Source organism: Sphingobacterium thalpophilum, assembly GCF_901482695.1.
Lineage (GTDB): Bacteria > Bacteroidota > Bacteroidia > Sphingobacteriales > Sphingobacteriaceae > Sphingobacterium > Sphingobacterium thalpophilum.
The window spans coordinates 922,744-980,414 of the sequence record NZ_LR590484.1 but is presented as its reverse complement, the minus strand read 5'-3'; the positions used below and the strand labels follow the sequence as shown (position 1 = coordinate 980,414).

At 44.6% G+C, this 57,671-nt stretch carries 39 protein-coding genes (2 of these 39 only partly in view); 19 read left to right on the top strand and 20 right to left on the bottom strand.

All coding sequences use genetic code 11. From position 1 onward, the window contains the following. From FGL37_RS04205 to FGL37_RS04170, 8 genes are all read left to right on the top strand, one after another. Positions 1-292, top strand: the end of a protein-coding gene (locus tag FGL37_RS04205; RefSeq protein WP_028072461.1) for a ribonuclease Z. The gene continues 620 nt to the left of window position 1, outside the view; the window shows 292 of its 912 coding nt (coding positions 621-912); its start codon lies beyond the left edge, outside the window; its stop codon occupies positions 290-292. 150 nt (positions 293-442) lie between these two features. Further along, a complete protein-coding gene (hisC, locus tag FGL37_RS04200) occupies positions 443-1,501 on the top strand; it encodes a histidinol-phosphate transaminase (RefSeq protein ID WP_028072462.1) in 1,059 nt (352 codons plus the stop codon). A 4-nt stretch (positions 1,502-1,505) separates the two neighbouring features. Then, complete coding sequence (gene hisB / locus FGL37_RS04195) at positions 1,506-2,645, top strand: bifunctional histidinol-phosphatase/imidazoleglycerol-phosphate dehydratase HisB (protein ID WP_028072463.1); 1,140 nt, start codon at positions 1,506-1,508, stop codon at positions 2,643-2,645. 182 nt (positions 2,646-2,827) lie between these two features. Then, a complete protein-coding gene (gene hisH / locus FGL37_RS04190) occupies positions 2,828-3,427 on the top strand; it encodes an imidazole glycerol phosphate synthase subunit HisH (RefSeq protein WP_028072464.1) in 600 nt (199 codons plus the stop codon). Positions 3,428-3,439: 12 nt separating this feature from the next. After that, the gene (locus tag FGL37_RS04185; protein WP_028072465.1) at positions 3,440-4,192 is read left to right on the top strand and encodes a 1-(5-phosphoribosyl)-5-[(5-phosphoribosylamino)methylideneamino]imidazole-4-carboxamide isomerase; all 753 of its coding nucleotides are present in this window, start codon (positions 3,440-3,442) and stop codon (positions 4,190-4,192) included. Between the two features lies 1 nt (position 4,193). Continuing rightward, positions 4,194-4,946 carry an imidazole glycerol phosphate synthase subunit HisF gene (hisF, locus tag FGL37_RS04180; RefSeq protein ID WP_028072466.1) on the top strand — a complete coding sequence of 251 codons (753 nt, stop codon included), beginning with the start codon at positions 4,194-4,196 and terminating at the stop codon, positions 4,944-4,946. Positions 4,947-4,982: 36 nt separating this feature from the next. After that, a complete protein-coding gene (hisIE, locus tag FGL37_RS04175; protein ID WP_028072467.1) occupies positions 4,983-5,567 on the top strand; it encodes a bifunctional phosphoribosyl-AMP cyclohydrolase/phosphoribosyl-ATP diphosphatase HisIE in 585 nt (194 codons plus the stop codon). 258 nt (positions 5,568-5,825) lie between these two features. Then, entirely contained in the window at positions 5,826-6,731 is a 906-nt protein-coding gene (locus FGL37_RS04170; RefSeq protein WP_037534730.1) for a WD40 repeat domain-containing protein, read from the top strand. Here the strand turns inward: FGL37_RS04170 and msrC are convergent. The 5 genes from msrC to dacB form a co-directional block, all read right to left on the bottom strand. Continuing rightward, entirely contained in the window at positions 6,728-7,201 is a 474-nt protein-coding gene (gene msrC, locus FGL37_RS04165; RefSeq protein ID WP_028072469.1) for a free L-methionine (R)-S-oxide reductase MsrC, read from the bottom strand. The two genes, FGL37_RS04170 and msrC, sit on opposite strands and share 4 nt — an antisense overlap. A gap of 94 nt (positions 7,202-7,295) precedes the next feature. Then, entirely contained in the window at positions 7,296-9,152 is a 1,857-nt protein-coding gene (locus FGL37_RS04160) for a beta-N-acetylhexosaminidase (protein WP_028072470.1), read from the bottom strand. Between the two features lie 192 nt (positions 9,153-9,344). Continuing rightward, the gene (gene ruvA, locus FGL37_RS04155) at positions 9,345-9,926 is read right to left on the bottom strand and encodes a Holliday junction branch migration protein RuvA (protein WP_028072471.1); all 582 of its coding nucleotides are present in this window, start codon (positions 9,924-9,926) and stop codon (positions 9,345-9,347) included. A gap of 30 nt (positions 9,927-9,956) precedes the next feature. Then, the gene (locus FGL37_RS04150) at positions 9,957-12,239 is read right to left on the bottom strand and encodes an NADP-dependent malic enzyme (protein ID WP_028072472.1); all 2,283 of its coding nucleotides are present in this window, start codon (positions 12,237-12,239) and stop codon (positions 9,957-9,959) included. Positions 12,240-12,332: 93 nt separating this feature from the next. After that, a complete protein-coding gene (gene dacB, locus FGL37_RS04145) occupies positions 12,333-13,757 on the bottom strand; it encodes a D-alanyl-D-alanine carboxypeptidase/D-alanyl-D-alanine endopeptidase (protein ID WP_028072473.1) in 1,425 nt (474 codons plus the stop codon). Positions 13,758-13,932: 175 nt separating this feature from the next. Here dacB and FGL37_RS04140 point away from each other — a divergent pair, with 175 nt between their 5' ends. After that, positions 13,933-15,708 (top strand): aminopeptidase P family protein, encoded by a 1,776-nt coding sequence (locus FGL37_RS04140; RefSeq protein WP_028072474.1) that lies wholly within the window; start codon positions 13,933-13,935, stop codon positions 15,706-15,708. A gap of 173 nt (positions 15,709-15,881) precedes the next feature. On the opposite strand, the gene FGL37_RS04135 is transcribed toward FGL37_RS04140, so the two are convergent. The 8 genes from FGL37_RS04135 to FGL37_RS04100 form a co-directional block, all read right to left on the bottom strand. Continuing rightward, on the bottom strand, positions 15,882-16,277 hold the full coding sequence (locus FGL37_RS04135) for a response regulator (RefSeq protein ID WP_051607380.1): 396 nt from the start codon (positions 16,275-16,277) through the stop codon (positions 15,882-15,884). Positions 16,278-16,287: 10 nt separating this feature from the next. Beyond that, on the bottom strand, positions 16,288-18,102 hold the full coding sequence (locus FGL37_RS04130) for a sensor histidine kinase (protein ID WP_028072475.1): 1,815 nt from the start codon (positions 18,100-18,102) through the stop codon (positions 16,288-16,290). A 293-nt stretch (positions 18,103-18,395) separates the two neighbouring features. After that, positions 18,396-20,189 (bottom strand): alpha-L-fucosidase, encoded by a 1,794-nt coding sequence (locus FGL37_RS04125; protein ID WP_037534738.1) that lies wholly within the window; start codon positions 20,187-20,189, stop codon positions 18,396-18,398. 228 nt (positions 20,190-20,417) lie between these two features. Continuing rightward, entirely contained in the window at positions 20,418-22,271 is a 1,854-nt protein-coding gene (locus FGL37_RS04120) for an alkaline phosphatase (RefSeq protein WP_037534685.1), read from the bottom strand. Further along, positions 22,265-23,785, bottom strand: coding sequence for a RagB/SusD family nutrient uptake outer membrane protein (locus FGL37_RS04115; protein WP_037534686.1), 1,521 nt, complete (start codon positions 23,783-23,785; stop codon positions 22,265-22,267). The genes FGL37_RS04120 and FGL37_RS04115 overlap by 7 nt, the downstream gene beginning before the upstream one ends. An 88-nt stretch (positions 23,786-23,873) precedes the next feature. After that, a complete protein-coding gene (locus FGL37_RS04110) occupies positions 23,874-27,248 on the bottom strand; it encodes a SusC/RagA family TonB-linked outer membrane protein (protein WP_232048630.1) in 3,375 nt (1,124 codons plus the stop codon). Positions 27,249-27,283: 35 nt separating this feature from the next. Continuing rightward, positions 27,284-28,231, bottom strand: coding sequence for a FecR family protein (locus FGL37_RS04105; RefSeq protein ID WP_028072480.1), 948 nt, complete (start codon positions 28,229-28,231; stop codon positions 27,284-27,286). A 97-nt stretch (positions 28,232-28,328) separates the two neighbouring features. Next, the gene (locus FGL37_RS04100; protein ID WP_028072481.1) at positions 28,329-28,856 is read right to left on the bottom strand and encodes an RNA polymerase sigma factor; all 528 of its coding nucleotides are present in this window, start codon (positions 28,854-28,856) and stop codon (positions 28,329-28,331) included. Between the two features lie 623 nt (positions 28,857-29,479). Here FGL37_RS04100 and FGL37_RS04095 point away from each other — a divergent pair. The 3 genes from FGL37_RS04095 to FGL37_RS04085 all read left to right on the top strand — a co-directional run bounded on the left by FGL37_RS04095 (position 29,480) and on the right by FGL37_RS04085 (position 34,958). Then, a complete protein-coding gene (locus tag FGL37_RS04095; RefSeq protein WP_028072482.1) occupies positions 29,480-31,204 on the top strand; it encodes a hypothetical protein in 1,725 nt (574 codons plus the stop codon). 79 nt (positions 31,205-31,283) lie between these two features. Further along, complete coding sequence (locus FGL37_RS04090) at positions 31,284-34,709, top strand: DEAD/DEAH box helicase (protein WP_160169560.1); 3,426 nt, start codon at positions 31,284-31,286, stop codon at positions 34,707-34,709. Positions 34,710-34,727: 18 nt separating this feature from the next. After that, a complete protein-coding gene (locus tag FGL37_RS04085) occupies positions 34,728-34,958 on the top strand; it encodes a hypothetical protein (RefSeq protein ID WP_028072484.1) in 231 nt (76 codons plus the stop codon). Between the two features lie 197 nt (positions 34,959-35,155). On the opposite strand, the gene FGL37_RS04080 is transcribed toward FGL37_RS04085, so the two are convergent. From FGL37_RS04080 to FGL37_RS04065, 4 genes are all read right to left on the bottom strand, one after another. Continuing rightward, entirely contained in the window at positions 35,156-36,241 is a 1,086-nt protein-coding gene (locus tag FGL37_RS04080) for a Gfo/Idh/MocA family protein (RefSeq protein WP_028072485.1), read from the bottom strand. A 48-nt stretch (positions 36,242-36,289) separates the two neighbouring features. Continuing rightward, positions 36,290-36,898 (bottom strand): barstar family protein, encoded by a 609-nt coding sequence (locus FGL37_RS25680; protein WP_232048629.1) that lies wholly within the window; start codon positions 36,896-36,898, stop codon positions 36,290-36,292. 44 nt (positions 36,899-36,942) lie between these two features. Continuing rightward, positions 36,943-38,868 (bottom strand): heparinase II/III domain-containing protein, encoded by a 1,926-nt coding sequence (locus FGL37_RS04070; protein WP_138096668.1) that lies wholly within the window; start codon positions 38,866-38,868, stop codon positions 36,943-36,945. Between the two features lie 146 nt (positions 38,869-39,014). Then, entirely contained in the window at positions 39,015-41,405 is a 2,391-nt protein-coding gene (locus FGL37_RS04065; protein WP_037534688.1) for a TonB-dependent receptor, read from the bottom strand. Positions 41,406-41,706: 301 nt separating this feature from the next. Here FGL37_RS04065 and FGL37_RS04060 point away from each other — a divergent pair, with 301 nt between their 5' ends. The 7 genes from FGL37_RS04060 to FGL37_RS04030 all read left to right on the top strand — a co-directional run bounded on the left by FGL37_RS04060 (position 41,707) and on the right by FGL37_RS04030 (position 53,453). Then, positions 41,707-42,327: an RNA polymerase sigma factor gene (locus FGL37_RS04060; RefSeq protein ID WP_028072489.1), complete on the top strand. Its 621-nt coding sequence runs from the start codon at positions 41,707-41,709 to the stop codon at positions 42,325-42,327. 62 nt (positions 42,328-42,389) lie between these two features. Continuing rightward, positions 42,390-43,364, top strand: coding sequence for a FecR family protein (locus FGL37_RS04055; protein ID WP_028072490.1), 975 nt, complete (start codon positions 42,390-42,392; stop codon positions 43,362-43,364). 115 nt (positions 43,365-43,479) lie between these two features. Beyond that, positions 43,480-47,133, top strand: coding sequence for a SusC/RagA family TonB-linked outer membrane protein (locus FGL37_RS04050; RefSeq protein ID WP_028072491.1), 3,654 nt, complete (start codon positions 43,480-43,482; stop codon positions 47,131-47,133). A 13-nt stretch (positions 47,134-47,146) separates the two neighbouring features. After that, positions 47,147-48,799 carry a SusD/RagB family nutrient-binding outer membrane lipoprotein gene (locus FGL37_RS04045; RefSeq protein ID WP_051607381.1) on the top strand — a complete coding sequence of 551 codons (1,653 nt, stop codon included), beginning with the start codon at positions 47,147-47,149 and terminating at the stop codon, positions 48,797-48,799. 40 nt (positions 48,800-48,839) lie between these two features. Continuing rightward, on the top strand, positions 48,840-50,033 hold the full coding sequence (locus tag FGL37_RS04040) for a purple acid phosphatase family protein (RefSeq protein WP_051607382.1): 1,194 nt from the start codon (positions 48,840-48,842) through the stop codon (positions 50,031-50,033). Positions 50,034-50,141: 108 nt separating this feature from the next. Beyond that, the gene (locus FGL37_RS04035) at positions 50,142-50,978 is read left to right on the top strand and encodes a glycerophosphodiester phosphodiesterase family protein (protein ID WP_051607383.1); all 837 of its coding nucleotides are present in this window, start codon (positions 50,142-50,144) and stop codon (positions 50,976-50,978) included. A gap of 105 nt (positions 50,979-51,083) precedes the next feature. Beyond that, on the top strand, positions 51,084-53,453 hold the full coding sequence (locus FGL37_RS04030) for a glycoside hydrolase family 3 N-terminal domain-containing protein (protein ID WP_037534690.1): 2,370 nt from the start codon (positions 51,084-51,086) through the stop codon (positions 53,451-53,453). Positions 53,454-53,500: 47 nt separating this feature from the next. Here FGL37_RS04030 and FGL37_RS04025 read toward each other — a convergent pair whose 3' ends face one another. The 3 genes from FGL37_RS04025 to FGL37_RS04015 form a co-directional block, all read right to left on the bottom strand. Continuing rightward, complete coding sequence (locus FGL37_RS04025; RefSeq protein WP_028072494.1) at positions 53,501-54,535, bottom strand: sialidase family protein; 1,035 nt, start codon at positions 54,533-54,535, stop codon at positions 53,501-53,503. A 165-nt stretch (positions 54,536-54,700) separates the two neighbouring features. Next, complete coding sequence (locus FGL37_RS04020) at positions 54,701-56,137, bottom strand: alpha-L-fucosidase (protein WP_028072495.1); 1,437 nt, start codon at positions 56,135-56,137, stop codon at positions 54,701-54,703. A 73-nt stretch (positions 56,138-56,210) separates the two neighbouring features. Further along, on the bottom strand, positions 56,211-57,671 hold the 3' portion of the coding sequence (locus tag FGL37_RS04015) for a SusD/RagB family nutrient-binding outer membrane lipoprotein (protein ID WP_028072496.1). The gene runs 120 nt beyond the window's last position; the window shows 1,461 of its 1,581 coding nt (coding positions 121-1,581); the start codon falls outside the window, past its right edge; it ends in the stop codon at positions 56,211-56,213.

Genomic DNA, 57,671 nt, shown 5'->3' with positions numbered 1-57,671 from the left:
TGTTTATTGTTCGGATACTGTACGTACACCGGAGTATCTTCCTTATATCCAAGGAGCTGATTTAATCTACCATGAGTCAACATTTTTGCATGATATGGCGGACCGGGCGAAGGAGACGTTCCACACCACAGCGCTTGAGGCCGGAGAGATTGCGCTAGAAACACAGGCAAAAAAACTACTACTGGGCCATTATTCTGCCCGCTATCGCGATTTAAATCCACTATTGGAAGAAGCGCGTTCGGTATTTCCGCGTGCCGAACTGTCGGTCGAAGGTAGGTGGTTTACTGTCTAGCTTCTGCCTCATGTACTCTGCTAACGCTGGCGTGCTCTCCTGGCGAACATTACAGCGATCCAGCCGGAAATAAGCCACTACGAATAAAATGTTTATTGTATTGGATTTAATAAACAATTTATCTAAGTTTACGGCTCTAATTTTTTTATAATGGATAATCCATTCAACTTAAACAACCTATTACGGGAAAACATTAAGAAGCTCGTACCTTATTCGTCCGCGAGAGATGAATTTAAAGGAGAAGCGTCCATATTGATCGACGCCAATGAAAACCCTTTTGGATCCCCGCTAAACCATGATTACAACCGCTATCCCGACCCCCTCCAGCATCAAGTTAAAGCCAAACTCTCCAAAATAAAGGGTGTTCCGGCCGAAAATATTTTCCTGGGCAACGGTAGTGATGAGGCAATAGATATTTTATACCGTGCATTTTGTACACCGGGGTTGGACAATGTGATCTTAGTGCCACCGACCTATGGAATGTATGAAGTGTCCGCGAATATCAATGATGTAGCCTTCAAGAAAGTAAATTTAACAGCAGATTATCAACTGGATCTTGATGGTATCGCTGCCGCAATCGATGCACATACCAAACTGATCTTTCTCTGTTCGCCAAATAATCCTACTGGGAATTCCATTCGCCGTCAGGATATTGAAACGCTTTTGAATAATTTTCACGGAATTGTGGTCGTCGATGAAGCTTATATAAATTTTTCGGCGGTGCGATCGTTCACCCAAGAGCTAGCCGAATATCCCAATCTGGTGGTATTACAGACCTTATCCAAAGCATGGGGGCTGGCGGCATTGCGCCTAGGGATGGCGTTTGCCAGTAAAGAGATTATCGCTGTTTACAATAAAATTAAACCGCCATATAATATCAATCAGGCGACACAGGATATTGTACTGGAAGCCTTGGATAACGTAGAGCAGGTCAACGACTGGATTAAAGAGACTGTCGCTGAGCGCGAAAAATTGGTGCGCGAATTGCTTGAACTGGACTATGTACATCATATCACCCCATCAGATGCCAATTTTATTCTCGTCAAAATGAGTGAACCGCGGGCAGTCTACGACTACCTGGTTCAGCACGGTATCATTGTGCGGGACCGTTCCAAAGTCGAACTCTGTGAAGGTTGTTTGCGGATTACCGTGGGCACGCCCACCGAAAATCAAATATTGTTGGAAAAACTTAATCAAATCAATAAATAATACTATGCCTGATAACTTAAAACGTGTACTGTTTATCGACCGTGACGGGACATTAATTCTGGAGCCAGAGGATGAGCAGATCGACTCCTTTTCCAAATTGAAGTTTTATCCGGGTGCTTTACAGTATCTGCCACGCATTGCAAAGGAACTAGATTTTGAATTGATCTTGGTGTCCAACCAAGATGGTTTAGGTACTCCTTCCCATCCGGAGGAAAACTTCTGGCCTGTGCATCGTTTTGTGATTGATACGTTTGCGGGAGAAGGTGTAGTATTTGCGAAGGAACATATAGACAAGACTTTTCCGCATGAGAATGCGGAGACGCGTAAGCCGGGGATTGGCATGCTTGGTGAGTATTTTGACCGTTCAGCATATGATTTAAGCCAGTCATTTGTCATTGGAGACCGGGTAAATGATGTGAAGTTAGCGCAGAATCTTGGTGCTAAAGCCATCTGGTTACGTGCCAACGATCAGTTGGGGGCGTTGGAGAACGTAGCTATTGATCCTGCTGTGGTCGCCTTGGAGACGACTGACTGGAAGGCTGTTTACGAATTCCTCAAACTCGGTACACGCACAGGAGAGCATCATCGGAAGACAAATGAGACGGATATTTTTATTCAGTTAAATTTGGATGGCTCGGGCAAATCGGATATCGATACTGGCCTGCCTTTTTTTGACCATATGCTGGACCAGCTGGCGAGACATGGCGCTCTTGATCTGACCATAAAAGCCAAAGGCGATCTTCACATCGATGAGCATCACACCATCGAAGATACGGGAATTGCCCTCGGAGAGGTGTTTTTAAAGGTATTGGGAGACAAACGTGGTATTGAACGCTATGCCTATACGTTGCCCATGGACGATTGTCTGGCGCAAGTGGCGCTCGATTTTGGTGGACGTAACTGGATTGTCTGGGATGCTGCGTTCAAACGTGAAAAGATCGGAGATATGCCTACAGAAATGTTTTTCCATTTTTTTAAGTCGTTTTCCGACGCGTCGCGCTCAAACCTCAACATCAAGGCAGAAGGTGAAAATGAACACCATAAAATAGAGGCGATTTTTAAAGCTTTTGCCAAATCCATAAAAAAAGCTGTGCGGCGGGACGCAGATCATATGCAATTGCCGAGCACAAAAGGAGTTCTCTAATTAAGGAATAATGTTATCGGCGTTACGGCGGTGACTAGTAGGAGGGTAAATCTCTTGTGCTCCCACTAAACATTTATGCAGATACTCTTGTTAGAAAGTTATAACGTAAAAATGGTGGGAGACTTTGGGTCGTCCTGGTGATAAAGGTTAAATGTAGGAAGCTATATTAGCGGTACTAAAAGATGATAGGAATTATAAATTACGGTGCTGGGAATATTTTTTCTTTGACGGCTGCGTTAGATCGTGTAGGGCTTGCTTACGGCATGATCAACAAAGCGGAGGAAATCGATCTGTATGATCGCATTATTATTCCTGGCGTAGGTCATGCCGGGGCTGCAATGCAGAAACTGCAGGAATCAGGGCTTGTGCCTTCTATAAAAAAATTACGTAAGCCTGTGCTTGGAATCTGTGTTGGCATGCAGTTGCTAACAGCATTTTCAGAGGAGGGCAATGCGGAGATGATGCAACTATTTCCGCTGAAAACGTTACATTTCAATTCCAGCCTCGCGGGCAAGGTTCCCCATATGGGCTGGAATAGTGTTTCGATATCCGCAGATAATCCTTTATTTGCGAATATTGAAGATCAGACTTATTTTTATTTTGTGCATTCGTATTATATAGAATTCGATGCGGGATATACCGCTGCTCAATGTGATTACGGGGTGCCGTTTTCGGCAGCGATCGCTAAAGATAATTTCTTTGGGGTACAGTTTCACCCGGAAAAGTCGGGTAAAGCGGGCGAGCAGTTGCTGCTCAATTTTTCAACTATTCAAATTGACTAAAAATATTCGATTATGTATATCATTCCAGCAATTGACGTTTTGGACAAAAAAGTGGTCCGTTTAAGAGAGGGTAACTATAATGAGGTTACGACTTACGATATCAGTCTAGAGGCTCAGATAGAAAACTATCACGCTAATGGTACCGAATTGGTGCATATCATAGATTTGAATGGTGCGAAAGGCGACTTTAGCAATCAAGGCTACCTGTTTGATATTATTCAAAAGACTGATATGAAAATCCAATACGGAGGCGGTGTCAGGAGTATCGACAAAGTAAAAGAACTAGTCGATGCAGGTATCTACCGTGTTATTGTCGGTACACAGGCCATTACGAACCCTACCTTTTTGGAGGAGCTCGCCACACTGAATGAGGGAAAAGTGAAATATGCTGACCATATTGTGATCGCTATCGACGTACTCGATGAGGTCATCAAATATTCGGGATGGCTCGAAAGCTCACCGATAAAATTGATCGAATATATTGACAAATGTCTGGCGCTGGGCTTTTTCAGATTCTTGTGTACAGACATCAGTAAAGATGGAAAGTTAGGTGGTGCGGGGGTAGAATTGTACCAAAAGCTACTGAATCATTCACCTATCATTAAGTTAATTGCTTCAGGCGGTATCAGTTCCATGGATGATATTAAAAAACTTCAGGAACTGGGGGGCATTGAGTCTGTTGTGGTTGGAAAAGCCATTTATGAAAATAGGATTTCCATAGATGAGGTCAAGGACTGGAACCTTAAATCGTTAATCAGATTTTAACATGCTTGCAAAACGGATAATTCCTTGTCTGGATGTGAAAGATGGACGTACGGTCAAAGGAGTCAACTTTGTGGACCTGCGCGATGCTGGGGATCCGGTGGAGCTCGCCTATGCGTATTCACAGCAGGGAGCCGACGAACTGGTGTTTTTGGATATTACAGCCACGCATGAGGGACGCAAGACCACGATTGATCTGGTGAAGGCCGTGGCACGTCAAGTAAATATTCCATTTACCATCGGGGGTGGCATCAATGAAATCAAAGACGCGGACATCTTATTGAATGCGGGGGCAGATAAAATTTCTATTAATTCGGCTGCGGTACGCAACCCCGGATTGATCAATCAGATGGCAAATGCGTTTGGTGCCCAGTTTGTTGTGGTTGCTGTAGATACACGCTCTATTGAAGGGCAAGATTTTGTTCATCTAAGTGGTGGACGTATCAAAACGGACCTAAATACGGTGGACTGGATTCGGGAAGCACAGGAGCGTGGCGCAGGAGAGATACTACTCACCTCAATGGATCACGATGGAACAAAAAATGGTTTTGATAACCAGTTTTTACGGACAGTCAATGATCAGATCCATATCCCACTGATTGCCTCCGGCGGCGCCGGAGCACAACAGCATTTTGTTGATGTATTTCAACAGGCCAAAGTGGATGCAGCTTTAGCGGCTTCGGTATTCCACTATGGGGAAATATTAATTCCAGATCTCAAGCAGACTTTACGCAATAACGGTATTGTCGTGAGATAAGGGAAATATAGGTAAAAAATAAAAATTACGCATAACATGTTAGATTTTGCAAAAGGTGACGGACTTGTTCCGGTGATTGTGCAGGACGCCCAGACCTTAGAAGTACTGATGCTCGGCTATATGAATGAGGAGGCATGGCAAAAGACACAGGCAGAAAAGCGAGTGACCTTTTTCTCCCGAAGCAAGAATCGTCTCTGGACAAAAGGCGAAGAGAGCGGAAACTTTTTAAATGTGAAGAGTATTCATGTGGATTGCGATCAGGATACGGTGCTGATCAAAGCCGAACCCATGGGGCCGACTTGTCACACAGGAAGCCGTAGCTGTTTCGGTACCGAATTTAATCAGAATTTTTTGTTGGAACTTGAGCGCATCGTAAACCAGCGATTCGAACACCCGTCGGACGAATCGTACGTCAACCGTCTGCGTACACGCGGGATCAACAAGATTGCGCAAAAAGTGGGGGAAGAAGCAGTCGAGACAGTTATTGCCGCCCTAACGGAAACGGATAAGGATTTTATCAATGAAACTTCAGACCTATTATTCCACCTGATCGTATTGTTGCGTGAGAAAGGATTTTCGCTGGAGACAATAGCGAAAAATCTTGAAAGCAGACACCAATAACGCACTCTTACCGGCAAGAAAGTGCTATACGCCGCAGTCTCTTCCACATTGGATAAAAAATAACAGGCGTAAGGCTTTAAGTTGATATGACAAAATAATCTGAGAAGTGCAGTATATTTGTAGTTATACTGCACTTCTTATTTGCTGCGCAACGCTTTATTTGCCTTGGAGGCAGTTCTAATTATACACTCTTGTGGCGGGAGAAACAGATGCAAAACAGTCATGCAGCAGCAGTATGCAGGTTTGTGGATTATTATTATGGATATTAAATTAAGAGCGACATTACCGGGACACCAGAATCCAATTTTTTCAGTCGAAAAAGGATATTACCCGAATACATTCTTTACAGCAGGAAATGATAAAGGAGTCGTGGAATGGGATGTCGACAAAAATAGTTTTAAACGTATTCTTTGTGCAGTCAGTTCGTCCGTTTATGCGCTGAAGTTAATTCCGGACACATCCATTCTAGCCATCGGCTTACGGGAGGGAAAGCTGCTTTTTGTCGATGTGCAGGAGCAGAAGCTTGTCGCGAGTTTACAGCTTGGCAAAAAGGCGATTTTCGCGATCACTGTTATCCGGCATAAAAATGAGCTTTTGGCAGTGGGCGAAGAGGGCCGGCTTTATGTGATTGACCTGCATACCTATACGCCGATTTATGACTGTGAGCTTTCTCAGACCACGATACGAAGCATCGCTGTAGATGCGGATGAAAATAAAGTGGCATTGGGAGATAAAGACGGTTGGGTTTACCTGTTGGATGCACAGGATTTTCAGTTGCTGGATCGCGTACAATTACATCGCATGCCCGCGACCTCTTTGGCCTTTCTGCAGGATAAACTGCTGAGCGGTGGACGTGATGCACAGCTGGTCATTTCGGATATAGCACAGTTACACAATAATTTTTCTTTTGTACCCCATCTGTTTACGGTATATGGTATATATCCGCATCCTTATCAACCATTTTTTGCTACAGTAAGCCGTGATAAATCAGTTAAATTTTGGTCTGCTACCGATTTTGCGCTATTGAGAAATATGAGCAGGGATAAGATGCAGGATGGCCATCATCTGTCGGTCAATGCAGGTGCTTGGTCGGACGATGGCCATTATTTTTTTAGTGCTGGCGATGACAAACTCGTGAAAATCTGGGAAATTAATGCGGACTAAGGCTCCAGCAGCTGCAGTATTTGTGTCAGGTACTTTTCGTCAATTTCATCGAAACTGTTCAGTTCGCTACTGTCCACATCCAGCACGCCTATAATTTTTCCTTGTTGATATACAGGCAACACAATTTCAGACCGCGATAAGGAACTGCAGGCGATATGTCCCGGGAATTGGTCCACATCAGGTACGATCAGCGATTTCTCCTGTGCCCAGGCACTGCCACAGACACCTTTTCCCTTTTTTATGCGGGTACAGGCGACAGGCCCCTGGAAAGGACCGAGTACCAGTTCCTCTGCATCCACAAGATAAAAGCCCACCCAGAAGAAATGAAACTGTTCCTTTAAAGCGGCAGCGATATTTGCAAGATTGGCAATCAGGTTATTTTCTCCTAATACTAATCCTCCGATCTGTGGGATTAAATTTTGATATTGTTCTTCCTTACTGCCTTGAGCAATACGTAGGTCTTCAGCCATAAAAATCGTTTAAATTGAGAACTGTGCTATAAAAAAGCGCTAATAGCTGTCAAAGTTAACAGAATATTAGCGCTTTTGTATCAGTTATAGGTGATTATTTCTTTGTGTTGACGATGTTGACCCGAATATAGTTGCTCCGTTTTCCGGAAGGGGTAACCACCACTGCCTTGAATATACGCTCCTTGCTGTTGGGAACCGTTATTTTCACTGGACCAGTATATTCCATATCCAATTCCGACGGATCATAGTTGTCCAATGTGTAGTAGATTTTGGCGCCCTCCACTGACGGTTTTAGTCCACTGACCGTATATTCAGAAGCGTAAATTGTGGTATCGGATATACCGTAGACTTCAGGTACGCGGTAGAACGTACTGGTCTGATCGAGTTTCGCCAGCTGGCGTGCCGCCCGCTGTTCGGAGAAATTCTTCCAGTTTTTCTTTTCTGGTTGTGTCCAGGCGATTTCCGACAGCGCCAGTACACGCGGCAGGATTGTAAATTCTACTTTATTGGACGAGCCTATATATTCTGTCCACACATTGGCTTGTACACCTAAAACGTGCTTTTTGTTGCTTTCGGATATTTTACCCGGCATAGGATCCGATGCGTAGACTTTCTGTAAGGTCGACAGTCCGCCAATGCTCAGCGGCTCACGGTTTTGATCCGGACCCTGCTTATGATCAAAATAAAGACCATAGCTGTTTGCAGTGATAATGACGTCATGGCCTTGGTTTGCAGCTTCGATGGCGCCCTGATCTCCACGCCAGCTCATCACAGTGGCATTCGGAGCCAGGCCACCTTCGAGAATTTCGTCCCAGCCGATAATACGTTTGCCTTTGCCATTGATGTATTTTTCCATACGCTGGATGAAATAGCTCTGTAGCTCATGTTCATCTTTAAGGTTGTTGTCTTTAATTCTTTTTTGACAATGCGGACAAGTCTTCCATCGTGTTTTTGGGCATTCGTCGCCACCGATGTGAATGTATTCACTGGGGAATAACGGTATGACCTCATCGATGACATCTTCCAAAAGTTTGAAGGTTTCTTCTTTTCCGGCACAGAACACATCATCAAATACACCCCAGGTCTGCGCAGCTGTGAAAGGGCCGGGCTTGTCGCCGCAGCCTAATTCAGGATAGGCAGATAGTGCTGCAAGTGCATGGCCGGGCATTTCGATTTCTGGAATGACCGTCACATATCTGGATTTGGCATAAGCGACCACTTCTTTGATCTGCTCCTGGGTATAGAAGCCCCCATAAGGTGTATTATCGTAATCACCGTCCGTCTTATAGTTACCCAGAAGCGTTTGTTTGCGGTATCCTCCAATCTGCGTCAGTTTTGGGTGCGATTTGATCTCAATGCGCCAGCCCTGGTCATCCGTCAGGTGCCAATGAAACGTATTCAGTTTGTAAGAAGCCAGGATGTCAATGTACTTTTTGATAAATGCTACGGGAAAGAAATGTCGGCCGACGTCGAGATGAAGTCCACGGTATGCAAAGCGTGGTTCATCCTGAATGCTGGCCTGCGGGATGTCGAGGTTTACATGTTTATCTACAGGAAGTAACTGGATCAACGACTGCATGCCATAAAACAGCCCGGCATTTTTACCGCTGACGATAATACGGTCAGCACCGATGTTAAGGGCATAGGCTTCGGTATTTGTCAGGTTCGTATTTTTCGAGGAAAAATAGATACTATTGCTGCCTGGAGATTTTACTAATGGTAAGCTAAGGTTATAGTTACTTTTTAAAAATTCCTGAAATAAGGTGGCTACTTTTTTGTCGTCTTCACCGTCAAATGCAATTTTCGTGTTTGCATCGATTCTGAACGATCCGTTTTTGATCTGTACCTGTTGTGGTAAAGGCACGATGTTTAGGCTGATGTCCTTTTTGTCCTGCGCAAATGCAGCTGCACCAATACCTACAGCGAGCGCGAGGGAAAATAGTTTTTTCATGTGTGAGATTATAACTGAAAATAAGAAGCCCTAAAATAATGAATAAATACGATTTAGCAAATAAAAGACGGCAATTGATATCCTTAATAAATTTCATTGCCTCATCATCGGCTTGCACTTTGGCTCCTTCGCAGCCGTAGTGGTGCGGCACTAATAGGATGATCGTGGCAGCATCCTTTGAAATCAAGATTTTTATAGTCTTTTGAGCGCCAGCTTGATCATATCTTCTACCGTGAGTTCTCCCTCAGTTTTCAAAATTGCACTGAGTACCTTTTCTGCCGCAGGTTTATTGAATCCGAGCATCACCAGTGCAGACAGGGCTTCATCTGGTATGGATTGAGAACGTACAGGCATGGATAATGCTTCGACACCCTGTTTTTTCAGTTTGTCCTGAAGTTCCAGAATGAGGCGCTGAGCCGTTTTCGGTCCTATTCCTTTGATCTTTTGGATCAAGGCGACCTGACCATTTACGATAGCCGACTGTATTTCGTCCGGGGTATTAGAGGACAGGATCATCCGGCCGGTGTTGGGACCAATACCAGAAACGGAGATCAGATTTTCAAACAGTTTCTTTTCGCCTTCTGTAGCGAATCCATATAGCGTATGTGAATCTTCTCTGACCTGCAGGGATATAAATAATTTGCAATTTTCCTGATCCTTGATCTGAGAGAAAGTATAAAGGGAGATGTGGACATAATAGCCGATCCCACTCACATCAATGATGACATGAGTGGGGGCTTTGTATGCTAATTTTCCGTTGAAGTATTCGTACATAGTACGAATATAGCAAGATTTTAGGCTATTCTATAAATTTTTGAGATGTGCCTGTACGTCAACGACTGCGATGGTAACCATGTTGACGATTTCACGTACTGAGCTGTCCAGCTGCAGGACGTGGATAGGCTTATTCATGCCGAGGAGAATAGGTCCCACAGCTTCCGCTTCGCCCACTTCCTGCAGTAGCTTATAAGCAATGTTGCCGGATTCAAGGTTCGGAAATACAAGTGTGTTTGCCGATTGCCCATTCAGGCAGCTGAAAGGGAAGTTGGCCGTTAGCATCTCGCTGTTGAGCGCAAAGTTTGCCTGTAAGTCTCCGTCAACCATAATTTCAGGATGTTTATCGTGCAGGATCTGCGCCGCTTCTCTTACCTTGGTAGGTGTTTTTCCTTCACTGGAACCAAAATTAGAGTAGGAAAGCAAGGCTATGCGAGGCTGTATATTCATCCGTTTGACTGCCTTGTCCAAAAGTAAAGTAATATCCGCCAGTTCTTGTGCGGTCGGATCTTCATTTACCGTGGTATCCCCAAAGAAAATAGGTCCTTTTTTAGTCAGCATCATATACATGCCGGCCACTCGGCTGCCTGGTTTGGCACCGATCACATGCAGGGCAGGACGGATAGTGTTTGCATAATTTTTGGTCATACCCGAAATCAAGGTATCTGCTTCACCAAACTCGACCAGCGATGCCCCGAAATAGTTGCGGTCAAACATCAGTTTACGTGCATCGTAGCGGGTGATGCCCCGACGCTGTCTTTTGGTGTAAAGATGTTCGATAAACTTCTTCGAGCGTTCGGTTTCGCCATCTACTTCAGCAACAGGGTCAATGATGTCCACACCGTCCAATTCAAACGCGTATTCATGGATCAGGCGCTCAATTTTTTCTTTTTTGCCGAGGAGGATAGGGATTGCGATCCCTTCTTCTTTGACGATTTGGGCTGCGCGCAGGGTTTTGTAATTGTCGGCTTCGGCGAATACAACACGTTTTGGGTCTCTTTTTGCCGCCATGGTCAGGTTGCGCATGATGGCGTCATCTTTGCCCAGACGTTTACGTAAAGTATCGCGGTATTTATCCCAGTCTTCGATGACCGTTTGCGCAACACCTGACTCGATTGCTGCTTTGGCGACAGCCATAGATACTTCGGTGATTAAGCGTGGATCTGTAGGTTTCGGGATAATATACTCTTCTGAGAATTTTAAATTGTTGGTATTGTAAGCCTGATTGACTTCCTCCGGTACAGGTTGTTTGGCCAGGTCCGCAATTGCCCGTACAGCGGCGATTTTCATTTCCTCATTGATTGCTGTTGCGCGCACATCCAATGCGCCACGGAAGATATACGGGAAGCCCAGGACATTGTTCACCTGATTAGGGTAATCTGAACGGCCGGTACCCATGATAATATCATTGCGGGTAGCCATTGCCAGGTCGTAGGCAATTTCAGGGTTAGGATTGGCCATCGCCAGAACAATCGGGTTCGGAGCCATGCTCAGGAGCATTTCCGGTGATAGTACATCGGCAGCAGATAAACCGATAAATACATCGGCGTCTTTGACGGCATCCGCTAAGGTACGAATATCACGGTCAGTCGCATACTGCGCTTTCATGCTGTCCAAATGCTCTCTATCTGTCCGGATGACTCCCTTACTGTCCAGCATGACGATATTTTCCTTGCTTGCGCCTACCGAAATATACATAGCTGTACAGGACATTGCTGCAGCGCCGGCACCGTTCACCACAATTTTTACTTTGGAAATATCTTTTCCGATGATTTCACAAGCGTTGATTAATGCCGCGCCTGAGATGATGGCAGTACCGTGCTGGTCGTCGTGCATGACCGGAATATTCATCTCTTCTTTCAGGCGACGTTCAATTTCGAAACACTCGGGAGCTTTGATATCTTCGAGGTTTACCCCGCCAAATGTCGGCTCCAAAGCTTTAACGATTTTGACGAATTCGTCGACATTTTTGGTGTCTACTTCGATGTCAAAGACATCAATGTCTGCGAAGATCTTGAACAATAGGCCCTTACCTTCCATGACCGGTTTGCCGGCCTGAGCGCCGATATCACCTAGGCCCAATACAGCAGTACCATTGCTGATTACAGCAACAAGGTTACCTTTTGCAGTATATTTATAAGCATCTTCTTTGTTCTCAGCAATAGCCAGACATGGCTCTGCTACGCCAGGAGAATATGCTAATGATAAGTCTCTTTGCGAATTTGTCGGTTTGGTCGGAACAACAGCTATTTTTCCAGGTCTACCCATTGAGTGGTAATTTAACGCTGCCTGTTTACGATTAGTGTTACTCATTGCGATTTTATTAATTTAAGGCTACAAATCTATCATTCTTTTTGATAAATGGAAATATTTGCCAATATCTTATTATAAATAGACAATAACTTGTTACTTCAAAACATCCAGCAACTTAAACATTTGTTTACGCATATTGGATGCAGATCCTGAATAATTGTTGACCAGGAGCGTATAGGTGAATGATTGTCCATTTTTGTTGGTATGCACACCGGTATACCCTAGCACGCCGCCGATGGTTCCGCTTTTCATTTTCATGTTGTTATAAGTCGGAAGGCTTTCGTAGAACACAGGGTACCAGGATTGCTTCTGTGCGTATTGCATGATTTTATTCATGGCTAAAGTAGTCACCCGATTTTGCGGCGATAGGCCTGAGCCGTCAAGGCTATTTAGTTCGGCCGGTTTAATACCTAATTTGGCATTCCAATATTTCTGCAGATAATGCGCACCATCATCCGTTCCGGTTTTTCCTGCCGTGGTATAAGCAATCGCTTTGAGCAGGGCTTCTCCATAGAGGTTAATGCTTTTTTGGTTAAACCAGTAGACGATTTTATCCAATGTTGGCGAGAGGTGTACATCCAGTGTCTGTTTTTGGGAAAGATCCAGAGAATCCAGTTTCCGTCCTGTTGCAGGAGCCTCAGAAGCGATGATACCTTGTGCTGCCAGCATTTCGTTCAGCTGAAAAGCAAGATCGTATGCCGGATCCGGAGAAGCGAGTTCAATGGTTTTCTTCAGGTCCTGGCCATAGGAGCCACGCATGAATATTTTCGAAGAGTAGGGGGCAGCATAACCGTACACGTTGTCGCCGCTTCCGGTTTTACCGGTAGTGACCTCGTTGATAATCTGTATATAAGGCATATGCGCGGTGTACCGCAGGATTCCAGCTTTTGCCCCTACTTTGTCTGCGGGACTAAATTCTACTCCAAAAGCGTTTTCCCGCCAGTTGAGGGCTGAAATTCCGGCACCATAATAATTGCCCATATCGGTCCATATCCAGCCGCCGGGCAGTTGGTTGCCGTTATAAAGGCGGTCATCAGCGATGACGCAGCCGTTTATACTACGGATCCCCGCTTGCTGTATTGCTGCCAGCCATTTGTTCAGAACGACTTCTTCTTTGGTTTCAGGGTAACGGGGGCTGCCCAAGGTGGGATCACCGGTACCTGCGATGATGATGTTGCCGTTGAGCGTTCCATGCTCATCCACGGCACCTGTGTAATATAGCGTTGTCTTAAACTGGTAGTTTTTGCCCAGAAAGTCTAAGGCCGTGGCAGCGGTGATGATCTTCATGGTTGAAGCCGTAGCCAGACCAATGTTTTCGTTGGCCGCATAGATGGTCTGACCACTATTTCCGTCAAATACAATGAAGGAGCTGATGCCATTCCGGAGATTTTCCTGTTGTTGGAAGCTGAGGTAGGCATCTTGGATTTTCGTGTGCATATCCTGCCCAAACAGGGGAGCGGTAACCGCAGTGGACGCATAGGCGGAGAAAGCAATGGAATATAATAAAAATTGTTTCATGGCATATAATTTCTTTGCGAGTCTCTCGGTTCAGTCATCTTTTTATAAGAACTTTAGCGATATGAGCAATGCAACGTAGACGATTGTGCTCCGGCTACTCGGCTTGTTTTATTTGGCCTAAAGTTAGGCATTCGACTCTAAAAAATCCTAACTTGCGTAAAATTGTAATGACGACATGAAGCATATCGAAAAATTAGCTGCCATTCGCGAGGCGATGAAGATTCAAGGAATCGATGGTTATATTATCCCATCATCAGATCCTCATATCAGTGAATATTTACCGGAACGTTATAAATGTATTGCATGGGCTTCCGGATTTACAGGCTCTGCCGGAACACTGGCCATTACACAGGATTTTGCGGGCCTCTGGACAGATTCACGTTATTTTGTGCAGGCGGAAGAACAATTGGCCGGAACAGGCTTTGAGCTGGTTAAGCTAAAAACGCAGGGTGCTGCCGAGTATGCGGACTGGCTGGCTGAAAAATTAAGTTCAGGTGCGACAGTTGCTTTTGACGGTAACCTGGCTTCTTTATTGGTTGCTCAATCAGTTAAAAATACGTTAGAACCTTTGGATATACAGGTCGACGGGCATGTAGATCTATTATCGGCGCTGTGGACGGACAGGCCTGAATTGCCTAAAGCACAGGCATACTTGTTGCCGGAGAGCACTACCGGTCAGTCTACCGTGACAAAGATCGGGGCAGTCCGGGCGGAAATGAAAAAGGCCCGTGCGGATGCTCATCTTGTTTCTTCGTTGGATGACCTGGCATGGTTATTAAACATACGTGGTCAGGATGTACCTTGTAACCCTGTTGTTCTGGGCTTTGTCCTGATCACTGCTGAGAATGCGACCTTATACATTGAGCCTTCAAAGTTAAGCGCAGCAGCGGTGGCGGAGCTGAAGGGATATGGTGTGGATATCGCGCCTTATGATACCATCCATGCGGCAATAGATAATTTGCAGGCGAAGACTATTCTTATCGATCCTAAGCGCACTTGTTTTGCTGTCTACGACCGCGTGCCAGCCCACATCAAGATCATCGAAAAAGTAAATCCGTCTACAAACCTTAAAGCGGTTAAAAATAACGTTGAGATTGAAAATAACAGGCACACCTTTGTGAAAGACGGAGTCGCTTTGACCAAATTTTTTAAATGGCTGGAGGAGCATGTTGCGACGGAAGAACTGTCGGAATTGTCCATAGCGGATAAATTGCGTGAATTCCGTGAAGAACAGGAAGGCTTTGTTGATATTTCGTTCACGACCATTGCTGGCTATCTGGATCATGGTGCGCTGCCACATTATTCAGCGAATGAAACGTCAAATTACACGTTGCGCCCCAAAGGGTTGTTGCTGGTGGATTCGGGCGGGCAATACCAGACCGGCACAACCGATATTACGCGGGTCGTGTCATTGGGGCAGGCTACACAAGAGGAAAAAGAAGACTATACACTCGTGCTCAAAGGAACGATCGAAGGGTCTCAGGCAGTCTTTCCTGTTGGCACAAGAGGTTACCAGATTGATGCCATCACGCGTCGTCCGCTCTGGGAAACGTGGCGCAATTATGGGCATGGAACAGGGCACGGCGTAGGTTTCTTCCTGAATGTACACGAAGGACCGCAGGTATTCAACGCTGCCGCGATCGATGTTGCTGTGGAGCCCGGCATGATTACCTCTATCGAACCGGGACTCTACCGGGTCGGCAAGCATGGTATCCGCATTGAAAATCTCGTGCTGGCACGTACGGCAGGGACTTCGGAGTTTGGTGATTTTTTGGATTTCGAAACGCTGACGATCTGTTATATTGCTACAGATTTAATAGAGAAGTCGCTATTGGACAGAAAGCATGTAGCGTGGTTGAACAATTATAATCAATGGGTGTTTGACCAGCTGGCAGCACATCTATCGGGTGAGGAAAAAAGCTGGCTGGCTGAAAAATGTAAAGCAATCTAGGTATTGCCTCAAGAAACAGGCACGGCCGATTGGCTGTGCCTGTTTCAGTTATAGCGATCATGACGATCGTGAAAGTCACTTTTCATGCTTGTCTGTTGTCCCCTTTATGCGCAGGTATAAACCTTTAAGCCCTTTGTGGTCATATCGCTCTATGCCGGCGGGTACCCGTCATGTTAATACTTCTGGAGAATCTCGTACAGTAAGTCCTTGTCAAAAGGTTTTAATACGAAGCCGCTGATAAAAGGGTAATTTGCCAATTGGTCCTGGTCGCTTTTACTGGACGACGAACTGATGATGTATATTTTGCTGCGGTTTATAAAATCGGTGTTATCTTCCAGTCGGTCCATCAGTTCCCAGCCTGTCATAAAAGGCATATTGATATCAACAAAGAGTATTGGGGTGTCCGATGGTCCAATTATGTCAGCCTGCTCCAGAAAGTCAAGTGCATCTTTAAAGGCATGGAATTCGATTTCATAGCCCGAAAAGCCCCGAATCATATGGCCAAAGATAGTACGAAGAATCGCATTATCGTCAATAAGGATGATTTTTCTTTTGTTGTTGCGGTTCATTGCACCTTATTTAAAAGTTGACTGAGAAAATACTGCCTTTATCCGGTTCGCTGTGTACGTCGATCTTTCCGCCAAGGGATTCGATCTGGTGCCGTATCAGAAACAGGCCGACACCTTTGCTTTCAATGCCGCGGTGAAAGATTTTCTTGAACATGAAAAGCTGGGACTTGTATTTCGGCAAGTTAATGCCGAGTCCATTGTCTTTGACCGTCAGCACCGTACCCCCCTCTCCGGCATGCGTTTGTATTTCAATATGAGGCTGCCTTCCCTGAGCGGTAAATCGAAGTGCGTTGCTGATCAGATTGACAAGAATACTCTCCAGATAGATTTTTGGATAATGAATGGATTCTACCTCAAAGTCAACCGAAATGAACGCGTTTTTTTGCTGTATTTCTTCGATAAGCTGGTGTTTTACACTTAAATATACTTGAAGAAAATCACATTTTTCGAAATGAAGAGCAGTGTTGGAGCGTAAATCCAATATATCTCCCAGATCGTGGAGCGTCTCAGAAAGCTGATCAGTGCTCGCTTTTAAAAGGTCCAGAAAATCACTTTTAATCTTTTCATCGCGTGAGACCTTGATTTCATCGATCAGCATCTGCATATTACTCAAAGGTCCTTTTAGGTCATGTGCCAAAATGCCGGCGAATTCCTCCATTTGCCGTACCTTCGTTTCCAGGTCAATTTTAACCAATTCAGACTCCATCTTCTGCCGTTTGAGAATCTCTATGTTTCGTTTAGATTCAGAAATGTCCTGAACTTGGACAATCAGAAACAGGGGGCTGCCCGTATGGTCAAAAACAGCAGAGATCGTAACGGAACACCAAACGAAATGACCCAATTTATGCTTGTAACGTTTCTGCAAAGTGAAGCTATCAACTTTTCCTTGAACAAGTTTTGTCCGTAGCTCAGCTTCCTGTCTTGTATCATCTGGATGTGTATAATCACTAAAGTTCATTTTTGACAGCTCTGTCTGTGTATACCCCAATATTTTAGTCAGTGTATTGTTGGATTCTATACAAAAACCACGAAGATCTGTGAGCGCCATTCCCAACCCGGAGAAATGAAATGCCTGATTGAACTTATGTTCATTGAATCGTATTTTTTCGGTGGATTCAATCTGTTCTGTAATGTCCGAAACCACTAATGCTACATGGTTTTGTGAACGGTGGATGGGTTTAACCTGTAGGCTGTACCATTTGTTTTTATGCTGTTTGAACGGTGACTGAAATTCCATTTTGAACTCCTTCTCCAGCTTAAGAGCTTTTTGGATCAGCTGAATAGCAGGTCCAGAAAGGTGCGGTGGAAAGAGTTCATCCATTCTGCGATCTAAGAATTCGTCTGGACGGTAAAATAAGAGGCTGGGATCATTGGTCCAGTAATTTTTAAACACGCCCTCGTCGGTTACCTCGAAGACAATATCATTTAAGGAGGCGACCAGCAACTGAAGTTGTTGTTGCTTGTCCTTTACATCCTGATTTTGGCTGACCAGCCCTGACACGTCCATAAAAGAGATGAGAAGACCATTATAATCCTTCTCCTTTAGCGGATGAATATTAAATAAAAGCCATTTGAGCTGATCCTCCACGGATATTCCCAAAACAATTTCCTGTAGCTCCCGTTTTTCTTGTAATGCAGTATAGAAAGGAGTTTGCTCAGGATGAAGGGGAGCCCGGCTATCTGCAGAATAGAAGGTTGTAAGCTGATGTATTTTATTGGTGGTAGGTTTAGCGTTCTTTAACGCCAAAAGCTCATTGGCACGTCTGTTGGCCTGTAAAATGACTCCATCGTCAGCTGTTAGCAGCAAACCCTCTAATCCGGACATGGAGTTGTGGATAGAAAATGGCGATAAAAAGTCCCGTTGCAAATACATTCTCCAACAATGTTTAGGATGAATTCTCTTAGTTATACTTAGCTGGCAAATAGCATAGTTACCGTCTTGCAAAATTGGTAACTTTTACACCAAAATAATAAATAAATATTAAAATAGATAACTTTTTCTATAATACCGTATTGCAGAAGGGACAAAGTGCATGGCTTTTTGCAAAAAAAATCCTTCGGTTGCGAGACCGAAGGATTTGATCCTCTATCTTTTTAAATCTGCTAGCAGGCCGCAGGTTAATTTTTGGTTTTTTCAAGCCATAACCAGTTTAGCCAAAGCGGAGCCTGAGACTCGGTTTTGAACGTGAATCTATATGTTCCGGGGTTGTTTAATTTTATTGTACCGACGCGCTGTTCTGGAAACTCTTCGGTATAATTATTTTCATTGGGTTCGACGACCATTTTCTGCGAGGGAGCAAAATATCCGTCGAGTTGCTGATCAGCCACATTCAGTTGAAATCGTATGGGCTCTTTATTGGGATTATGTGCAGAGAGATCAACAGTGTAATTACCGGCTTCGGCAACGGTAACTTCCCATTCCATTTTGGTATCGGCTGTCACGATAGTATGCGTAGGGTTTTTGCCGTTATAGCCAATAGTTTTGGAATTGTTTGTCACGCTGTTGATAGAATTCAGCGAGAATCCGCCAAATGTCGATTCCTGGACAGCAGTCTCATCCAATACCAATGGGGTATCAAAAGTTAGGCGAACTTGTGAGACGTAATGGTCAGGCTGTTCATCGGGTAATTGAAGGTGGAGGAGACTCAGCTTCTGATCATACTTTATTTGGATCGGTGTTTTTCCGTTCATCAATGATATCTCTACAGGCTTGGATTTTATTCCTGTGATACGCAGTTTATGGTCCAGCGGCCAGTTGAATATGTGAGCGTATACAGTGCTCTTTTGCTGCCCGACTTTGGAAGTCAGGTAACCCCAGTCAAAATGATTGCTTTTTAAAGGTAGGCCAGTGGCCCCATAGATCCCTTCGCCGTAGTTTTTGAGCCAAGCACCGACTTCATGGAGGCGACTGACGCTTTCGTAGGGCACGGTACCATCGGCGCGGGGCCCTATATTCAAGGTGAAACCGCCATTGAGGCTCACATTGGAGATAAGAGACTGAAAAATCTGGCTGGTGGATTTCCATTCGTTCTCCTGTCCATTGTAGCCCCAGGAGTGAGCAATTGTACCGGGTGTTTCCCACGGGTGTGCAATATAGGTACTTCCAAATTGATTATCGCCCAAGGTTTGGAAGTCAACGTTTTCGGCATCGGTTGGAAGGCCCAGACGAGAGTTGATCAGGCATTGGGGCTGCAGTTGGCGGATTAATTTGACCACTTGCAGGAGCTGTTCTTTCTTAATAATGGACTGTTGGTAAGGAATCCACATATCAAACCAGATGAGGCCGATGTCCCCATAATTGCTGAGCAGCTCACGTAGCTGCGGTATTACTTTTTCTTGCCAGTATTGGTTGTACTGTGCATCAGTGACATGGCCTGTCAGTTCCTGCTGATGGTTCCAGCCATAAGGATGTTCCCAGTCGATCCAATGAGAATAGTAGAAACCCAGTTTGAGGCCGTGTTTTTTGCATGCCGCTGCGATCTCTTTGATGACATCCCTTTTTGAACCACTGAGCTGCGGCAGGCTGTAGGTGCCTACCTTGGTGTCCCATAGTGCCACTCCATCGTGATGTTTGGCCGTAATAATGATATATTTCATCCCGGCTTCTTTTGCTAGACGTACCCATTGCTCGGGATCAATTTTTTTCCAGTCAAAGCGCTTAGCCAGGGTACCATATTCTTCTTTGGATACCCTGTTGCGGTAACGTAGCCATTCCGCATAGTTGTTCATATAACGCAAAGGTTCGCCTTTCCATAAGCCTTCAGCGGCACTATATAAACCCCAGTGGATAAACATGCCAAAACGGGCATCTTTAAACCAGTCTGCCTTATTCGTGTGCTGAGCAAAAAGTCTGATAGAAGCACTGATCAGTAATACAAAGAGCAGCAGTGCCCGTTTGAATCGTGGTATCATAAAGGTCATCATTATTTAGAACGACAAGATAGCTAAAAAATCAAAAATTGATAAGCTAAATCGAATTTTTAAGAACAGGGAACTCCTATGCCGTGTGTGGATATTAAAAACGACCCCATGCGTATACAGCATGGGGTCGTTTTCAGTAAAACATCGTCTGCGAAGCTGCAAGCTGATGGGATGGCCGTAGGTTATGAATACCTGCGAAAAAAGAATATCGAAGTGAAACTATTTCAGTTTGAACGCACTGATAATCTTGTTAAATATCTCCGTATTGTTGTAAATACCAATAAAATTCTGTGCTCCCGGACCATATGCGAAAACAGGAACCATAATATTGGTGTGATCATCGCTGCTGAAGTAGCCCCTAACTGTTCCTTTTCTGTAGTCAGCATCTAGAAGTGAGAGTCCGCCAGTCTCATGATCTGCCGTTACAATGACGAGGGTTTCGCCATCGTGATCGGCGAATTTTAGTGCTTCACCCACAAGTCTATCAAAGTCATGTTGTTCGGTAACAACGTAGGGTAGATCGTTGGCATGTGCGCCATAGTCAATCTGGGCACCTTCTGCCATGATGAAGAATCCCGTATTGTTCTTTGATAATAACTGTATGGTTTTTAACAGTGAAGTCTTTAACATGTCTCCACGTCCGTCCAAAACCCTTCTGGTTGCCGAATCGGCTAACAGGACCAGCTGCTTTCCTAATGTGGCTTTTTCAAAACTATCCAGCGTGGTTTGTAGTTGATACCCTTTCTCTGCCAGTTCGTCCATCAGCTGACCGTCTTTATTTTTTAGAAAACTTTCACGACGGGAACCGACCAAGATGTCCACGTTACTTTTTTTGAAATCAGCGGCAATGTCCTGCGACATCGTGCGTTCAATCTGGTGCGCATAAAATGCAGCAGGAGTGGCATCGGTAATGTCTCCGGCACTGATAATACCGCTCTTGATCCCATATTGAGCGAGAGTGTCAGGTAAAGAGGTGGCCCTCTTGCCGTTAGCATCTACGCCGATATAGCGGTTGTTTGTTTTTTTTCCGGTCGCGAGTGCTGTTCCTCCCGCTGCTGAATCTGTAAAATCTGAATTGGAGGCTTCCGTGCGTGAAAAACCGATATGCTTGATGTTAATGATATTGGACTGACCAAAATTGGCACTTAAGCCTGCCTGAATGTGTGCAAGCCCCATTCCATCGCCGATCAACAAGATGATATTTTTGGCTTTTCTTGATGTGCCGTCGCTTTTGTAGGAGGGCAGATAGGGCTTGTAGCCTAGAGGATTGACGTATTCGGCTTTGGCCCGGTTTAGATAGAAATTTTTTAGGGCATCGGGATGATCCGTGTTGATCCAGTCGATACCCATATGCTCAAGCTCCTTCCAACTGTTTGGGCTATCTTTGGTGGCCCAAAAACGGAATGGTTTCCCCATTTGGTGTACTTTCTCAACAACGGCTCTCATCTTTTCAAGATCTGGTGGTGTTGGTGTACCTTTACCGTTCCAGACTGTGTAGCGGCCGATATCCTGACTGATCATTCCGATACGTTTTAATTGTTCTGGAGTATAGTCTTTTTCTGGCCTTCCGTCAAAAAAGAAGATCGATGGATAATGCCCGAACTTTTCGGCAGGCGGTATTTCACCGCTGATGACGATCTTGATCGCAGATGGATTCTGCTCTGGGTCGAATACCGATTCATTTCCTTTTATTTCCTCTAGCAATTTCTCCAGAACTTGCTCATAGTTTTCTTTAATGTCGATGACCAGCTGTAGTTTTAGCTTAGGGTCGGTATAGGGCCGGTTGCCATTTTTTTTGAAAAGTGCGACCAGGGGATCTATGTAAAGGGTTTTAAGGGTTCTTTCTGGCTCTATCTCGTGGTTTTCATGTGCAACGAATAGTTCGCCGTTCCGGTAGAATACGTCCGCTTCGATAGATCCCATGCCGGCATAGTACGCTTCCAGCAAAGGTATCTGCCGCCTGTAGTCGTTGTGGCTGTGACCGGTGTTGGCAGTCAGTTTCTGCTGTGCGGAAACTGACTGAATATAAAGGGCCGCAGATAGCAACCAAATGAACTTACTGTTTTTTACCATCCTGGATTTTGTTTAATTATTCCTGAACTATTGTCGATTTCACGTTGGGGTACAGCCCAGACATCATGCACCTGGGGGTTGAAGTTTCGGGAAGGCCAGATCACTGTACCGTCATAGTCGTGCAGAGGTTTTGCATACGCTGCCTGAGCATCTCCCCATCTAACCAGGTCACGATGACGATCTGCCCATTCTCCTGCCAATTCATTTCTGCGTTCCCGTTTTAAATCTGTCATGGTCATTCCGCTTTTGGGTAATAGGCCCGCGCGTTTCCGGATCTTATTTAATTCTATATCTCCAGCGCCAGCTCCGTTTAACTGAATAGCTGCTTCTGCTTTGGTCAAAAGCACTTCAGCAAAACGCATCAACGGGATATTGAGATCTGTGGTTCCATTGTCACCATTTGGATTCACATGAGTCGGAATCGGATTTTTATAGGAAAACGGTTCCATATATTTATTGAATTGATAGTTTGATGTCGCACCTCCATCTTTCGTGAAGGTACGCTCTTCGCCGAAGAACTGGAATTTGTCTCCCGGTTTTAGGATTGTAACCTCGCGGCGTAGATCCCCACTTTCGAAAGAGTCATAGAGTTCTTTGGTAGGAAGATAATATCCCCATCCATTATAAATACCCCATGCTTTGTTCGTCAACATGACGCCGGGTAATTTGCTGCCCCAGCCCGTTCCGCCGCCGTCTGGAGTACAGACTACCGACCAAATATATTCTTTGGACCAGTTGTTGGCTGCTTTAAACACATCTGCAAAGCTGGGCAGCAGATCATGCTTGCCCGAATTAATTACCATATCAGCATATTTTGCGGCATTTGCATAATCCTTTTTATATAAATATACCTTGGAAAGATACGCCCAGGCAGCGGTTTTGTGTCCTTTACCGTAATCTGATGGATCCATTTCCGAAAAATAAGGAAGATTTTCTGCAGCTTTTAAAAATAAGGAGATGATGTGATCATAATTTTCATTGACGTTACTGGCTCGTGGGATGGGTTGTGTGGCATCTGTTTCGGGAGTAACAATTGGTATCCCAGCCTTGTTATTCCCGTAGTTGGCCGCTAGCTGGAAATATACTAGTCCAGCATTAAAATAAGCATCGCCTATAATTTCTTTCTTTCGATCCTCATTCATCGTGATCCGGGGAACGTTTACAATAATATCATTGGCTCTTTTGATGATGGCATAGCGCATGCTCCATTGTGTTTCTGTGTAACCGCCTCCAATATAGCTTCTGTTAAAGTTCTTGATGTTGTCGGCTTCCGGTTTATTGCGGCCCGTTACCATATCGTCACTGGCGTTTATGAACCAGAACATCCCACGACCGTAAAAATCTTCTTCGTTGTATTTTTCATACATGCCTGCCTGCCCTTTGATCGCATCTTGTTCGGTCTTCCAGAAATTCTGTGAAGATGGCGAACCTTCAGGTGAGATATCCAGTTGTTTCGCGCACGACCCAAGGAGTGCTATAGCTAATACTGCGAGGTATTTTATATTCGTTTTCATCGTTTTATTTTGTAGTATTCATGATGGCCAACTGTACTAAACTCTATAAGTACACTATATTCTTTAGACTTGTGGCGTTTATTTGAGATTATAAGTTAACATTTAAACCGAAGATAAAGCTTCTGGCTTGTGGATAGCGACCAACATCAAGGCCGTTATTGTCCATGCCTATTTCTGGATCAAAGCCTGTGTATTTTGTAAAAGTGAATAGATTGTTGGCCGTTGCATAGACTCTTACGTTTCCAAGTTTAAATCTATCAGCCAGGGATTTTGGCAGCGTATACCCCACGGTGACATTACGGATGCGAAGAAAAGAGCCATTTTCTATATAAAAATCTGAGGCATTAAAGTTTCCGTTGGCATCTGAGCTGGATATGATCGGCACTTTACCGTTCGGATTTTCCGGAGACCAGGCGTCGAGAATCCCTGCAAGTTTATTGTACGAAGGACCACTGGCACTATATGTCGTTCTTTTTACTGCATTGAACAACTTGTTGCCCTGTACGCCCTGCGCAAAAATATTGAAATCAAAATTTTTATAATTTGCATTGAAGCTTAGGCCGTAGGAGAAATCCGGATAAGCACTTCCTGCGTAGTAGCGGTCTTCGGGACCGATAGAACCGTTGCCATCCATGTCGACGAACTTAAAATCACCGGCTTTTGCATTAGGCTGGATTTTTTGGCCATTTGCGTTTTTGTAACCATCTGCTTCTGCCTGGCTCTGGAAGATGCCATCCGTCTTGAGCACAAAATAGCTGTACAATGGCTGGCCTACAGCGATCCGCAGTGGTGCCAGTTCGTTTCTAAAGTTGGTCTCAACAGGGATGTTGGTCAGTCCGGGAGCCAGCTCTTCTACATTATTGTTCAATTTCGTTAAGGTGGCGTTCACGGAGTAGGAAAAATCGTTATTTTTAGTGCTGCTATAGGTCAGACCTAATTCGATTCCCTTGTCTTTCACGAGTCCGCCATTAATGGTTTGAGTATTCAGACCCGCTGTACCTGGAAGAGAACGTTTTAAGATCATATTGTTTGTTTCCTTAACAAAATAATCAGCCACAAGGCTCAGTCCGTTTAGGATACCAAAATCCAGACCGATATTGGTCTGTTTGCTTTCTGCCCAGCGCAGATCGTCGTTTGGCAGAACATTCTGTACGTAACCATTTTGGAGCTCCGGCTTTTCACCAAAGTAACTGGTTGTGCGCACGAGAAGTGGGTTTACGTCCAGCGGGTCTAATCTTCCAAGACTGCCGAGCACACCGTAGCTGCCTCGCAGTTTTAGTTCATTTAGCCATTCTACTGAGCGCAGGAATTCTTCTTTGTTAAGGGCCCAGCCTGCTGAAACAGAGTAATAGTTCCGGTATCTATTTTTTTCCTTCAACATGGAAGACCCGTCTCGCCTTCCAATCAAGGATAGCAGGTATTTTTCATTGTAATTGTAGTTTGCTCTCAAGAACAGCGATGAAATTGCTGTTGATGCATAGCCGCTTTCTGGTGGTTGCACTTTATTGGCGTTATCCAGGTACCTATATTGTTTGGATTCGTCATCAAAATCGCTCGCTGATGTATTCAGATAGGTGGTTTTGGTCTTTTGAAAAGTATAACCTCCTGTCAAATCGATCTGATGTGCATCAAATTTAGCTTTGTAGTTTAACACTTGTTCTGCCAGAATATCATTTGCGTCATTCGCTCTTTCAACTAGGCTATTGCTCATGACGGGCTTACCGATTTCGGGACGTTTTGGTGTGAAACTTTTGTATCTGGAGTTGGATTTGGTAATACTTAAGTTAGAACGGAAGGTTAGCCCTTTGGTTAATTGAAAGTTTGCATAAGGGTTGATAACCAGTATGTTGGTAGGGTTGTTGATGTCTATACGCATCAGTTCTGCGACCGGATTGATGATATCGCCGTAATCGCCGGGATAGGGTCCCGGGAGACCGGCAAAACTGCCGTCGGGATTATAGGGAGTACCGTTTGTTGGATAATAAATCGCCGATAGCAGTGCACCGGTATAGTCACTGCTTGTATTGGCACCGTTTCCGTTCGTGCTGCTGTACGACAGGTTTTCGCCCACCTTCAACCAAGGGGTGACCTGATGCTCCGAATTTATCCTGAAGTTGTAGCGTTGTGTTTTCGTATTCAGTACAATGCCTTCTGCGTTCCGGTAATTGAAACTTAGGTAAAAATTGGACTTTTCATTACCTCCATTGATGGCGCCATTGTAATCTTGCAGCGTTGCACTTCTAAAGACCTCATCCATCCAGTTGGTTTTCGTTACAAGTCCATCCGGATACTTAGCTGGGTCGAAAGCAGGCAAAATTGTCGTACCACCATTTTTCGCTGCTGTTGCCGCTACTTCTGCGCGTTGTTCGGCATTTAAAGGTTTTAATTTGCGCCATGCACCCTGCTGGCCAATCTTGGCGTCAACACTGATCTGCAATTGCCCTTTTTTGCCTTTTTTTGTGGTGATCAAGACCACTCCTCCGGAAGCCCGTGCCCCATAGATTGCAGCGGAGGCATCTTTTAAAACCGAAATAGACTCGATGTCGTTGGGATTTAATTGCGGGGTACCTAAGAAAATAGAGCCGTCGATCACGTACAGCACACTTTCACCATTGATACCACCGGCACCACGAATATTAATACGGGGTGGGGAAGTGGGGTCACCGCCCTCGTTGGTCACAATGACTCCCGGGGATTTGCCCGCTAAAACCTCACCGACACTGTTTACTGAACGCGAAGACAATTTATCAAGTGATACGATACTTACAGCACCTGTTAATGTTTCTTTCTTTTGCGTCCCATAACCGACCACCACAACTTCAGATAATGTTGACCGTTCTTCACTTAGCGTTACATGAATCATTTCATTCTCGCCTACTGTTATCTCTTTTGAGTGGAAGCCGATCATAGAGAAGGAGAGTACTGCCTGGGAGCCGGCTTCGATACGGAACGAACCTTTGGCGTCTGTTGTCGTTCCATTTTGTGTGCCGACTACTTTTACGGATACGCCTGCGATAGGCGCTCCCAAAGTATCGCTGACAATCCCCTTAATTATGCGCTCTGCTTTGATGTCAGTTGATTGGCTGAGTATGACATGTCCCTCTTTCTCCATAGCGCTGATCCCCAGTTTGGTCAAAATGGAGCGTACAGACTCCGTTCTGAAATGGCCGCTTACGACGGTATTGCGTCCCTGTAAAAGGTCTGGGTTGTACACGAAGCTAAGACCGGAGAGATGTTCAATCCTATGCAGAATTTGTTCGAGCTGCTGTCCCTTGCTGATACTGATGTTTATTCTGCTTTTGTCCAATCGCTGGGCCATACCGGGGGAGGCCATTAAAGAACTGCAGAATACTGAAGTAATCGACAATGCCAGACAGGGATACTTCATGACCCGATAAAAAGAGAATTCTCTTTTAAATGGAGGTGTTTTCATTTTTTTGTAATTAGGTAGTGAATTACGCATGATGACTAAGATTTTTTGTGGTTATTTTTTGAACATTATTTATGGATTTTGAATATGGTATTGTTATGTGATGCGCTGTATCGGCAATGATGTAAATTGCAGAGAATGTCTAAAATTTCGGATGGCTTTTGTGCACTGCTGAAAGTAGCAGTTGTTTTTAGCGACTTGAGCGTTTTATCGGTGAGTACAATCTTGATATTATAGATGTAAGCCAACCTTTGCACAACCTCTTGCAGCGAAGCTCCATTAAATGCGATTGCTACCGTGGTATTGGTGTCCAGCGAGCTATGTGACGTTTGTAAGGTCTGTTTATTATAGCGCAGGCTTTGGTTTTTGGTCAGGATACCAAGCACTTTCTCTTGCTGTTGTACAGCGACTTTACCCGTTGCAACCAAAACTTCAATATTTTTGGAAGCTCCGTATGCTTTAATCCGAAAGGAGGTTCCCAGTACTTTTACGGTTAAATCAGAAGCGAGCTGTACTTGAAAAGGATGCTCTTCATCGTGAGCAATAGTAAAAAAGGCTTCGCCTTCAGTAAGTTCCAGTTCCCGTATTTCCCCATTGAATTTGCTTGGGTAGCTGATTTTCGAAGAAGGCTCCAGGATAATTTCGGAACCGTCGTTCAGCGTGATTTTTTTTCGTTCACCTGTTTTTGTCGTCGTCACGATTTGTGCTGTGTCCGAAATAGGCTGCCTGTAGCTTCGGCTAATCAATAGACTTGCGGAGACGATGATGAAGAGCACTGCGGCTATTTTTAAGAGTGGATAGCGTGACAGCATATGTCTTTGAGCTTGTTTTTCGGACATTGCGGACTGAATATTGCCCAACATCTGCGCACGAAGTAGATTTTTGCGTTCCTCTGAAACCTTGTTTTCAGCACGGTGAAGTTGAGCATACCATTCTTCAACCTGTTTAATTTCGGCAGCACTCGCCTCACCGTTTACATACTTTTGCAGTAGCTGTTTTGCTTTTTCTTCCTTCATTTGAATAGATGTCACTTCAAATGGAGAATGGTACTAGTTGAAGATGTTAGCAGTATATTAAGTTTTTGTTAATAGCGAACAGAAGGCAGGAAATAGATTAGGACAGGCTTTTCCTGAGTATTTTCATGGCTGAAGTAATTTGATTTTTTACCGTTTGCACCGAGATGTTTAATTCTTTTGCGATCTCCTTTATTGATTTTTCCTGTTTGCGGCTCATCAGCATAACTTGGCGCATCCGTTCGGGGAGCTGCATGAATGCTTCCTCTACTTTTTGTTCGGTATCGTGTAGGATAAGGAGATCGTCCGCAGCTTCAGCGTATTGTTGATTCATCAGGGCTGCGAGTTCGGTCCGATGCCCATCTTTCACGATGTTGTTCCTAAAGTAGTTGATGATTTTGAATTTTACAGCTCCATGCAGATAGGCCGCGAGGTCGCCGGAAAACACGATATGTTCGCGGTTTTCCCAAAGTTTAATGAAAATTTCCTGTATGATGTCTTGGGCAGCATCCTCATCACCTATTTTTTTTAAAGCTGTATCAAATAGATTTTCCCAATACAGATCAAAAATCTGTTCTATTGCAAAATGCTCACCTTTCTTTAATGATGCTATCAATAATTCGCTCACAGGATCAATTTAATTCGACAAAGCTAACAACTGTGTATTCCCTTAAGGTTAATAAATCTTAAAGAGTATATTTTGTCTATTGTTCCATTCCTGTAGTATTAAACAGCGTTTCCTTTCTAATGAATGTAGCCTAGTTCTCGTATCGACCTCCTATAGATGTAGCAGTGTTGAGGCCTTGTATTGGATATTATCGCATAGCGAAAACGCTGCTTTGTTCTTGGCGGCACAGCAGAGGTATAACTTGGTCCGAACACACTCTAAATAAAAAAATATTTGCATTTTGTTCCATTTATACATATATTTGTATGTATAAACTATAATAACGTATTGCTATTTGTTTTCCATAACAGGATAACATACTGTTATGTCCGTTCGATGGCCGACTGCGGACCATAACTTTTCGCTTGCTGAATATGCAATATCTGTTGATTTCTGAGTTGGCCTTTCCTAATCAGACCAAGGTGCGAACGTTTATGTCGCAACTGAGTTGACCCCTATTTAATCACCTTGGTAGTCGCTGTTTTTTACAAATAAGTGTTCGTTATGTGCAATTTTTGCGGTCAGCGCGCGCTGTTGCTGCTGCTTTCTGTTGCATGGTTTTTTATCTAAAGTCATTTTTTGAAATGGAAATTAATAGCCAATTAATCATTGATCGGTTGTCTCAGCGTCTAGACCTCGATCGCGTTTACCTCGTTAAGTATGAATTTCTTAAGCAGGAGTATCATCATTTATTGCTGGCACTTAAACCCGTGAGCGGTCTTTCGCATAAAGTATTAAAGCCCATAGTGGAGTTATGTTTGATGGATCAGGAAAATATTTCCTTTGAAATAGTGCCCACAGGCGAAATGCTCAATAAGATAAAAACAGGTAGTTTATACTATTCCTATGCATCGCTGGCCGAGCATATCATTTATCTTGACAGTAAGAAGCATAGTCAGCCGCTTAAGGCAAAAGAACTTAAGAGTATTTCGGAAATTTCGCAGGAGTATTACCAAAAGATGACGCCGGTTTCGGTTGATTTTTTCAGGGGAGCTGAAACCTTTGCTGCACAAGGAAATTTTCAGAGAGCCGTTTTTATGCTGCACCAGAGCGTGGAAAACCATTTACGGCTGTTGCAGATCATGATCGATGGAAAAGCCAATAATGTCCATCATATCAGCAATAGAATCAAGAATCTCCATGAGCATTTTTCTATGTTGAGGCAATCAATTACGGGAAAAGATGCTGATGAACAGGCACGCTTTAAATTGTTGGACAGCGCTTTTAACGCGGTAAAACAAAATAAGGACTTGGAGATATCAGCCTTTGATGCCTCCTGGCTTTATGATCACTGCAAGACCATCCTTAGTGCAGTAGGAGAGCTGTACCTGGATTTTATGAAACGCCTTCAGACGGGCTATGAGAAAATGAGGGAAATGGAAGCGTTAAAACTGAAAGAGAGTAAAACTGTCGAATCTGGGAAGTGTATCGAAGCGAAAAAGACAGCAGTAGTGTCAAACGACCCTATTTTTCATGCATTTCCCTGGCCGGAGCAGTATCAATCGGACATATATCATTTGCTTGATCAAGTTCGTCAGGAGAATCGTCCCGAACAGATTATGTTGCTGAATTACTATGCAAGTGATGCACGAGGCAAAGGGTTATTCGAATTCCCGCAACAGGAGCACAGCAATGCTGAAATTTATCTCGCGGTCATCAAGAAGAAAATCGGTCCATACCATTTTCGAAAAATATCTTATGGACGGGTGACAGCAATCATGGCCTTTTTAAATACAAATTTTATTGAAACAAAATTAAATACAGGCAGTCGCTTCTCGCATACGATTTGGAACGAATCTGTGGTGCTTTATCGCGATCCAAGCTATAAGCCTACTTATTCTATTTCACCGGTAAATTGGTCGGACGCCCTGTATAAAACTGCCAATACGTGGGCGCGAAATGCAAAGCTCATGCAAGACCTGGTCGCTACCTGTTGTAATGATTGTTTCTCTAGCCGACCATTGGCCGTACTCTTGTTAAACCAGCTCACCCTGATCGGATTGCATAGTTATCTCTATTTACGAATCGGCTATGCGCCAATGAATGCGGCTGTACAAGACCTTGTTGCCTGGACTTGTATCTGTGACAAAAAGGTGAGCCAGTTTTTTGTGGCAAAAGACGATACGGAGGAAATCTTGAATGGACAACTATTAAAGTTGATGAAAGGCCGGGTCTATGAGCTTCCTCCAGAATTGGACCAACTGGACTTAAACTACTTTAAGTCCAAAGCCAAGGCGATTGCAGCTTTTTTTACCGACCTATGCGAGCAGAGTTTGAAGTATATGGAGTTGAAATCCAAGACTATATAAATTGAAGTTCCGATAAAATATCAGGCCTTTACATAGGTATGATAACAAAACATAAACCATGATAACTAAACATAGATCAATGAATGAAATAGAGGTAGCGATACCGTGGCAAAGCAAGAATGAGAAATCGCTGTCGATCGTTTATCTTAAAAGATTTTTTAACGGAAAATCTGCAAAATTTGATTGGGATTTTAGCGTGCTGCTGGAAGAAAGTGTTTTTAATAATACATATGTATTTGAAGGATTTTCTAGAGGAAGAGGCAATGTTCGTCTTCAAATAAGACTGACCGCTGAACACCTAAAAGTAAATTGCTCGTGTGGAAGAATGGAAGCAACATTATGTGAACATGCCTATAGTTTGTTGCGCGAAAAGGTAAGTAAGAATAAATATTATTTTGTTCATCTATACGATCCAAAATGGTTTAAACCTCATGCGAATCAACGCAAGCTATTTAAATTGTCTCTTAAGAATGAACATGGAGGAATGCCGGCAATTGAAATCAATGCCACGGCAGATCGGGGTAGCATTTATGGTTTTCACAAACCATCGGAGATATGCCATCTAGCTAGCCATAAAATTTATCCCATTAAGCCTGCAGTTCCCAAGCCGCAAGGTAAGTTTATTGTTGCCATACCGATAAATAATACGATCGATCATTTACCTTTTTTACTTCCTTTTTTAAGTGACGAAAAGAAAAAATACGTTTTCAAGGAAAGCTATCTATTTAAAGAAGACATGCCACATCCAGAACATCTCACTTGCCATGAGTTGATGCTTGATGCTGTAGCACGGAAAATGGTACAGCTAGGGGCTTCTGCATTTCGACTCAATGGATGCGACGCACTCTCCTTTGCTGAAAAGAACGAAAGACGTCATCGAATAATGGACTTATGGAGGGATCTCGTCTCCAATCAATTGTGTAAAGATGAGCTGATCTTCTTCTATTCCAATACCAACAATTTTGGTCTAACACATTGTCGATTCCGATACAGCTCCCATCTCAACCAGGTTCGTAAACTAAAAATTGCTAATGGAGATGTTAAACTTAAGATTCAATTGGTCGAAAGCCAAGATGGTCTATTGATGGAATTGCTAGCTTATTATAAAGGCAATTTGTTGAAGAAAATCAAGTTTTTGAGTGATGTGCATAGTTTCTTTCTGGAACTAGGCTCCAAACATGTTCTTTTCATTGATGATTTACATGTCGAAAAATTGCTAAACCAGTTTCGGTATTCGGCATTCAGGATTTTTGTATTGAGTCAAGACATTGGCAAGTTCTATGACGAAATCTTACATCCAATAGCGCCCCATTTTTCTATAGAATACAGACAGGAGGGGCTTCAGGAACTGCCAACAACGGTGGAAAAGAAAGATGAACAAACCAAAATACTGGAGCTGTCCCTTAAAGACGACTTATTAGTCCTGAGAGCCTATATAGATTTTGGGACAGTTACCTTGCCCATTGTTGATATGCCTAGTACCACTGTCTTAACTTACATCGATAATAAAATTTGTGTTCAAGAGCGCCATGTTGAGACGGAGCTGGCCTTTAGCAATTTTGTTAAAAATCAACATGAATCTTTTGAAGAGCAGGCTTCTGCCCACACTTGGGAATTGCGAACATCACTAATTTCTCGAACGAATTGGATAAAGAATCTCGGTAAAGTATGTCAGGATCATCACATTAAGCTCAAGCTTAGCGGTTTGGTTAAAGGATCTAACTATTATCCTTTCTCTTTGAAATGGGAGGTGGGGGAGCTGAAGTCGCAGTCCAATTTATTATACGTCAATATAAAATTTAAGCTGGGGAAATTAGTACTCGAACCTAGCCAGTTTGAACCTTATTTATTGGAAAGGAAAAATTGGTTTAAGATCAATAACGGCGACCATGTCTATATCAGTGACACGTTGAAATCGCTTTTTTTACCCTTATTTGGTCAGGCACGTATAGAAGACCCTTACCTCATTTTCACCTCAGCGCAATTAATTTCTTTTCAAACACAATTGGAACAGATAGATCCTAGGATTATTAGCGATAGTACAAGAGAACGGCGAGATAAATTGGCCAATATGACAGAAATACCTTTATTAGATGTTCCCCATACCGTAAAAGCAACGTTACGACCTTACCAATTGGTTGGTTTTAGCTGGATGGCATTTTTACAGGAGTTTCAATGGGGCGGTATTCTGGCCGATGACATGGGACTGGGAAAAACATTACAGGTTATTACTTTATTGGAATACTATTATCAAAATAATCCAGAGGCGGACCCTTCCATTGTTATCGTTCCTAATTCCTTGCTATTTAATTGGCAGAATGAAATTAAAAAATTTGTTCCGGAACGAAGTTATTATGTATATCATGGTACGAAAAGAAAAGATCAGGAGACTTTAGCGAAGGCATCGATCGTACTTACAACGTATGGAACTGCAATGGCAGACTTCTCTTTTCTTCAATCTCAATCATTCAGCTATATGATTTTGGATGAATCTCAAATGGTAAAAAATCGGAATTCCAAGCGGTTCGAATATTTGTTTTCTATTCAAGCATCATTTCGAATTGCCATGACTGGTACGCCAATTGAAAACGGTATTGAAGACATCTATGCACAAATGACCATGGTCAATCCGGGCTTTTTTGGGAGTTACAGAAATTTTAATAAAATGTATAAGTCTCTTGGAGACGTGGAAGAAGCCGATGTACCCCTAACGAATTTGCAGAAGATGATTGCTCCATTCATCTTGAGAAGAACCAAAAAGCAGGTGGCATTAGATTTACCTGATAAAACAGAAACTACCCTCTATTTGGACATGCAGCACGAACAACGGAAGCTTTATGACATCTATCGTAAAAGATATCGAGTGGAAATTGAAGAGAATTTAAACGGTGAAGATTCTTCAAAGTTGAAGTTTTTTGCGTTGGAGGCTTTGCAGAAGCTAAGACAACTATGCAACTCTCCTGTTCTGATGAAAGATGGTGACTTTGGTAACGAGTCAATCAAATTGGACTTCATTGATGAAATTATGGCGGAGGTCGCTCCTAACCATAAGATCTTGCTCTTTTCAGCGTACACGTCCATGCTTAAGCTTGTAGCTCAACGAATTGATAATAGTGGAATAGACTATATCTACCTGGATGGAAAGATGAACCAAGAGCAAAGGCAAGCTGCCGTGGAAAAATTTCAAAACGATGACGAATGTCGTGTCTTTTTGATCAGCCTAAAAGCCGGCGGGACTGGTTTGAACCTCACTGCTGCGGACTACGTCTACATCTTAGATCCTTGGTGGAATCCTGCCGCCGAAGCACAGGCGATAGACCGCTGCTACCGGATAGGTCAAGATAAGCATGTAATGGCCTATAAGATTGTTTGCAGGGATTCTGTTGAAGAACATATTCTGGCGCTTCAGGAAAGTAAAAAACGAATTTCTGAGGGCCTGATTTTGGATGAAACCAATCTGATGAAATCTATCAGTAAAGAAGAACTACTTAAACTATTCGATTAACCACAAAAAATAAAATTAATGAAGACAGATTCTACAACCCGCATTTCCTATTCGGCACCACTGCCCTACGTAAATGCAAGGCCAGAAGCTTCGGCTACCGTTATATTGCACATCCTTAAAATCAACAAAAATTCCTTTATGCATCAATATCTAAAAGATAAGTCCGCCTATAATTTAGTGGCCAGAGCCTTAGGTTTTTTGGGCATGATCAGGTACAGAACTTCAAGAAGGGATCAAAAATCGAGCTAAACGAAAAGGAACGGAATATAGTTACGAGATTGCTACAACGGCTGATAAAACTAGCGATTAATTTCCCGCGGACTCAACTGCTATTTGGATGCTTTTAAATGGCAGGATAGTTAGCCTTCTGCTGACTTTGGGCGCGGCCCTGAGGTGTATGGACAGCCGATCAGTCCCGAGGTATGTGTATCACATACCCCGTTGTTTTATTCCAGGATGATAGACTTGCCTTCTTTGGCGGAGCGCTTTGCTGCTTCCAATATCTCGACAACGATGACGTTATTGCTGATGGATCCCAGATCCTTTTCCACTGCTTTTTTATCTTTCAATACTTGCTCCAGGTAAGCAATATGATGCTCAAAATAGGGTAAGTCTAACGGAACAGCCGACGGTAGATCGTTGTGCTGTGAATATTTGAACAGTTCCTTGTCATTTTTAGCATAAAGCTGCGCCTTTGTGCCAAATACCTGAAAGTCTTTGACACTATAAGGCCATGCCCAGGACGCCTGAATGATACCTGTGCTGCCGTCTTTATAGTTGAGTATGATTGTGGCATCATCTTCCACCTTTGGATACACCTGAGGCTTAAGCGAATGGGTAAAAGCAGTGACCGAGACCGGGCGCTCACCATCCTTGAGCCAAGTCATCAAATTGGCCCCGTAGCAGCCGAAATCCATCAATGCACCACCACCATTTTTTTGAGGATCAGTCAGCCAGTCCAAAAAATAACTGCTGCAGCCGATCTCTTTAGGCCCTTCGTGGCCGTCTTTCACAATCATTCGTGTAATATTTCCAATTTCCTTTTTATCAACCAACTGTTTTAACTGTTGATTGCTTTTGTACCAAGTGGTTTCATAATTGACTAAAAACGGTGTGTCGTATTGGACTGACAGTGCAGCAATACGTTTGGCATCTGCCAACGTCGTTGCGAGCGGCTTTTCAACCATAACAGGTATTTTGAGTGGCAGGCAGGATTCGGCGACGAGGATATGTTCATTGGTGGGGTTATAAGCTAGTACAACGTCAGGCCTTGTCTGTTTCAACAAGCTGTTCAGATCTGTGTAGAACACCGATTCAGGAAGATGGTACTCAGACTGGATTTTTGCTGCCAAAACTTTATTGGGCTCTGCCACAGCGATGATATCCACTTTTTTCTCCTTATATAAATGGAGTAATAGATAGACATGATCATGGTTGAGGCCCGCTACGGCAACTTTAAGCAGTTCGCCGGCATATGCCGACTGTTGAGCCAGTAGAGCGAAAAAGAATAGCACGTTGAATAACTGTTTCATATGACGGTATTAGGTACTCTAAGATAACATTTTGTAAGCGATAAATGACTAATAAATCCAGTCAACCTTCTTGTGTGATAAAATGATCTCCGTGATGATGTCGAAGTAGGTTTGCCCTTTGCCCGCTTGTAAGTCGGTTAGTTTCTGCTGGAAATAGGTCTGATTGTAGGGAGAACCCGTGGACAGTTTGTTCCGGTAGTACTGTAAGGTCACCGCCACACCCAGTTTTTCACGGCTATAAGCGATATCCTTCCAGATCATGGTATGTTTATCTGCATCGCTTAGCTTACCAAATCCGCCATACAGTAAATCGTTAAACCCATCGAGCGAACCGATTGCCCAGTTTTCGTCGGACATATAAACCCGGTTGATTTCTGCGTAAAAACTCGGTATATCGTGTATATTTTTGCCCTCTATCAGTGCAAAGCCGTGCTGAGGATGGTCTGCAATGATCTGCTTCAGGTCAGCCCAGATAGCTTGGCTTGAAAGTATTTCCGCAGTCTTTTCCGACAACCATTTTGAAGCAAACAAGAACAGCTCAGGTGATGGGGCTTGCTCGAAGAGCACGCGAAGAGAGTCCTTCAAACTCGAAGGATCAGGTGCGCTGACCAAGATCCGCGCTATGGCAGCGATCTGATTTCTTACTTTTATCCCCATTGCTTTGCGTTGGATGTTTAGCAATATAGCTAAAAAATCCAATTTTACATCTGTTGCTCACGAATGACAAATGTATATTTTCCATTGGATTTTACCTCCTTAGCCTTGAGATTAATGCGATAAAGCCGGTCTCCCCACACGTTGGTCAAGCGCGGATCATCTTGGGGGATGGTGTCGAAAGAAGCATCAAACTGGCGGGTATTGAATTGCAGTACCGCTAGACCATCGCCTAAGGTGATTTCACCTGAATGGATATGCGGCTCCCCGGCCACCAAAAAATGGATGATATTAGCCTGTGATGGCTTATTTATTTTAAACTCCTCCTGTATGGTGAGTCCCATTTCGGTTAGCGTATAGCTGCGCGTCCAGTGGTCGATATGCGCCGAGTCGGGATAAGCGCCCCCGATGTCGAGCTGAAAGGTATGCTTTTCTGGGGTGAATATTACATTTTTGGCCTTGTACGCTTTGCCAAAAGCCTGATCCGTACCGTTGATCAGCGGGAGGTTATGATAGGCGCCCTGCATTGTCCAGATGCTATACCGCTCGTTGCTGAATGTCTTTTTATTATAAGTGCCTACACCCGCATCAACAAATAAAGGTTGGTGTTTTCGATATAAGATAAAGCTGCCCACATCGTTGTGGTTGTGGCTTTCATTGTTGAAGCCGCCTTTTGCAGCAAAGAAGTAATCTGCTTTTTTCAGGTAAATAAATTGTGTTTCGGGATACCACTTGGCGTTATTTTCCGGAAGCTTAGCCTGAACCTTATCCAGCTGCGGGTGACATCTCAGGTCTTCAAATGCGCGGAAGATATCACGGGAAGGCTTGAAAACATTTTTTTTGTCGTTCATCTCCTCGATATATCTAGCGAATTGCATCATTTCGTTACTGTGTACGTCCTGTCCAAAACGGTAAATCAGCAGCGGCTCGCCGCCACCTTTGGCAGACGCATCGGCAAAATTAACCACCCATTGATCTCCGCCAATGTAGGATTGCGAGATATATTCGCCCATGTCACGGATTAAGGGTTGGTCAAAGATACTGACCTTATTGTTTGTAGCCATGGACAGTATTTTCAGATAATCATATAGTTTGCCTGCCGCGTGTCCCCAATACGATGGCCCCTCTTCGCAGGCGCCGTCTTTTTTGATATAATTGATAAAACGGTCCACCGAAGACATGGTCTTATAGATACCGTTAAGCTGAGTATCCGGGTTGTCTTCGGTCAATAGCAGACAGGTCAATACATTAAAATTGCACCAGGGGTTCCAGTTATTGACAATCTGGTTTTCCCGGAGTTCAAATGCCTGCCACCACATGTCGTTGCGGTCCAGATAAGGCTCGATAATACGCTCGTGGATCTGCTGTTTGATACGGAGACTGATCGCCGGATTAATTTTATTAAATTCGGTCCGAAAGAAATAATGTGTCCAGGCCAGTAAAGAACCCAAGTCGCCAGCCATTAGGTCGAGGACCTGTGTACGTTGCTGCGGCAGAGACCTTTTGGAGGATTGAAAAGCAGGTAGATGTGCAGAGAGCGACCAAGTGGACATTTCGGTCAGGTGCCAGCTCCCGTTGATAATTTGGTCTATATAACGTCCTTTGCCTTCCGCCAGTTCCGCCAGGATAAGGCTGGACAGGGCGCTGACGTTTTCGTTCAGCGGTTTTTCCATGATGGTGCGGTTGCCCGAACGTTCGTATTCCAGGTAATCCGTCGCCTTGACTACCTGCCACTGGTAACTGAGCACACTGTTGCCCTTCTCAATAATCTGTTCTTTGAAAGGAGCCACCAATTGTTCCCAGCCTGCGCGGTCGGCATATTCGGGGTAAGGGATCCAGGATCTTCCTGTTTTTAAATAGGATCTGACATCTTCTTGTTTAAACGTCCCTGTCAGCAGGTTAAGCTCCTTGCCCAGCGCACATTGAAACGTGAGCTGGCAGAAGAAGATGAATAGTATAACGTGTCTTTTCATTTTTCTTATTCAGGCTTGGGGCAGCCCATAGAAGGAGCCGCGATCACATCCGCGGCTCCTTCTATGGGCTGATCAATGTTGCGATGAATATACTGATTTAGGAAGAAGGATCCATACAGTTTTGTCGCAATCGATTTCGCGCTTCCTTAAAACTCAATGCGATAGTTTATGGTAGGGATAATGCCTGTCCATTTTTGGGCTTCGATCACGCGTTTGCTGAAATTGTAATGCATGCCGACGGTATTTTCTCTATTGAGGACGTTTTGAATGTCAAGAATGAAAAGATGACTTACTTTCTTTCGGTTGATGCGATAGCTCGATGAAAAATCGACCCGGACATAAGGTGAGGCTGTGAGGGTATTGATCCGGTTTTGATCGACGATCTCCTCATCCAGCCGCAGCGACTCCTCTTCAAGTACCGGCGAGTACTTTCTTCCGCCAGCATAGATGAGCTTTCCATTTAAGCCAAATAAATTATTCTTATTTTTCCCAACAGTCCATTCTTTTCCAAGCAACAAGTTGCTGACATAGCCTGTGTTGAAAGTAGTATTGAATTCTTTTCCGTTTAACGCTTTAAATTTCGAATCGAATAACGAGGCTGTTGCCATAAAATAATAGCCTTTGCTCAGTGATTTTTCGAGTGTCAGCTCAAGGCCGTAGTTTTTGCCGGTACCTTTATTGACTAGCTGGCGGTAAGTGGAGGTGCCGATGGCGCCGATATCAGATACATTGAGCAGCGAAAAATTGATTTCGGGATCTGAAGAGACGGGTACATCATACAAATGTTGGTAGTACATTTCGGTTTTCAAGCGTAAGGTACGGCTGAGGTTCTTTTCGTAGCCCACCACTGCCTGGGCTGATCGGGTCGGCGATAAGGGCACATTCTCGTGGCTGGTCTGACCATCGCCGCTCTTTGCAAAGTAATAGGTAAGCGGTTCTAAGCGGTTGTATAAACCCGTGCCGAAGGAAATTGTCTGATCCGCGGCAATCTGCCAATTAAGGCCGATTCTGGGTTCCACGTTCCAGCTTTTGCTCAATACAAAGTAATTCGCATGCACTCCTGTATTTAGAGTGAGTTTATCATTCAAAGTGGTCTTAAGCTGTGCGAATGCGTCGTATGTGCTGGTGCTTCCATCTTCGTTGATCCGTTCTTTTAAGGCGGCAAGTTCGGTGTCATAGCTGCGTGCATAGAGATCGTAGCGCAATAAAGTCGCATTGATACCCGCACGGATGGTGTTGCTGCTGTTTGCCCGATAATTCAAGCTGCCCGCATAGCGGATAGCAGTGTTGGTAAATTTATCCTTATGGTACAAGCTGCTGATATAGTCCCGTGATAGGGTGTCTGTGGTATTCGAATTACGGCTTACCGACATGGAAATGATGTTTGTGAAATATAAGCGGTCATTGGCGATATATTGGTGTTTTAGTCCTGCACTCCCGGCATTAAAGGTCAGATCCATGTCCTGGGCATCGGTGCGTTCTTCCCACTTTTGGTAATCGCGTTCGGCTGTTTCCTTGAGTTTGCCCAAACCACCGATTCCAAACAGTGAAAAGGTACCTGCTTTTTTGGTGGGGAATACAAAGTTGAAGGAAAGATCCTGATACTTGGGTACGCCAGTGTCCGACACTTTGACTCCGGCCTTTTCCAGAAGGCTTAAGGAGGAATAGCGGTAGCTGATCAGATAAGAAGCATCGCTCCCTTTTTTAAAAGGGCCTTCCAGCGTAGCACCGACACCCAGTACACCGACATTAAAGGTATATTCCCGCTTGTCCGTATTCCCTTTCCGGAACTTCAGATCGAAGACCCCAGCGGTGGCATTGTTATATTCTGCGGCCAGACCGCCGGTATAGAAGTCAGACTTGCCGAGCACCATGGCGTTGAGCATGCTAATGCCGCCACCAGCAGCCCCTTCCGCGCCAAAATGATTGGGGTTTACGATCTCGATACCTTCCAGCCGCCACTGTAGGCTCTTGGGTGAGTTACCACGTACGATGATCTCATTGTCATCACCACCGGCAACCGCACCCGGAAAGCTCTGGGCCATCCTTGCTGGGTCAAAAAATGCACCTGCATAACGATTGGTTTCTTCGGGCGAAAAGGAACGCCCGCTCGCCATTGCCATTTGATTCAGGGGCTGTTTGCCTGTATGCGCATATACCACGGCCTCGTTCAGCGTGTTGGCCTGTGGTTCCAGTTCGATATGCACTACATTCTCCCGTCCGCTGGTGACCAGTAGTTCGGACAGATCTTCCTGTCTATAACCTGCCATCCGGACCTGGAGGGATTGCCGTCCCACAGGCACATCTGTCATCCGGAAGACACCGTCCCGGTCTGAACTGACCGACCTGTTATTGCCCCGGGAAGATAGGGTGACAGTCGCTCCGGCAAGAGGTAGTCTGGTATTTTTGTCAAGGATTGTTCCCTTGACGGTTTCAGTCACGACCTGCCGGCTTACTTTGGCTGAATCCTGTTGCTGGGCAAACGACAGCTTCGTCTGGGCGCATAACGCAAGTATTACGATGGATGATAGTTTCATATAGATTAAGCTTTATCTCTATGACAGCCAACTCCGCCTTGACCCTTGTCGATAAGTTATATTTTTTTATTTATAAGGGGTCATAGCATATGCTGAAAATGTAGTGCAGCCTGATAAGGTATTTAAGCGTGTATTGGTTATTAACAAAAATGCTTTTGATTATCAATAAATTAACATATTTATCAACAAAATTGGTGCTGTCTCTGCACACTTATCTGTAGGGGCCCATATTGCTGTTCATCGGATCAAACCCAGTCAAAAAATTAACATAGGCATAATCTTAAGCCTTTATCTTTGTAAGGTGAAAACTACCGGGGCCAATGTAGACAACCACTATTTGTCACGCTTTAAAAAAGGTGATCCCAAAGCTTTTACCTATTTTTTTGATCTATATTGGGAAGGACTTTACACCACCGCTTTTCGTCATCTTCAGGACGAAGCTCCGGCAAAGGATCTGGTTCAGGAAGTTTTTATACATATCTGGGAAAAAAGAGAACTGCTGCGTACCGAGTACGGTTCGCTAAAATCCTATTTATATAAATCGGTTAAAAATAAACTGCTGAACTACTATGCCGCAGAACGGGTCCGGAAGCAGGTATTGGACAGGTCGGTTGAACGGATGGAACTGTTTTTCACTCTAGATGACCATAGCTTGGCTAAGTACAAGGTGTTGGAAGCGATTGTGGACGATTCTGTCGCCAGATTGCCGAAAATGATGAAATCCGTCTTTTTGCTGCATTATGAAAACTATTCGATACGGCAGATTGCACAGGAGCTTAACCTTGCCGAACAGACGGTCAAAAACTATCTTTCGGAAGCGAAAAAACTGCTGCGAAGCGAATTGACCCGTCGCTTTGCAGATCAGGATTCTGTATTTCTTCTTCTGGCGGGAAGCTATCTGCTTCATCATTATTTAATATAAAAAACATCTTTAATTAAAGTACTTCGCCTGCCTTCACTTGTATTAGCAATAAACTAATCGCAGTGAATTTAGACGACTTTAAACATATTCTACAGCGCTATCTGCACGGACAAGTAACGGACAAGGAGAGAGACCGGGTCGATGTCTGGTATCAGTCCATTTCGAACGAGGATATTAGCCCTTTTGAGGACTTGCAGCATCGTAAGGCGGTCAAAGAAGACCTATTCGAGCGTATTGCTGTAGGTTCGACATTTGGAAAAACGAGGAAAGCCCGTATCCGGCAGCTTCACTGGATGTCTGTTGCAGCAGCAGCGCTGTTGTTTTCCCTGGCAGGACTATGGTTTTACCGGCAGCCATTCTCCATTCTTCCGCAGACATCTACTCCTGTTGTATTTCATAAAAATGTGACAAAAGCAGGCGAATTGCGGGAGATCTCGTTGCCCGATGGTACGTCGGTATTCCTGAACGGCAATACAGGGCTCCGTTATGACGAACTAAGTTATGCGAAAAATAGGGCAGTTTTTCTGGATTCGGGAGAAGCTTTCTTTTCTGTCAGGCGTGACACCGCGCATCCTTTCACTATACAGACGGGCGCTGTGTCCGTAGCCGTGCTCGGTACATCCTTTAATATAAACAACTCACCGATGTCAGGTGAGGTTACTGTTGAAGTCAAAACTGGTCGCGTGAAGGTCCAGGGAAAGGAGGATAATCGCTTTCATATCCTGACACGTGGCCAAGGAATCCGTTACAGTCATACTGGAAAGCAGCAGGGCCTCTTTCGAGGAAATCCAGGTCATGTGAATTTATGGACCCAGGGCGGACTGTGGTTGAATCAGGTAAACTTTGACGGGTTAAAAGAGATTTTCCATAACCGTTACGGTGTCTTACTGAGGGCGGATAAGCTCGATACAGATCGCTTCAATTATTCACTGATCATACCTCAGGTCCGTTCATTGAATCAGGTCTTAGATATGGTCTGCGCTATTCATCAACTCAAATATAGGAGGGAACACAATGAAATAATTTTATATAAATAGCTGGTTTACGAACAGCAGATAATGGGTAATCAAAAGAAAGGGCTCATCTGGCAAACCGCTAAATCCACCAGAGAACGCCCTATAAGTCATGTTAAAAAAACATTTACACAAATATATGTATAAAATCTCAAAGCTTAACCGTATGGCTTCGAAGCTTGTACTCTGTTCTGTTTTTTCATTCGGCGGAACAGTAGTCGTGGCCGGATCCACGGGGTATATGCAGCTCATCAATAAGGATAATATCAATATTCGCCTTCACGCAGGTCATGCAGCACAGGCTCTACACCAGCTGTCTCAGCAAACCGGTCGGGCAATAGGCTACGACAGGAATACGATTGCGCTGGAAAGCATATCAGTTGCCGAAAAGGTCTTTAGAAACGCGAGTTTTGATGAGGTGTTGAATTACATCCTGAAAGGCACTGATATTCGTCCTAAAGAAGTTTCTGGGGGTATTGTGTTAGTTAGATATGCCGAAAAGCAACAATCTTATGGCCTGAAGCTACAGATCTCGGATCCACAGCAGCGTCCTATTGCGGGGGCTTCTGTACGCGAACTCACAACAGGGCAAAGCCGCTTATCGAACGAAAAGGGAGAAGTGACCATCAAATTGCCAGCTGGCGAATATAATCTCGTGGTTACACATATTGGCTATGAAAAAAAAGAACTGTACAATTTAAGGCTGGATGCCAATCACCTTGTTGTGCAGCAGGTCACACTAAAAAGTAAGGATAAAGCGCTTGACGAAGTGGTTGTGACAGCACTTGGCATCAAGCGTCAGGACCGTTCTTTAGGTTATGCCGTTGGCAAGATCAAAGGTGACGATCTCAATCGGGTGAACAACGATAACTTTCTGGTCGGGATGGCGGGCAAAGTTCCGGGAGTGTCCATTAGTGCTACGGGCCCCACAGGGTCAACAGTAAATATGGTCATTCGGGGAGCTTCGTCCTTAAGTACCGATAACCAGCCGCTGTTTGTGGTGGATGGCGTACCATTAATGAATAGTTTAAATAATATTGGTGAGATCGGTGATGACAATAAGGTGGACTATGGGAACGCCATAGCCAATATCAATCCAGAGGATATAGAAAATATATCCATTTTAAAGGGACCCAGTGCTGCTGCCCTGTATGGTTCTAGGGCAGGCAATGGTGTCGTTTTGATCACCACAAAGACCGGTAGAAGTGTTGAGAAGATGACGATTGGGCTGACCAGTAACACCGTGTTTGACATCCCTTACAAATTTATCGGCCTGCACAACAAGTTTGCCAGTGGAACCATGCCCTGGAGACCGGGAGACCAGCCGGGAGACCTACTAATCGAAGAATCATCGAGTGCCATGGTGGGACCGGCACTCGACAAGGGATACAAGGCGGTGCAATGGAATAGCCCCCTTGATGAAAATGGAAAGCCCATTCCGACAGAATTAAAATCGTATCCCGATAATATCAAAAATTTTGTACGGACAGGTCTGACCAGTACAAATGGACTCTCGCTGAGCAACCGCAGCGAGAAACTTGACTATCGCTTCTCTTATTCAAATATGGCCAACAAGGGTATTATCCCGAATTCAGACCTCTTTCGGAATACACTGAATATCAATTCGACCATGCGTCTGCGGAAGGATCTTTCGTTGGGGCTCTCCCTGGACGCCAGTAGAAATAACTCCAATAATCGGCCGGCAGGCAACCGCGGGACGAATCCCATGCAGGCAGCGTATGAGGTGGCACCGCATATTAATATCCTCGACCTAAAAGACTACTGGCTACCGGGGCAGGAACAGATACAACAACGGTCGCAGTCTGTCGGCAATCATAACAATCCGTATTTCCTGGCCTACGGTGTTAATAATGCTTTTACGAGAGACCGGGTTTTTGGTAATCTGAGACTGGATTGGACGATCCGAAAAGACTGGACGGCGATGCTGCGGTACGCAACGGATATATATTGGGAGAATCGGGAAACAAAAATTCCCTACAGCTACACGAACGAGCCCCGTGGTGCTTACGGCATTGTCAATCTCATGAATATGGAACAGAATATCGATTTCCTGACAGCCTATACTAAAAAATGGGCTGACTTTCAGGCTTCAGGTTCCCTGGGGGGCAATTTGCGGTACAATCGAGGTACGTCAGTACAGAATATTTCAAAGAGCGGTGCCGGGCTCATTACTCCGGGATTGTATACACTTGCCAATATCAGTCCGCTGAATCTTGATTTTAACAGCGCAATTTCCGAAAGAGCCATAAACAGTATTTATGGTCTGATCAATCTGAACTACAGGGACATGATTTACCTGGATTTGACAGGGCGTAATGATTGGTCCAGCACCCTGCCAGTCAATAATAGGTCTTACTTTTATCCTTCTGCCTCGTTGAGTGTCTTGGCCAGCCGGATGTTATCATTACCCAAAACTGTTGCGCTGCTGAAAATCAGAGGCGGAGTAGCGCGGGTAGGAAACGATACCTATCCGTATAATTTGTCCAATGTGCTGAGCAACCCCGGCAGCTGGGGTGATGTGTTGAGATTGACGCGTTCCGGAGCCCTTTTGGTTCCGGATCTAAAACCGGAGATAGCGACCTCCTATGAAATCGGAGCGGATCTGGCACTATGGGACAACCGCCTTAAATTTGAAGGTACTTATTACAAGCTGGACAATAAAAACCAGATAATATCTACGACGCTGCCGGGTTCGAGTGGCTTTAATTCTAAAAACATCAATGCAGGTCTGTTGAGTAGCCGAGGTATCGAACTGGCGGTCTCGGGCCGCCCTATTGCCCGTCAACATTGGTCCTGGGATGTAGGTGTAAACTGGCATCGCAACCGTACCCGGATAGATGAGCTTTCAGAAGGTGTGGAATTCTATACGTTTTGGACCGACGGAAGAGGAGGTGCCCGTACATACGTAGGCGAGGAAATAGGAGATTTATACGATTCTAAACTCGTCACCGTCGAGGATCCGTCTTCTCCATATTATGGTTATCCGATATTGAATAAAAATGGTTCCTGGCAAGCTGTGCGAATCAACAATAGCCGCAATAAAATTGGCAATTTTAACCCCGATTTTACCATGGGGCTACAGTCGAGCCTGCGGTATAAGAGATGGACCATGAACATTGCCGCGGATATGCGGTTTGGCGGAAAGTTTATGTCCCAAACTTACAGGTATTTTGAATCCAATCTGACGACACAGCGTTTTCTTGACCAATTAATCAATCCAAATGGGATGACGGGTGAGACCCTTCGGAACTACCTTGTCGATCATGACCTCGTGCGCGTCAAAGATAATCGGTATCCCATTGTTGGCGGACCGGGAGAGGAATATGGTGGCTATCCGGTCAATGTTGGTGGTGTGACCGGAAACTTCGGTGTTTTTAATCCCGGAGTTATTGCTCAATACGATGATAAGGGCAATATCACCGGATATACTGAAAATTTGGGTGGGGAAGGTACTAAATACATCGCATACTCCGATAACTATCCTTGGGACTTCATGAATGCAGCAACATTTGATGCCTCTTTTATCAAGCTACGTGAACTTTCGTTCAGCTATGATGTCTCGGGTAAATGGCTAAAGAGATTTGGGATTGAAAAGGGCAGCGTGGGCGTATATACGCGCAATTTAATTCTCTGGACAAAGGCGAAAGTCGGCATAGATCCCGAAATGGCATTTCAGCCGGAGACTGGGGTTGGATTTAAACAAGGGATTGAGCGGTATAACGTTACACCTTGGGCAATGCCGGTAGGTTTTAAAATAAATGTGACATTTTAAGTCGTGAAACAACATGAAAAAACAGTTGAGAACTTTAATGACAGCGTTCCTTGCAACGACGACTGTCTTATATATTTGTGCCTGCAAGGATTTGACAGAGCTTAATATTAATCCTAATGGCATTAGTGAAGAAGATGCAAATCCCAATCTATTGCTCCCCACCATATTGACTGGGGCGGCAAAAAAGTACAATGAACTGAGCTTCTCGGACCTTGGTGGCGTCATACAGCACACACAGCTTGACGCTTGGTTTAACGCGCATAATGATTATGAATGGACAGGTGGAATTTTAAGCTGGGACGCTTATTATGGATTTCTGCGGGACAATGAGCTCATGCGCAAAAGAGCGGAAACATTGGGATCGGACTTCCATGTCGGGGTAGCGTTGACCATGCGCGCCTATCTGTTTGGACTGATTGCCGATCTATGGGGCGATGCCCCCTATACCGACGCACTGAAGGCGGAGCTTGGGGATCCGAAATACAATTTTCCGAAATACGATAGCCAGGAAGTTATCTATAAGGGAATAATTGACGAGTTAAAACAGGCAAATGAGCTGTTGTCGCGACCGGATGCCTCTTATGAAGTATTGGCAAATGCAGATGTGTATTTCGCCGGAAAGGCCTCAAAGTGGCGCCGCTTTGCCAATTCCTTAGCACTGAGATATTATATGCGCATCTCTGAAAAAGCTGGTGATTTTGCCCGGCAGGGAATCGAAAACATGCTGCGAAACCCAGATAAATTTCCCATCATTAGCAGTTCGGCAGATGATGTACTGATGAATTTTGTAGGTAACAATGCAGCGGACTCCTGGCCTTCCAATACGGTATATGACGCGAGTGGAAGCAATTTCAGAAGGATGAAGATGTGTGCGACGCTGGTAGACCGGTTGCAGGTACTGAGAGATCCGCGACTGGGAGTATGGGCAAAGAAAGTCGAGATACCGATCGAAATCCGTAACTCAGAACCAAGTGGAACAGATAAAATAGTCAATGGGGTTCGTATTGTGTCACCGGATGTCGTCAAGGGCGTGCTTGTCGATACCGATAGCGATTATGTCGGACTGCCACCAAGTGTGTCGAAAAATCCCTCGGCATTCAACTTGAATCCCACACCCGGACAGACTTCTATCAATCCGCATGTTTCTTATCTCCATGATATCTACCGTGCAGCAAAAGGCGATCTGCTCAAAGCCCGGCTGCTTTCTGCAGCGGAAGTTCATTTTATATTGGCGGAAGCCGCATGGAAAGGCTGGGAGTTGCCTGAGACTGCCAAAACCTATTATGAGCGGGGCATTCAGGAATCCCTGTCTAGCTGGGGTAAAGCTGCTGATTTTGCAGCATATATTCAGCAAAAAGGAGTGTCCTTCGAGAATACCCAAGCACAGATTATTGAACAAAAATGGATTGCAAGCTGGTCTGCGGGCGCACAGGCATGGTTCGACTATCGAAGAACAGGGTATCCTGTGCTAAAAGCCGGCCCCGCCGCAATCCGCACCCAGCTGCCACTGCGTATCCCTTATATGCAGACAGAAATGAGTGTTAACCAGAAGAATGCAGAGGAGGCATTAAGCCGTATCGAAAAAACGGCCTATTCGCAGGCGGATAATGAAAATAGTGCCTGGTCTAAACCTTGGCTGTTACAAGGCACAGGGAAGCCTTGGTAATAGGATAACCGATGAATAATTTATATAAACAAAACTTCAGATGAGAATAAGAGATTTTATTTTAGCCGCCGCCATAAGTTGCGTCTTTTACAATGGAAAAGCCCAATCAACTGCTGGACTAAAGCAGCCCGACCGTATAACGTTGACCTGGTCCGACGATCCTTCCCGTACGCAATCGGTCTCCTGGCGTACAGCTGCCAAAACGGATAATATTATTGGGCAGATTGCCGAAGAGCAAAGTAGTCCGGATATCGACGCGAAAGCCGTGTCGGTAACGGGCAGGCAGCTCCGTCTCGATAGAGGTGACGGGGAGGATTTCTATCATCAGGTAACTTTTCGTGATCTAAAGCCCGGGACGACTTATATCTATCGTGTAGGGGATGGAAGCAACTGGAGTGCATGGAATCAATTCAGGACAGCTGCACAATCTGGTGACTTTTCGTTTATCTATCTCGGCGACGCGCAGAATGATTTGAGGTCGCGCTGGTCCCGCACTATCCGTCGTGCATTTCAGCAGGAGGCAAATGCCCGTTTTATCGTTCATGCCGGCGACCTGATCAACCGTTCCAATAACGATGATGAATGGGCAGAATGGCATGAGGGCGCCGGATTTATCCACCAAATGATACCTGCAGTACCCACCCCCGGCAATCATGAATATCGCCGGGACTCGCTGGAGCGTCTCGTTCTGGACCCCCACTGGAACGTACAGTTTAATCTGCCGAAAAATGGACCGCAGGGATTGCAGGATGCTGTTTATTACCTGGATTACCAGGACCTGCGTATGGTTTCTCTCAATTCACAATTGATTATGCTGGACTCAGCTGCTGCGCAAAAACAAGAACGATGGTTGGAAATGGTACTGTCGGCCTCTCCAAAAAAATGGACTATTGTGGTGATGCACCATCCGGTGTATTCTACGGCAAAAAATAGAGACAATACCATTTTAAGAGAACGTTTCAAACCGATTTTCGAAAAATATGGTGTCGACCTGGTGTTACAGGGACACGATCATACTTATGCGCGTGGCAGTCTTGGTAGAAAGCGGCCGGTATACCTGCTGTCTGTTGCAGGACCGAAAATGTATGCGTCCGATTCGGAAAGATGGATGGATGTCAGGGCATCGGATACACAGTTGTATCAAGTGATAAAAATCAAGGCGAATAAGCTCTATGTGGCAAGCTATAAGCTCAATGGACAATTGTTTGATTCCTTTGAACTATCGGAAAAATAGACATGCTATCCATAAAAGAAACCTTATTCAGATTGCAAAGACGGTATATTCTTCCACCGTATTGGATGTAACTTTTCTTAAAAGAATGAACTCAAACCAACAGTCAAAATGATAAAAACCTTCTATTGCCACATCTTTTTTATACTCGTGGCCATATCCTCTTCACATGCCCAGTCAGTGAACCTGCTCAAACAGTTTGAGCAAAAAAGTATACATATTGCTGCACATCGGGGTAGCCATCATAATTATCCGGAAAATTCTATTCCCGCCATTGAGGATGCCATTCGGCTCGGGACTTCTATCGTTGAACTCGATGTCAGAGCAACCATGGATGGCGTATTGGTTCTGATGCACGACAAGACACTGGACCGCACGACAACTGGCCAGGGGGACGTAGCTCAGCATACATATGCTGAAATACAGCAGCTGTCTCTACGTGAAAGACCGAATGGAAATGCATCGACAATGGCCGTTCCGACTTTACAGGAAGCGTTACGTTTGTGTAAAGGAAAAATCATTGTGGACATTGATTTCAAAGAAGAGAGGAAGAATCTGATCGATAAGGCTTACGCACTTATTGCCGAAGAAGGCATGGAAGATCAGGTTCTATTTTTCCTTTATGATTACAAGGACATGCCCCGTGGCTATAAAATTAATCCAAAGATCACGCTTTTCCCGCGGGCCCGGAGTATGAAGGATCTCGAGGCCATTCTAAAAACGAAAATGACATCGATTGTTCATATCGACGACTCATTTACCGATGTCGAACGATTGAATGTGCTTCGCAGCGAAGGTATTTATTTTTGGATGAACAGCTTGGGGGACGAAGACGAACTGGCGCGCGTTGAGGGTGTAAAAGTCTATCGCTCTTTTTTGAACAAATACCCTTTTGTACGGATCGTTCAGACCGATTGCCCCGAGCTATGGCCGGCGTTAGCGGAATAGACAGCAGCGTCGCTTATTTTAGTGTAAAATATGCTTGTTTGTTGTTGCTAAATCCTTTATTTTAGTAATTTGAAACCGGTTGCATAGCTCCGATAAATTAACGAAATGAAACTCCGAATACTCTGCATGACGGTGATGGCATCACTGCTTCACCCCCAGCTTAACGCACAACAACTACCCTACAAAAATAGTCATCTACCTACCGAAAAACGGGTCAATGATCTTTTGGCGCGTATGACGGTAGAGGAAAAAGTAGGGCAGCTAAGCAAGCTGCTGGGATGGGACATGTATGCTAAGACAGGGAAGAATATCAGTGTCAGTGACAAATTAAGGAAAGCGGTGAAAGAGCAGCATATCGGTTTGTTATGGGCAACCTTGCGTGCCGATCCCTGGACGCAAAAAACATTGTTGAATGGCCTTAGTCCGGTGGAAGCCGCCCGTGCAACCAATGCTATTCAACGCTATATGGTAGATAGCACGCGTCTCGGCATCCCGTTATTGCTTTCTGAGGAAGCTCCGCATGGACATATGGCTATTGGTGCGACTGTATTTCCCACAGCAATCGGCCAGGCCAGTACCTGGAATCCGGGGCTGATTGAACAAATGGCTTCCACGATCGCGAAGGAGACCGCTGCTGTGGGAGGGAAAAACGGCTATGGCCCAGTGCTGGACCTTGCACGTGACCCACGCTGGTCCCGTACAGAGGAAACCTATGGCGAAGATCCATACCTGATCGGTGAAATGGGAACTGCCATGATCCGTGGGTTCCAAGGCGAAAAACTTGGGCAGCCAGATAAGATAATCGGCACCTTAAAGCATTTTGTTGCTTATGCAGCGCCCGATGGTGGGCATAATGGAGAGTCTGTATCTTTTGGTGAACGTAGTCTTCGTCACTATTTCCTACCGCCTTTTGAGCGGGCAGTAAGGATGGGGGCGGGCTCGGTCATGACGGCGTATAACAGCATTGACGGCATTCCCTGCTCGGCCAACCCATGGTTGTTAAAGCAAATTTTGCGCAAAGAATGGCGGTTTAATGGCTTTGTAGTCTCCGATCTGTTGAGTATATCCGGCCTGAACGGCGGACATGCTACAGCAGAGACTGGTATGGATGCTGCCTCGCAGAGTATCCACGCAGGCTTAGACGTTGACCTGAGCGGAACGGGCTATGGCGATAATTTGCTCAAGGCCGTACAACAGGGACTGGTTGAGCCTGCTGTATTGGATACCGCGGTGGCACGGGTTTTACGCATGAAGTTTAATCTAGGATTATTTGAGCACCCTTATGTAGACGAAAAGCTGGTGACACAGAAGGTGGCGACAGCCGAAAATAGAGCTGTAGCCAGACAAGTAGCCAGAGAATCCATTGTTCTGCTCAAAAATGAACAGCATACGCTGCCATTGCGTAAATCGTTACGTCGGATTGCAGTTATTGGACCCAACGCAGATAACGCCTATAATCAGTTAGGCGATTATACTGCGCCACAGGCGGATGGAAAAATTCAGACCGTATTGGCAGGAATCCGGGCCGCAGTGTCCAAAGGAACAACAGTTGACTATGTGAAGGGCTGTGCTATCCGCGATACTGCCAATTCCAACATCGCGGCGGCCGTCGCCGCTGCTGCTCAGGCAGATGCCGTCGTGCTTGTACTCGGTGGATCAAGCGCACGGGATTTCAAAACTTCTTATCAGGCGACAGGCGCGGCAAATGTTGATCCGAATACAGTCAGTGATATGGAAAGCGGTGAAGGATTTGACCGGGTGTCATTGGATATGATGGGAGATCAGCTGAAGCTGTTGAAAGCGGTTCAGGCGACAGGAAAGCCTGTAATTCTGGTAACTATTATGGGGCGGCCATTGAACCTAAACTGGGCTTCCGAACATATTCCGGCAATTGTCAATGCATGGTACCCGGGACAAGAAGGTGGGTTGGCTATCGCTGATGTGCTCTTTGGCGATTATAACCCTGCGGGGCGTCTGCCAATTTCTGTGCCCCGTTCCGTAGGTCAGCTGCCTGTACACTACAATCACGCGAAGCCTAAGCATCATGATTATGTGGAGATGTCTGCCAAACCACTGTATTCCTTCGGTTATGGTTTGAGCTATACTAAGTTTGCATATTCTAACCTGAATGTCAACGTAAATGAGACGGCAGCTGATTTTAGCTGCGATATATCCTTTGATGTGGAAAATAACGGGCACCTTGACGGAGAAGAGGTCGCACAATTATATGTCGTCGATGTGGTCAGCTCGGTTGTCACTCCGATTATGCAGCTGAAACGCTTTGAACGGAAACCTATTGCGGCAGGGAAGAAGGCAAGGTATACTTTTCGTCTGAGCAAGGAAGACCTGAAGCTGTGGGATGCGTCGGGCGTATGGAAGACCGAGAAAGGTAAATTCAAGCTACTGATAGGAGCGTCATCCGACGACATCCGTCTCGAAACCGAAATTGTACTTTCGAAAGATTATTCCTTTTAATAAATTCCTTTAATAAAGGGGATCTCAAGTAAGCAGATCCCCCTTTATTATTTGATTACCACATGTTTTATACCTTTTCTGTTCCAGGTATAAGTGATATGGATCAGACCGCTTTTATCTTGTATAATCGTAGGGTAGGAGTATTCATCGCCTTCCACCCCGTTTTCCAGCGTTAGCCGATCTTTCCATTGCAAACCGTCTTTGGAGGTGGCTACATGCAGTTGCGTCCGGCCTTCCCACCATTGCTTGCCGGCAGTCGATGGATTATAAACAATCATAAACATGCCATTTTTCAATCGTATAGCATCCGTAGCGGCGTTTGGATTCAGCAGGTTGGTCGATTGCCATGGGCCCCAGGTTTGTCCTTGGTCCGAAGAAAAAGCTGTCATGACCTGGTTTTCTTTACTGCGGCAAAGCACCTGAATGCGGCCGTCTGCATGTTCGATAATGCTCGGTTGGATCACCTGGATGCTTGTGTCTGGGCGTATAGGACTGATGGTCCAGGTCTTCCCTTGGTCACGGCTGACTTCTATATGTGCTTTCCAGATTTCATCTTTTGACTCTGTGCTCGAAGGAGACAGGGTCAAGCCATCAGCCAGTGTCAGGGGCCTGTTTTTGATCGGTCCGAGGACTTTAGCAGGTAGACGGGAAGCTGCCGACCAATGCCGGCCACTGTCCAGAGAATACTTCACATAGCCGGCCCATTCACGTGGGTTAGGACCAACTTTATAATATAAATACAGCGAATCACTGGAAGGGTATTGATATAGGACAGGGTTCCAGGTTGGATAGCGAGTATCACCAACAATGCCATCTGCAATCTGCAAGGGAGGCTGCCATTGTCCGTTTGCAAAAAGCGAGCTCCAGATGACAACATCCGGATTGGACTCATGCGTACCTCCAAACCAGGCGACCAATAAGCTGTCTTTGCCAATGGACTGGATGGTGGATGCATGACATTGTTTGAAGTCCACCTGTCCTTGTTGAAAGATCTGTTCGGACAAAATCAAACGAGGTTTATAGCTTGAACAGGCGGATAGTAAAACCAGCAATAGAACGGAGAGAAACACAATTTTTTTCATTTGGAATGAGATATTAATACTTGTTGAGCAAGGGTAGTCTGTTGTGTAAAAGGTACTGAAAGAATTTAGGCGGCATAGAGCGGCTATATAATATAGCTTCGGTTAGCATACTTTAAGGACCCGTATTTTGTTGAAAATCCTCGGAAAAAATCCCGAGGATTCAACTTATTTGCTGAGTAACTGTATGGCAGTCGCGTAACTGAAACGGGTGCTTGGACTTCTCAGCGTGATCTGATTATCGTGTTGAGACCAGTTTACGCGGCCCTTGTGGCCCAGTATAGTGATTTTTTTGACTTTGAAGTTATCAGGAACCTGAAAAACATATTCATTGGGCTGCTCATAAGCATCACCTTCAGAAAGATGGAAGACATTCACTATTTTGGAGTCCTTGCTTCGTGTGTAATAATAATCGCCTTGGTGGTATGGTGCGATAGTTCTCGTGGCATATACAGCGCTTTGGTTGATTTTCATCCATGCCGCAAGTTCGTGGAGACGGTCGTAGGCAGCCTTGTCGTAGTCGCCGTTGGGACCGGGGGCAATATTCAGCAGGTAGTTGCCGCCGCGGGAGATGATTTTTATTAATGTTTCCACGATCTTTTTCGTTGGCTTGTAGTTATCATTAGGCACATAGCTAAAGGAATCGCCCATGGTAATACAGCTTTCCCAGGGAATATCCAGAGGATGCTCCGGAATTGCTTGTTCGGGGGTAACATAGTTTTCCCAGCTTCCGGGTACTGTCCTGTCGACAACAATGATTCCGGGCTGATTTTTCCGTGCCATGTTGCCGATACGGTCCATATCGATATCCTGTTCGACCTTGATCGTACGCTGCCAGTCGACAGATTGGTCTATCGTTTTAAAAGGACGTACCCAGCCGCCATCCAGCCATAAAATATCTACCTTGCCATATTCCGAAGTCAGTTCATTGATCTGATTGTAGGTAAAATCTTTGAATTTCTGCCAGCGGTCAGGATGTTTTTGTGGATCATAGTTTACGTTGCGGTCTTTCGGAGGAAAATACCGCCACCAATAGTAGTCTGTATGCCAGTCCGGTTTTGAGAAGTAGGCTCCGATTTTAAAACCGTCATTGCGGAAGGTGTTGAAGATTTCTTTGGTGACGTTTGCTTTGGGGTTTGTGGAAAAGGGCGTTTTTGAAGAAGTGATTTTATAGTCCGACTGTTTGGTGTCAAACATTGCAAATCCGTCATGGTGTTTGGTTGTGAACACTACATATTTCATTCCGGCTGCCTTTGCCGCATCGGCCCATTTTTGCGGGTTGAAATCTGTGGGGTTAAAGGTTGTCTGCAAATTTTCGTAGTTTTTGACGTACTCATTGTACGTTGCTCCGTGTTCCGGTTTGCGTTGCGTCCAGCCTTCGTCTTCAGGACATAGGCTCCAGCTTTCCACAATACCCCATTGGCTATAGGTGCCCCAATGCATGAACAGTCCAAATTTCATGTCCTGCCACTGTTCGAGGTTTTCGATGACCAAAGGATCAGTGGGCTTTTGATAGCCGGCAGATACGTTGTGCGCCTGAGCGAAGACGGCTGTCGAAGCGGTAGCCAGCAGAACGGTGGATAGAATTGTTGTGAGTTTTTGCATGTATAAATATACTGAAAATGACAAAAAAGAAAGCCACCCAAGAGTGGCTTTCAGTTCATTGAAATGATGTAGTTTAGTTTACGTCCCAGAAAATTTTGGTGTCACGGGTATCTTTCGATTTTACTGCCTCGTAGTTTTCAGAATTGTAGGAGATCTCGCCTGTAGGGTATAAGAACCTGGTCGGTGGAGTAGAATAGTTTGCTAATCCTGCTGTTAATACGGTAATTTTAGGATATCCTGTTCTTCTGTATTCAGACCAGGCATGCTGTGCTTGCAGGAAGCCATAATGAACCCATTTTTGAGTGAGAATCAATTCTAATTTTGCAGCCGAGCTACCTGTGTATTTTACACTTGAATTGTTAACAAAATTATTGATTACAGCATCATCAGGTTTTGTTTCTCGTTTTTTTGCTGCGGTATTTAAATTGTTAAGATAGTAGTAAAAAGTCACAGACTGTTTAAGAGCTAAATCGTAAGCGGCTTTAGCATCGTTATCATTTCCCCATCTTAAATATGCTTCAGCTTTTGCGAAATTTGTTTCTGAGGCCGTCCCAACTATACCCGGTAGCTTTGCATTATCAAAAAACGTCGCTGAGTCCAATACTGCATATTTTTGGTAGTTTGTCAATATGTCGTTCTCAGTGAATGTGATTGGCATGGCATTGTATTCCTTGTTTGGAGTGAATTTTCCGTCCTTCGTAACACCAAATTTATCGTAAAACACAGGAATGCGAGGATCATTAGCCGGTTTCATAGTCTTATTCAACATATAATCGCTAGCATATTGATTGTTGCCCTCAGTCAATGCTTGTCTTAACGATTCAGCGTAGGTTCTTAACGGCTGAAGTAAAATATCCGTACTCTCTGGTGAATAGTTCGCATTGGCATCGCCGTCTACTAACGGATAAGTAGATGGATTATTAAGCATTTCCAAAACTTCTGTCCGTGCTTTTCCTTCATCCACATTAGAAATTCGCATTAACAGGCGGAGCCGTAAAGAGTTGGTATAACGTCTCCATTTATCAATATTACCACTGTTTAGAATATCAAATTTTGAAAAATCGCCTGTGGTTTTAGCCGAAGTAAAGTAAGTGTTAAGCGCTTTGAGATCATCAATAAAAGAATAGTATAATTCTTTTTGATCATCAAATTTTGCTTTTTTAGCGATACTTGTCAATGGTAAACTACCCGCTTCAGAGAAGGGGATATCTCCAAAATTATCTATTAACTTTGATGCCTCATCGTATAAAACAACTTTAGCTGCTTGAAGAAAAATTTCTTGTTTAGCTTTGATATCTGGATTTAAAGTTCCGTAATCAGCTTCCATTTTTCTATAAACACCCAATACCCCCGGAGAATAAAAGTCTTTCCAATAATCATTTGAATAGCCATCATTAGGCTGATACATATTATTGGCTGGAATAAAAGATGAGGTCTGTGCGAAAATAGAATGACTCGAAAGAATAAATGTTCTGTAGTGCCAATAAGAAGGTCTAACTCTATCATTATTTAATAGGTCCGCAAAAAAACCCGG

Bases quoted from the DNA above. Each gene is read 5' to 3' on its own strand.
- FGL37_RS04185 (WP_028072465.1), top strand. From the start codon at position 3,440: ATGTATATCATTCCAGCAATTGACGTTTTGGACAAAAAAGTGGTCCGT.
- FGL37_RS04140 (WP_028072474.1), top strand. From the start codon at position 13,933: ATGAAGCATATCGAAAAATTAGCTGCCATTCGCGAGGCGATGAAGATT.
- FGL37_RS04050 (WP_028072491.1), top strand. From the start codon at position 43,480: ATGTATAAAATCTCAAAGCTTAACCGTATGGCTTCGAAGCTTGTACTC.
- FGL37_RS04160 (WP_028072470.1), bottom strand. From the start codon at position 9,152: ATGAAAAAACTATTTTCCCTCGCGCTCGCTGTAGGTATTGGTGCAGCT.
- FGL37_RS04105 (WP_028072480.1), bottom strand. From the start codon at position 28,231: ATGAAGGAAGAAAAAGCAAAACAGCTACTGCAAAAGTATGTAAACGGT.
- FGL37_RS04025 (WP_028072494.1), bottom strand. From the start codon at position 54,535: ATGAAAAAAATTGTGTTTCTCTCCGTTCTATTGCTGGTTTTACTATCC.
- ruvA (WP_028072471.1), bottom strand. From the start codon at position 9,926: ATGTACGAATACTTCAACGGAAAATTAGCATACAAAGCCCCCACTCAT.
- FGL37_RS04125 (WP_037534738.1), bottom strand. From the start codon at position 20,189: ATGATACCACGATTCAAACGGGCACTGCTGCTCTTTGTATTACTGATC.
- dacB (WP_028072473.1), bottom strand. From the start codon at position 13,757: ATGAAACAATTTTTATTATATTCCATTGCTTTCTCCGCCTATGCGTCC.
- msrC (WP_028072469.1), bottom strand. From the start codon at position 7,201: ATGGCTGAAGACCTACGTATTGCTCAAGGCAGTAAGGAAGAACAATAT.
- FGL37_RS04170 (WP_037534730.1), top strand. From the start codon at position 5,826: ATGGATATTAAATTAAGAGCGACATTACCGGGACACCAGAATCCAATT.
- FGL37_RS04130 (WP_028072475.1), bottom strand. From the start codon at position 18,102: ATGTCCGGATTAGAGGGTTTGCTGCTAACAGCTGACGATGGAGTCATT.
- FGL37_RS04080 (WP_028072485.1), bottom strand. From the start codon at position 36,241: ATGAAACAGTTATTCAACGTGCTATTCTTTTTCGCTCTACTGGCTCAA.
- FGL37_RS04030 (WP_037534690.1), top strand. From the start codon at position 51,084: ATGAAACTCCGAATACTCTGCATGACGGTGATGGCATCACTGCTTCAC.
- FGL37_RS04035 (WP_051607383.1), top strand. From the start codon at position 50,142: ATGATAAAAACCTTCTATTGCCACATCTTTTTTATACTCGTGGCCATA.
- FGL37_RS04115 (WP_037534686.1), bottom strand. From the start codon at position 23,785: ATGAAAACGAATATAAAATACCTCGCAGTATTAGCTATAGCACTCCTT.
- FGL37_RS04095 (WP_028072482.1), top strand. From the start codon at position 29,480: ATGGAAATTAATAGCCAATTAATCATTGATCGGTTGTCTCAGCGTCTA.
- FGL37_RS04085 (WP_028072484.1), top strand. From the start codon at position 34,728: ATGAAGACAGATTCTACAACCCGCATTTCCTATTCGGCACCACTGCCC.
- hisF (WP_028072466.1), top strand. From the start codon at position 4,194: ATGCTTGCAAAACGGATAATTCCTTGTCTGGATGTGAAAGATGGACGT.
- hisC (WP_028072462.1), top strand. From the start codon at position 443: ATGGATAATCCATTCAACTTAAACAACCTATTACGGGAAAACATTAAG.
- FGL37_RS04120 (WP_037534685.1), bottom strand. From the start codon at position 22,271: ATGGTAAAAAACAGTAAGTTCATTTGGTTGCTATCTGCGGCCCTTTAT.
- FGL37_RS04020 (WP_028072495.1), bottom strand. From the start codon at position 56,137: ATGCAAAAACTCACAACAATTCTATCCACCGTTCTGCTGGCTACCGCT.
- FGL37_RS04045 (WP_051607381.1), top strand. From the start codon at position 47,147: ATGAAAAAACAGTTGAGAACTTTAATGACAGCGTTCCTTGCAACGACG.
- FGL37_RS04070 (WP_138096668.1), bottom strand. From the start codon at position 38,868: ATGAAAAGACACGTTATACTATTCATCTTCTTCTGCCAGCTCACGTTT.
- hisB (WP_028072463.1), top strand. From the start codon at position 1,506: ATGCCTGATAACTTAAAACGTGTACTGTTTATCGACCGTGACGGGACA.
- FGL37_RS04040 (WP_051607382.1), top strand. From the start codon at position 48,840: ATGAGAATAAGAGATTTTATTTTAGCCGCCGCCATAAGTTGCGTCTTT.
- FGL37_RS04135 (WP_051607380.1), bottom strand. From the start codon at position 16,277: ATGAACCGCAACAACAAAAGAAAAATCATCCTTATTGACGATAATGCG.
- FGL37_RS04150 (WP_028072472.1), bottom strand. From the start codon at position 12,239: ATGAGTAACACTAATCGTAAACAGGCAGCGTTAAATTACCACTCAATG.
- hisH (WP_028072464.1), top strand. From the start codon at position 2,828: ATGATAGGAATTATAAATTACGGTGCTGGGAATATTTTTTCTTTGACG.
- FGL37_RS25680 (WP_232048629.1), bottom strand. From the start codon at position 36,898: ATGGGGATAAAAGTAAGAAATCAGATCGCTGCCATAGCGCGGATCTTG.
- hisIE (WP_028072467.1), top strand. From the start codon at position 4,983: ATGTTAGATTTTGCAAAAGGTGACGGACTTGTTCCGGTGATTGTGCAG.
- FGL37_RS04110 (WP_232048630.1), bottom strand. From the start codon at position 27,248: ATGCGTAATTCACTACCTAATTACAAAAAAATGAAAACACCTCCATTT.
- FGL37_RS04065 (WP_037534688.1), bottom strand. From the start codon at position 41,405: ATGAAACTATCATCCATCGTAATACTTGCGTTATGCGCCCAGACGAAG.
- FGL37_RS04090 (WP_160169560.1), top strand. From the start codon at position 31,284: ATGAATGAAATAGAGGTAGCGATACCGTGGCAAAGCAAGAATGAGAAA.